Below are 56,443 nucleotides of genomic sequence, written 5' to 3' on the forward strand. Positions count from 1 at the left end.
AAGCACAGGCGGCAGTCGCGGGACTTGTCGCGGTCGTCGCCGAGTTCGTCCGATGACAGTTCGGACCGGAACGCCCAGCGCGCCGGGATCATGAAGCTGTTCAGCACACAGCCGGGCTGGAAGGTGCCGCGATCGGGGTCTTCGAATTGCGATCGCAGGTATCGGTGGTTGCGGGTGTCGACTGCCCAGAAGTGCACCGCGTACAGCCCACGCTCGACCATCGCCGGCGACAGTTCGCCCGAGATCCTGGTGCCCATCCGACCCCCTCGCCATACCTCAGACATCCGTGCGCTCCAGCTGGTGCCGCCCTGGTGCCAGCGGTGCCGCGTGAAGCCGGGAGACTATGATCGATGGCACCGTTCGGCACAATGCACCGATCGGGGTAACCGTTCGCCACGCTGTGTGTGGTTTTCTGTGGCGCATGGCTGGGACCACTCCGAGAGCGCGCGCCGTCGGCGCCGAACTCCGCAGAGCTCGCGAAGACGCCGGGCTCAGTGCGCGCACGCTGGCCGCGCGAATCGGAGTAGCGCACACCACCATCGGCCGCTGGGAGTCCGGCGAGCGGAACCCTCGGCCGATCGACGTGGCGACGGTGCTCGGGGCGCTCGGCACAGATCCCGACCTGCGCGAAGAACTGGTGGAGCTCGCCCGCGACAGTGACGGCAGGCACTGGGTCGCCTCAGGCCTGCCCGAGCAGCAACGCCAGCTCGCCGCGTTGCTGGAGCTGGAGCGCGATGCGGCGCGAATCGTGAACGTCTCGCCGCTGATCGTTCCCGGCCTGCTCCAGACCTCGGCGTACGCGCGCGCCATCATCGGTGCCGGTGGGGTGCCGGCGAGTGACGTCGAGACCCGGGTCGCGGTTCGGATCGGACGCCGCGACGCGATCACACGGCGCGAGCGCCCGGCGAAACTGCTCGCCCTGTTCGACGAAACCGCCCTGGGCAGGAACATCGGCGGCCCGGCGGTCATGGCGGAGCAGCTGCGCGCGCTCGATGAAGCGAGCCGCTGGGGCAACGTCACGGTGCGCGCTATCCCGGAGTCCGCGGGCTGGCACCCCGCACTGGAAGGGCCGTTCGTGCTGCTGGAGTTCGCCGACCGGACACCCGTGGTGCAGATCGAGAACCGGCGATCCGCTCTGTTCTTCCACCAGCCCGCCGACGTCGAGGCCTACCAGCTGGCGATCGATAGAGTTCAGGACGTTGCGATGAGTCCTGAAGAGACACGAACGCTCATCGCTGAGGTCCTCGGCAACTTGGAGACAGCGGCATGAAACAGCAGCATTTCACCGGCTGGCGGAAGTCGAGCCGGTCGCAGAACACCTCGGATTGCGTGGAGGTCGCCGTGGCGACCGACCTCGTCGGGATCCGCGACACGAAGGACCGGCCGGCCGGGCACCTGACGGCCACGCGTGACGGCTGGTCGGCGTTCCTGGCACAGCTCGGACGCTGACCCGTAACGGAAAACCCCGGAGAAAGCCCTCCAGCGATCCGAGAACCCTGGAGGGCTTTCTCGTGTCCGAACCACCCACCCGAGCCACCCACCCGAGGAGTGAAGGAAACCCGTGCTGACTGTCGTGTTCGTGTGTTCAGGCAACATCTGCCGCTCGCCGATGGCGGAGCTGGTGTTCCAGGCGAAGCTCGCCGAGGAGGGGCTGGCGGACGTCGTGAAGGTGTCGAGTGCCGGCACCGGGCCGTGGCATGCCGGGGAGCCCGCGGACCGGCGGGCGCAGGCAACACTCCGCGCACACGGTTACCCGACGCAGCACGTCGCGTCGGAGGTGAATGACGAAGACTTGGAGGCCGATCTGCTGCTGGCTGCGGATGAGGGGCACCTCGACTTCCTGCGCGGGCGCGTCGAGGATCCGGCGAAGGTGCGGCTGCTGCGTGAGTTCGATCCGTCGGCGAAGGTCGGCGCGGAGGTGCCGGACCCGTATTACGGCGGCGACGAGGGCTTCGAGGAGGTGCTGGCGATGATCGAGCGCGCGATGCCTGCCGTTCTCGACTGGGTGCGCGCGCACGGTTAGGGCCGGTTTGTCCCGGGGAAATCACAGGTGGGAGAGGTCGCCGCGCGCCCGGTGGGGGCGACGGCCTACCGTGGAGGGGTGCGGTTGCGGTTTCTGCTCCGGCCCGGCTGGCTGGCACTGACGGTGGTGGTGTTCACCTTCGCCGTCTGCTGCTACACCCTTCTCGCGCCCTGGCAGTTCCGGCGCGACGCCGAGCAGGAGGCCCAGAACAACGCGCTCACCGCGTCGTTCACGGCCCAGCCGGCGCCCGCCGCCCAGCTGATGCCGGCCGACGCGACGCCCGACCAGCAGACGGAATGGCACCTCGTGTCGATCACGGGCACGTACCTGCCGTCGGCGGAGGTCGTCGCGCGGTTGCGGACCGTGCAGGGTGAGGCCGCGTTCGAGGTGCTCACGCCGTTGCGCGCGCCCGACGGGACCGTCTATCTCATCGACCGCGGTTACGTGCGGCTCGACGACCAGTCGGGCGTGCTCCCCTACGCCGCCGCGCCCGGCGGCCAGGTCACCGTGGTCGCGCGCGTGCGCAGCGACGAGGTGGACCCGAAGCACCGCGACGCGTTCTCCGACGCGTCGACGAAGGGGAAGCTGCAGAGCTACACCGTCGACTCGCAGGTGGTGGCGCGCTCGTCCGGCCTGAAGATCCGGCCCGGCTACTTCCAGCTCGACCAGAACCAGCCCGGTGTGCTCGGCGCGCTGCCACTGCCGCAGCTGGACTCGGGGCCGTTTTTCTCCTACGCGTTGCAGTGGCTGGCGTTCGGCAGCATGGCGCTCCTGGGCTGGCTGTACTTCACGATCCGGGAGCTCAAGCCCGGTGGCGCCCTGACCACGGAGAAGCCGGAGCGCACGCGCCGCAAGTCCGTGGCGGAGATGCTGGCCGAGGACGAAGACGAGTTCACCCCCTCGGCGTAGCCAAAGCGGCAGCCAAGTGGTCTCCTGCTCCAGCCTGGAACTGGCCCTGTTTCGGGGCCACTTCGTCGGGCGATACTCGGTGTCATGCTGATCCACCCCTGGGACGCCGGAGACGACGCGGAATGGCGGCAGTGGCTCAAGAGCCACGACTTCGGCCAGCTCGTGGCCGGCGGCCGCGGCCGAGACCTCCCGGTGGTCGTCCCGACGCACTTCACCTTCGACGGAGAGGCCACGGTGTGGCTTCACCTCGCGCGGCCCAACCCGGTGTGGCCGCTGCTGGAGGAGCACCCGCGAGCCTTGCTGACGGTGATCGGCGAGTACACCTACATCCGGTCGGACTGGAACACCGCGGACGATCCGGCAGTGGGCGTGCCGACGTCGTATTACGCGACCGCGCAGCTCGCCTGCGACGTGCGGATCGTCGACGATCCGGCCGAGAAGGCGGAGGTGCTCAACCGGCAGCTCGGGCACTTCGAGCCGGGCAGCGGCCGCACGCCGGTGTCCTCGGTCGACGCCCCCGACCGGCGGCTGCTGCCGGGGATCCGCGGGATCGAGCTGACCGTGACGTCGGTGCAGGCGAAGTTCAAGTACGGCGGCAACAAGACGCCGGCCGACCGGGAGCGGATCTCGGGGAAGCTGGCGGCGCGGGGCGGGCCGTTGGACGCGGCCGCACTGGAGCACCTTCAGCGGCGCAGCTGACTCACTTGCGACTGATTCACTTGCGACGACGTCGGCGCGCGCCGACGAGGACGGCCACCGTCACCGAAGTCGCGCCCGCCAGCCAGCCGACGACCCGCGACAGCTCCACCGCGCGCGTGACGTGACCGGCGTCCGGGTTACGCCCGACACCCAGCACGGGCAGCTCCACCACCCCGTGCGGGTACACCGTGCGCCCGCCGACGCGGATCTCCAGCGCACCGGCGAACGCGGCCTCCACGCGGCCCGCGTTGGGGCTCGGGTGGGCGATCGTGTCCCGCCGCCAAGCCCGCCACGCGCCGCCGGCGGAGCCGCCGACGACGGGAGCGGCCAGCACGGTGAGGGCGGCCGCGATACGTGTCGGCACGAGGTGGACGAGCTCGTCGAGCCGGGCGACCAGCCAGTGACCCCCCGAGCCGCGCGCGAGGACGCTGATGGTCCGCGACGCGAGCAACCCCGGCACTCCGGCAAGCGCGCCCCACAGCAACGGCGCGACGACCACTTCGGACGTGTTCTCGGCCAGAGTTTCCACGGAGGCACGGGAAAGCGCGATCATGCCGAGGCCGTCGGCGACGCGCGGGTCCAGTTCGGACAGTGTCCCGCGCGCGGGTTCGAGGCGGCCTTCTTCGAGGTCGCGCGCGAGCTCAGTGCCCTGCGTCGCGAGGCCGGCGGCGCCGACGACCGCCCAGGTCGTGACGGCCGTGACCACGGCCTGCACCACGGGACGGTCGCGCACGGCGCGTTCGGCGACCAGGCCGACCGCAACGGCGCCACCCGCCAGGCCGAGGCCGGCGACGGCAACGCGGGCGGACATCGAGGCGGCGAACTCTCCGGCGGGCGCACCGACAGCTTCGGCGCCGGCCGTGTGCACGACCGCAGATTCCCCAGGCATCCCAACTGCAACACCGCCCCCCGCGCGCAGCGCAGCGGCGGAATCCCCGCCCCGCCCAGCGCCGGAGCCCAGCGTCGCCAAGCGGCGGAACGCCGTGACGGGCGGGCGGCGGCGGGGGTTGCCGATGACGCCGTCGGCCGCCAGGCCGAGCATCAAGCCGATCGCGCGTGCCGCGCTCACCAGTAGCCCCCCGGGAACGTGGTTTCCGGTGCCGCCGCCGGGTCGGCGCCCGGCCGGCGAAACGCCGGTGATTTCAGTGCCTGTGATTACTGCTCGCCGAGATTACTCGACACCGCGGCGGCGATTTCGTCCCGTGCCTGGTCCACGATGTCGCGCATCGCGCGCTCGGCTCGATCGGCGTCGCCGGCATCCACGGCCACGGCCACCTCCACGTGCAGCGCGACGGCTTCGGGCTGCGGTTCCTCGGGCATCAGGCCGTGGGAGGTGCGGCCCGCGAGCACCTCGGCGACCACCGAGGACAGCTGCGCGAACATCGCGTTTCCCGAGGCGGTGAGCAGCAGGTCGTGGTACGCGATGTCGTGGCCGAGGAACGTCGTCAGGTCGCGCGCCCGCGCTGCCTCCTCCAGGCGGTGGCCCAGCGCGCGCAGCCGGCCGCGGTCCTCCGGCGTCGCGCGCAGCGCCGCGAACCGCGCGGCCGACGGCTCGACGCCCGAACGCAGCTCAGTCAACGTCCGCAGCGCCGCCGCGCGCCCGGAGCCATCGAGCTGCCAGCGGATCAGGCGCGGGTCGTAGTGGTTCCACCCGGCCGGATCGCTCACGATCACGCCGACGCGGCGGCGGCTCGTGGTGAGCCCCATCGTTTCCAGCACGCGCACGACCTCGCGCGCCACCGTGCGCGAGGCGCCGAAGCGTTCCTGCAGCTCGTCGGAGCGCAGCACGGCGCCGGGCGCCAGCTCGCCGTTGGCGATCGCCGCGCCCAGCACGGCGAGGACTTCCTCGTGCCGATCGCTCCCCATCCGGCCAACTTACCGCTCTGATTCGATTAAGTACTACTTCTTCTTGAATAAGTAGTACTTTTGGGCTTGACTCGTGCGGACCCAAGGAGGTGCGGATGACCGTCATCGTCGTGATGGGCGTTTCCGGCTCGGGGAAGACGACGGTCGGCGAGGCGCTGGCCGAGCGCCTGGGCGTGGAGTACGCCGAGGCCGACACCTTCCACCCGAAGGCCAACATCGAGAAGATGACCGCCGGCCACGCGCTGACGGACGCCGACCGCGAGCCCTGGTTGCAAGCGATCTCGCACTGGATCGCGGCGCACCAGGAGTCCGGTGGAATCGTGTCGTCGTCCGCACTGAAACGCCGCTACCGCGACGAGCTGAGAGCCGGCGGCAGCGTCTGGTTCCTCCACCTCCACGGCGATCGCGATGTGCTCGCCGAGCGCATGCAGACCCGCAAGGGCCACTTCATGCCCGTTTCGCTGCTCGACTCCCAGCTCGCGGACCTCGAACCGCTGCAGCCGGACGAGCCGGGCTACGTCGTCGAGATCACCGAACCTCCCGCCGCCCTCGTCGAGGCGGCGCTTCACGCGTTCCAGGAGCGTGCATGACCACCCTCGCCGCCGGCTGGACCGGCCACGACACCCGCCTGATCCTGGCGACGGTGCTCGCCATCGCCGTGATCGTGGTGCTGATCAGCAAGCTGAAGCTCCACCCGCTGCTGGCGTTGACGATCGGCTCCGGCGTGCTCGGCATCGTGGCCGGCATGCCCGTGGACAAGCTGTTGAAGAGCTTCGAAAGCGGCGTCGGCAGCACGGTCGCTTCGGTCGGTTTGCTGATCGCGTTCGGCGCGATGCTCGGCAAGCTGCTGGCCGACTCCGGTGGTGCGGACCGGATCGTGGACACGATCCTCGGGCGCGTGCACGGCGCCGGGCTGCCGTGGGCAATGGCGCTGGTGGCCGCGTTGATCGGGCTGCCGATGTTCTTCGAGATCGGCCTCGTGATGCTGATCCCGGTGGTGCTGCTGGTCGCCAAGCGCAGCGGGAAACCCGTGCTGCTGCTGGGAATCCCGGCGCTCGCGGGCCTGTCCGTGCTCCACGGGCTGATCCCGCCGCACCCCGGCCCGCTGGCCGCGGCGGGCGCGCTCGGCGCCAACGTGGGCATCACGCTCGCACTCGGCCTGCTCGTCGGCATTCCGACGGTGGTCATCGCCGGCCCGCTGTTCGGCCGCGTCGCCGCGCGGTGGGTGCCGGACGCCACGCCGCCGCAGCGCTTGGTGCCCGAGTCGGAGAGCACCGAGGTCGACAAGCGGCCCAGCTTCGGCGCGACGCTGACCACCGTCCTGCTGCCCGTGGCGCTGATGTTGCTGAAGGCGCTCTCGGACATCCTGCTGGGCAAGGAAAACGCCGTGCGCCGCGTGCTCGACTTCGTCGGCGACCCGCTGGTGGCGCTGCTGCTCGCGGTCCTCGTCGGTTTGGTCACGCTGGGCCGTCCGGCGGGCCTGCACCGCGCGAAACTGTCGTCGATCATCAGCGACTCTCTCGCCCCGATCGCCGGCATCCTGCTCATCGTGGCCGCGGGCGGTGGCTTCAAGCAGACGCTGGTGGACGCCGGCGTCGGCGGCGTGATCACCAACCTGTCCACCGGCGCCCACCTGTCGCCGCTGCTGCTCGGCTGGCTCGTCGCCGTGGCGATCCGTCTGGCGACGGGCTCCGCGACCGTCGCCACCGTGTCGGCCGCCGGCATCGTCGCGCCGCTCGCTGCCACCCTCGACCCGACGCACAACGCCCTGCTGGTGCTGGCCATCGGCGCCGGTTCACTGTTCTTCTCACACGTGAACGACGCCGGGTTCTGGCTGGTCAAGGAGTACTTCGGGATGTCCGTGGGGCAGACGCTGAAAACCTGGTCGGTGATGGAGACGGTGATCTCGGTGGTGTCGATCGCGTTGATCCTGCCGCTGGGCGCCTTGCTCTAGGGAGTGCGCGACGGGTAGGCGCCGTTGAGGGCCCAGGCCGGGTATTCGAGCGGCAGCGCGCTGACGGCGTCCAGCTCGGCGAGATCCTGCCCGGTGAGCTCCAGATCGACGGCGGCGAGGTTCTCGTGCAGCTGGTCGGGCCGCTTGGCGCCGACAATCACGCTGGTCACGCCGCGTTGCGCGAGCACCCAGGCCAGCGCGACGCGGGCGACGCCGACATCGTGGCGCTCGGCGACCTTGCGCAGGGCGTCGACGATGTCGTAGCCGCGCTCGCGGTCGAGCGGCGGGTTGTCGGCCTGGGCGCGGCGGCCGGAGGCGTCTTGGCTGTCGCGCGTGAACTTGCCGGAGAGGAAGCCGCCGGCCAGCGGACTGTAGACGAGCAGGCCGAGCTTCTCCTCGTTGACCAGCGGCAGCAGCTCGCGCTCGAGATCACGGCCGACGAGCGAGTAGTACGCCTGCAGCGACACGAACCGCGGGTAGCCGCGCAGGTCGGCGACGCCGAGGGCCTTGGCGAGCTGCCAGGCGTAGGTGTTGGACGTGCCGACGTAGCTGATCTTGCCCTGGCGGACGGCGTCGTCGAGGGCGGCCAGGGTCTCGTCGAGCGGCGTCAGGTGGTCGTGGGCGTGGATCTGGTAGAGATCGATGTGGTCGGTGCCGAGGCGGCGCAGGCTGTCGTCGATCGCGTTCCTGAGGTGCAGCCGGGAGAGCCCCACCTCGTTGGGGCCGGCGCCCATGCGCGAGTACGCCTTGGTGGCGAGCACCACGTCGCGGCGGCGGCCCTTGAGGATCTTGCCGAGGATCTCCTCGGTCTCACCGCGGGCGTACATGTCGGCCGTGTCGATGAGATTCACGCCCTGGTCCAGGGCGATGCCGACCAGTTCGTCGGCAGCCTTGAGGTCCAGTCCGCCGATCACGTTCCACGGCGCGGTGCCCGAGCCGCCGAACGTCATGGTGCCGAGTGCGATCCTGGACACGAAAGTTCCGGTGGCGCCGAGTTGTTGGTATTGCACGGAGGTTCCTTTCTTCGGTGCCTTCAACGCTAGGCAGAGCGGAGGGTGCCGACCATGAGTGAGCGTTCGGAGCTCGTGCTGGATCGTCCGGACCCACTTGCGGACGTCCTGTCGATGGCGGCCGTGCGCCCGGCTCTCCCGGCCCGGCTGACGGCGGGCGGCGAATGGGCGGTGCGGTTCGGCGGCTCGCACCCCAAGGTGATCACCGTGACGGCGGGCTCGTGCTGGCTGCTCCCTGAAGGCGGCGCCCCGGTCTCCTTGGCCGCCGGCGACACCTACCTGGTCGGCCGCGACGCCGCGTACGTCACGGCCAGCACGCCGGACGTCGCGCCGGTCGAGGCCCGCAGCGTGTTCACCGGCACCGACGGGCACACCGGAGCCGCCTCGGACGTCACCCTGGTCGGCGCCACCCTGGACTTCGCCGACCCCGCGGTGGCGGTGCTGCTGGAGGACCTCGGTTCCTCGATGCGCATCACCGATCCGGACACGGCGCTGAGCTCGACACTGCGGCTGCTCGCGTTCGAAACCACCGGCCGGCCGGGCGGTGGCGCGATGCGTGAGCACCTCACGCAGATCCTCTCCCTGCACGTGCTGCGCGCGCTCCTCGGCGCGGGCGCGCAACCCGCGTGGCTGTCGGGCTTCCGCGACCCCGCGATCGGCGCCGCACTGGCCGCGATGCACCGGCGTCCCGCGTTCGGCTGGACGGTCGCCCGGCTGGCGGCCGAGGCGCGCCTGTCGCGCACGGTGTTCGCGACGCGGTTCAAGGCCCTGGTGGGGTTGTCGCCGATGGACTACCTGCTGCACCGGCGGATCTCCGGCGCGACCCGGGAGCTGGCCGAGGGCCGCACGGTCGCATCCGTGGCGGCGCGCTGGGGGTACGGCTCGGAGAGCGCGTTCAGTGCGGCGTTCAAGCGGGTGACGGGTCGGTCGCCGGCGAGCAGCCGAACTCGCTGATCAGCACAAACACCACCCCCTGATTCGAGCGCGGGTTGACAGGTGACCTTTTGGTCACCTATCCTCGTCGTGTGCCTGACGACGACCTGGTGTTCAAGGCGCTGGCGGATCCGACCCGCCGGGGTCTGCTGGACCGGCTGTTCGAGCGTGACGGCCGCACGCTCACCGAGCTGGAGTCCGAAGTGGACATGACGCGGTTCGGGGTGATGAAGCACCTCAAGCTGCTCGAGGAGGCCGGCCTCGTCGTAACGCGCAAGGAGGGGCGGGAGAAGCTCCACTTTCTCAACCCCGTACCGATCCGGGAGATCCACGACCGGTGGATCGACAAGTACACCGAGCGCCACCTGTCGGCGCTGATGGAGCTCAAGAGCGATCTGGAGAGGGAGCCACCGAAATGACCGAGACCAAGACCGTGCAGGTCAACCGCGTGTACATCAAGGCGACGCCGCAGGCGATCTGGGACGCGATCACCAAGCCGGAGTGGACGCAGAAGTACGGGTACTCAGGGCTGGCCGAGTTCGACCTCAAGACGGGCGGCAAGCACCGCACCAAGCCGACGCAGGAGTTCATCGACGCGGGGTTCACGAGTGACCTGTTGGACGGCGAAGTGCTCGAGTCCGACCCGCCGCGCAAGCTCGTGATCACGTGGAAGCTACTGATGGACCCGAGCCTCGTCGCGGAGCCCTACACCACGCTCACGTACGACATCGAGGAAACCAAGACCGCCGGGACCAGACTGACCGTGACCCACGACGTCACGGACGCACCCGGACACGCGGCACTGGCGTCGGGGGCGATGGAGAACGTCGACGCCGGGCCGGGAGAGAACGCCGGTGGCGGCTGGGCCTGGGTGCTTTCCGACCTCAAGTCCGTGCTGGAGACCGGGAAGAACATCGTGGGCTGACCCCGGCCGACGACGACGGCGGCGGCGTCCACACGGGACACCGCCGCCGAACGCGTCAGATCCGTTGAGTGGCGGCCTTCAGCGCGGCCTTGGCCGCCGCGGAAGCACCCAGCTCGTCGAGGCCGAACAACGCCGCGCCGACGACCGGGTTCACGTCGACCACCCGTACCACCGCCCGCGGTGCCACCTTCAGGCAGCGCCGCTCGATCTCCGAGATCACCGACGGGCCGACGCCCGTGAGTACTCCCCCGCCGAGCACCACCTCGGGTGCGGACTGGGTCAGGTCCAGCTGCCGCAGGATCACCGCGGCGAACACGCTGACCTCCTCCACGAACCGCGTCACGACCTGCTGCGCGACCTCGTCGCCGCCGGCGGCGACGTCGAACAGCAGCGGGCACAGCCCGTGGATCCGGGCGGAGTCGATCTCCTTGAAGTGCAGGCCCTGCACCACGTCGAACACTCTCGAAACACCGAAGAAGCCCGAAACCGCCGCCTGCAACGCGGTAGAAGGCCCGCGGCCGTCTTCCGCGCGCACGGCCCACCACAGGGCTTCCTCACCGAGGCGGTAACCGCCGCCCCAGTCGCCGGAGATCTTGCCCAGCGCGGGAAAGCGGTGCACGCGCCCGTCCGGGCCGACGCCGGCGCCGTTGATCCCGGCGCCGCACACCACGGCCACGCCCGTGCCGTCGGAGCTGCCCGCGCGCAACAGCGCCAGCACATCGTTGCCCACATGCAACGTGGAGCTCCAGCCGCGCGCGAACAACGCGACGTGCAGCGCCTCTTCCTCACGCGGAAAGTCCAGCCCCGCGAGGTAAGCCGAGGTGTGCACGCCGAACGGCCGCGTCGCCGGCAGACCCGCCGACGTCAAGGCCGAAAGAACCAGTGTCTCCAGCGCCGCGACGCAGCCGTCGACGCCGACGTTCTGCGGCGAGGCGCCGGGGCCGCGCGATTCGGCGAGCACACCGCCCTCGCGCGACACCACGAGCACCTCGGTCTTGCTGTTCCCCCCGTCGATCGCCACGACCGCGGGCCCGGCTTCGCTCATCCGCGCGCCCACGGCAGGAAATCGCGGTTGATCGACACGAGGGAATCGGCCAGCTGGTCGGCCTTGGTGTACTGGCCGACGAGCGGGTGGGCCAGCAGCGCGTCGGCCACCCGGTCACGCCCGCCCTTCACGGCGGCGTCGAGGGCGAGGTGCTCGTAGGCCGTGACCGCGGCGATGAGGCCGGCGAAGCGCGGCTCCACCGTCGGCTGCGGAATCGCCCGAGCACCATTCGGATCCACAGTGGACGACACCTCGATCACCGCGTCGTCGGGCAGGAAGGAGAACGTGCCGTCGTTGCGCACGTTCACCACGTGCTCCTCGGCCGGCCCGCCCGCCGTCAGCGCGTGCACGAGTTGCACGGCCGCCTCCGAGTAGTACGCGCCGCCGCGCTTCTCCAGCGAATCAGGCTTGGTGACCTGCTCCGGGTCGAGGTAGATCTTCAGCAGCTCCTCCTCGACGTCGCTCACCACCTCGGCGCGCGGGCGTTCCGTGAGCTGCTTGGCCACCTGCGCGTCGTGCGAGTAGTAGTACTTCAGGTAGTACGACGGCACGGCGTTCATCCGGCGCATCCACTCGACGGGCGCGGTCACCTCCTCGCCCAGGAACTCCGCGTGCTTGTCCAGCAGCTCGGGCAGCCGGTCGACGCCGTCGACGAGCACGCCGCGCTCCCAGCTCAGGTGGTTGAGTCCGGTGTGGACGAGCCGCACGTCTCCCGTGGACGCGCCGAGCAGCTTGGCGAACTTCCGCTGTAGGTTGATCGCAACGTTGCACAGCCCCACCGCGCGGTGGCCTTCCTGCAGCAGCGCCCGAGTGACGATGCCGACGGGGTTCGTGAAGTTCACGATCCACGTGTCGTCACCCGCGACCTTGCGCACGCGCTCGGCGATGTCGAGCACCACCGGCACCGTGCGCAGGGCCTTCGCCAAGCCGCCCGCGCCGGTCGTCTCCTGGCCGACGCAGCCGCACGCGTGCGGAAACGTCTCGTCCGACGCCCGTGCCTTCTGCCCGCCCACCCGCAGCTGGATGAGCACGGCCGACGCGCCTTCGACACCTTCTTCCAGGTTCGCGGTGGTGCGGACCCGAGCCGGGTGCCCGGCGTGGTCGAGCAGCCGCTGACTGAACCCGCCGACGGTCTCCACGCGGTAGGCGTCCGGGTCGATCAGCACGATCTCGTCGACATCCAAAGTGGACCTGCGGCCCGCGATGCCGTCGACCAGTTCCGGCGTGTAGGTGGACCCGCCACCGACGACTGCCAGCTTCATCCCTTGACTCCCGTGAACGTGATGCCCTTGACGAACGACTTCTGCGCGAACACGAACAGCACGATCACCGGCGCCATGATCAGCGCGGTCGCGGCCATCGTGAGGTTCCACTCCACGTGGTGCATGCCGCGGAACGAGGCGATGGCCAGCGAAAGCGGCCAGTTGTCCTGGTTCTCACCGGTGTAGAGCAGGGGCCCGAAGTAGTCGTTCCAGGTGAACAGGAAACAGAACATCGCGGTGGCCGCGATTCCGGGCTTGGCCATCGGCAGCAGCACCCGCGTCATGGCCCGGAACTCGTTGCAGCCGTCGATCTTCGCCGCTTCCAGGTAATCCTTGGGGATGGTAAGGAAAAACTGGCGCAGCAGGAAGATCGAGAACGCGTCGAAGAAGAAGTACGGCACGATCAGCGGCACGAGCGTGCCGGTGAGGCCCATCCGCACCCACAGGTCGTACAGCGGCACGACGGTGACCTGCGGCGGCAGCATCATCGCAGCCACCGTGAGCATGAAGAACAGGTTCTGCCCGCGCCACTTGAGCTTCGCCAGGCCGTACGCCGCCGGAATGGCCGACACGAGCGCGCCGACCGTCGCGAGCGACGAGTACAGCAGGCTGTTGCCGAAGTACTCCAACAGCGGCGCTTTCTTGAACACCTCGACGAAGTTCTCGAAGTGCCATTCCGTGGGCCACAGGCTCGACGTCATCGCCTGGTCGCTCTTCATCACCGCGGTGAGGAACACGAACAGCAGCGGCAGCACGAAGATCACGCCGAGCGCGATGCCGATGGCGTGGGTCGCGATGAAGCCGAGGCGCTTGTCCCACTGGCGCTTGAACTGCACGCGAGGCGGGACCGGCGCGGGATTCGTGGCGGGTGCCGAAATCGTTGTCATGCCCCCACTCCGTTCTTGCGGGGCACCCGCACCCGGTCGGGGCCATGAACAGGCCGGCGCGAGCATATGTTCATGCCCCCTCCTCCTGGTGCTGGGATTTCCTGAGCTGCCTCACGAGCACCCATGTGAAGGCCGCGGACACGATGAACAGCAGCACGGCCATCGCCGCCGCGTAACCCATGTTGAAGTAGCGGAAACCCTGTACGTAAAGCCAGATCGGATACGTCAGCGTGGAGTTCTCCGGCGCGCCGATGAGCTTCGAGTTGCCGGCCACGTCGGCTGTGCCCGCCGAGGCGGACGCCGCCACGATGGCTTGAGTGAAGAACTGCAGCGCGTAGATCATCGAGTTGACCACACCGAACAGCAGCACCGGCGAGATCGTGGGCAGCGTGACGTGCCAGAACTTGCGGACCGCGCCGGCGCCGTCGAGCTCGGCCGCTTCGTACTGCTCGGTCGGCACGTCGAGCAACGCGGCCAGGATGATGATCATCAGCTCGCCCGAACCCCACAGCGCCAGCAGCGTGAGCGAGGGCTTCGACATCACGGGACTGTTGAACCAGAGGCCGCCGTCGATGCCGATGAGGTGCAGGAACCGGTTGACCGGGCCGAACTGCGGGTTGAACACGAAGACGAACGCGAGCGTCGCCGCGGCCGGCGGGGCGAGCGTGGGCAGGTAGCACAGCGTGCGCACCAGGCCGACGCCCGATTTCAGCCTCGAGATCACCGAAGCGACGCCGAGTGAGAACAACACCCGGCAGATCGTCAGGATGATCACGAGCCACAACGTGTTGTACGCGGCGGTTTTCACCAGCGGCTCACTGGTGAACATGCGCACGTAGTTGTCGAACCCGATCCACTGTGGAGGGTTGATCAGGTCGTAGCGGGTGAAGGAGTAGTACACGGTGGCGATGAGCGGATACCCGAAGAAGATCAGGAACCCCAGCGTCGCCGGCGCCATGAAGTAGAACACCGTGCGGCGGCGCTTGGCTTTGCGGGACCCCGCCCGCACCTTCGAGGGTGCGGGCGGGGTCGTCGCCTCGGTGGGGAGGACCGAGGTCATCCGCCGGCGCCCTTCTGCGCCAGCTCGTCGTTCACCTGGGCGTCGACCTGCTTGAGGCCGGCGTCGAGGTCGGGTACCGAACCGGCCTGCCACTTCTCGGCGAAGTCGTTGACCGCCTTGAGGAAGGCGTCACCGATCGGAGTGGACGGGTTGGCGACCAGCTTGCCGCTGCCGTAGATGTCGAGGAAGGTCTTGAACTGCGGCGGTGCGTCGAGTTTCGGCGAGGACAGCGAAGCCGTGGTACTGGGCACGTTCTTGAGGCCGTTGGCCATGTCCACGAGCGTGTCGGTGTCGAGCGTGACCTGCTTGATCAGCTCCCACGCGGCGCCGGGGTTCTTGGCACCCTTGGGAATCGCGATGATCGTGCCGGTGGCGAAGCCGGCGCCGTAGTGGTCGGCCATGCTGTCGAGCACCGGCGCGGGCGCGGTGGCGTAGTTCAGCGTCGGGGTCTGGTCCTTGATGAACGCGGTGCGGAACTCACCGTCGTACATCATCGCCAGCTTGCCCTTCTGGAAGCCGTTGTCGGCGGAGTACTCGTCGCCGAGGCCGGCCTTGAACTTCTCGACCTTGTCGTGGCCGCCGTAGAAGTCGATGAGCTTCTTCTGGAATTCGAACATCGCCTTCCAGCCGGGGCTGGACGAGATCGACGACTTGCCGTCCGGGCCGATGAACTGCGCGCCGAAGTTCGGGGCCCAGTACTGCGCCTGGTTGGCGTAGAACGGCATCGCCGGGATGAAGCCCATCGTCTTGATCGAGCCGTCCGGGTTGAACTCGGTGAGCTTCTTCGCGTCCTCGAGCAGCTCGGTCGTGGTCTTCGGCGGCGAGGAGATGCCGTGCGCCGCGAACATGTCCTTGTTGTAGTACAGGCCGTAGACGTCGGCGAGCATCGGCATCGCGCAGCGCTTGCCTTGGTACGACGTGTAGTCACGCACGGCCTGGGGGATCTGGTTCACGTCGATCTTGTCGCGGTCCAGGTACGGCTTGAGGTCGGTGAAGCTGCCGGTGGAGCACCACGCGCCGAGGTTGTCGGTGTAGAAGGAGATGGCCACGTCGGGCGGGTTGCCACCGCGGATCGACTGCGTGAGCTTGTCGTCGTCCTGGTTGCCCTCGTGGTTGATGGTGATGTTGGGGTACTTGGCCTTCAGCTTGTTCAGCGCGGCCGTGACCACGCCGTACTCGCGGTCGGTGAACTTGCTGTAGACGGTGAGGGTGAGCTTGTCGTCCTTGTTCGGTGGCGCGGCGGCGTCGCCCGAGCCGCTCGGCGCGGCCGCGCCGCACGCGGCGGTCGCCAGCAGCGTGGCGGCGGCCGCGGCGGACAGCAGCAGAGAACCACGCCTTCGCGCGATCCTCCGGATGCGGGTCGTGGGGGCCATGACCCTCCTCCTCATGGTGGTTACTCGGTCGGGGACGGGGCAGAGCTCGGGAGTGCCGTGCGAGGCACTCCCGCTGTGTCCTCCAAGGGCCGACGCGACCCGCGGAGCGTGGGGGTGACGACGCCGAAGACGTCTTCACGGGCGGTGGCGAGCGCGGACTGCAACGCGCCCGCGCGTACGGCATTGCCTTGCACCGAAGCGAGCGCGACGGGGGTGCGGGGCAGGACCAGTTCGTGGAGTTTTCGTGCGACTCTCCGGGCGAATTCGTCGCCACCGGCGCGGCTCGTGTCGCCCGAGAGCAGGATGAGCTGCGGGTCGGCCACGGCCACGAGGCTCGCGAGACCGCCGGCGACGCGGCGGGCCAGATCGTCGAGGAAGGGTTGGTGGCTCTGGGTTGTCGCTTGGGTTACTGCTTGCGGGCCGGTTTCGGCAGTGAGGCCGTGGGCGTGGGCGAGCCTTGCGATGGCGGGCGAGTCCACGAGATTGCCGAAGCGCGCGCCGGCCTCGGGCCAGCGGTCACCGGTGTCCACAGTAGACGGATCGGGCACGCGCATCCAGTCGATCTCGCCACCACCGCCGGTCGCGCCGCGCAGCAGCCGGCGCCCGATGACCACGGCGCCCCCGACGCCTTCGGAGAGCCACACCATCACGAAGTCGTCGACTTCCTGGGCTTTCCCGACCGTCATCTCCTCGACGGCCACCAGGTTCACGTCGTTCTCGATGGTCACGGCGATCCCGAGCTCTTCGCTCAGCCTTGCCGGCACGTCGAACCCCAGCCAGCCGGGAATGTGGGGCGCGGAGGAGAGCAGGCCCGTGCGCGGGTCGAACGCACCCTGCGCGCCGATCACGACGTTGGCCAGGTCGTCGAGGTTCTTGCCGGCTTTCTTGGTGACGTGCGTGAGCGCCTTGCCGAACGTGCCGATCACGTCGGCGCCCTCGTGCACCGGCAACTCGACCTGATACTCGGCCTCGACGGTCCCCGCGACATCCGCGATCACGAAATCGGCGACGTGCGGCGTCAGATCCACTGCGGCGACGTGGGCGAGGCTGCCGTTGACGGCCCACAGCTGGGCCCGCGGCCCACGCCCGCCACCCGCGCGTTCGCCCGCTTTGCCGACGAGATTGTCCTGTTCGAGGCGCGTGAGCAGCTGCGCCGTGGCCGGCTTGGACAGCCCGATCACGACCTCGAGCTCCGCCCTCGTGAGCGGCCCGCCGCGCAACAACGCCTCGATCGCCGCGCGATCGTTGATCTCGCGCAACATCCTCGGGCTGCCGGCGCGCACTCGTGGCCCCTTAATTAGGATACTTTACAGACGGTTTCGGGCGACTGTAGTGAGCGGGGCCACATCGCGTCAATGGTCATCCGGAACGAGCGGGTAACACTTCGGGTCCGGGACGTTTCGGGTGCGACGGTGGGTGCTTGGGTGGGTGCTCAGCGTGTGCGCGGCGGGCGAATCCGGTGCGAGGGGCCGCGAGCCCGCTGCCGTTTTGCGGTGTTCGCACCAACCGGCGCTAGGTGGCGAGTTGCAGGCGGCTTCCGATCTTCGCGGCCCCTGGTGTCACGGACCAAGCCAGGTGCGTAACCATCGGCCAGGTGCGGCGGCAGCATCACAAACCAGGCAACGCACTCGACCACGGCCCTGCCACTGTTTCGCAGACCGATGGTCGATCCCTACCCGCCGAACCGCTTGCCGGCTTTCGAAATCCGAGTCCATCGGCGCTACCGGCCCAAGGTGCGCCACGAGCCTCCCCCGAGACACACAGCCCCCGAGACACACAGCCCCCGCCCTCCCTTGGGGGGCGTCCCCGTCCCAGTCTATCGGCCCCTGACCTCGAAAAACGGCCGAAGCGGAATCTGTGGACAACCCCGCTCACGAAGGGTTCCCTGTGGACAGGTGCAGGCGAGCACTTGACGCGAAACGACAAAAGCCCTCCCCGGCTCAAGCCGGGAAGGGCCCTGTCTCGAGCGAAGCCGAAGCCTCATTCCTCCGCGTCAGCCCACGCCTTCAGCATCACGCGGGCGATCGACGAGTTGCCCGGCAGGATGATCTCCGAAGCACCACCCGCGATCGGGGTCGGGACCGCCTCGCCGCCGGCGCTGTTGCGGAACGCCGCGCGGACCTCGTCGCGGGAAACCCACAGGGCTTCTTCGATCTCGCCGTCCGCGGGGACCAGTGGGGCCGAGCGGTCGGCGCGGGCGGTGAAGCCCAGCATGATCGAACGGGGGAAGGGCCAGGGCTGGCTGCCCAGGTAGCGGATGTCCGTGACGGAAGCACCCACTTCCTCGCGGATCTCCCGCGACACGCAGCCCTCCAGCGACTCGCCGGCTTCGACGAAGCCGGCGAGAACGGAGTAGCGGCCCGTGGGCCAGACCGGCTGGCGGGCGAGCAGCACGTGGGAGCCGTTGACGCCGTCCTGGTCGTGGACGAGGCAGATCACGGCCGGGTCGGTACGCGGGTACTCCTCGTGGCCCTTGGCCTCGCACTTGCTGGCCCAGCCGAACTGGATCAGGTTCGTGGGTGAGCCGTCGCGGGTGCAGAAGCGGGCCTGGCGCCGCCAGTGGCGCAGGGCCTGGGCGGTGGTGAACAGGCCGGCCGACGTGTCGTCCAGCTGGTCGCCGTAGCCGCGCAGCTCGACCCAGATCTCGCCGTCGACGCGCGGGACCTCTTCGACGACGCCCCAGCTGCCGGACATCTTCACGGTGTCCGTGTCGCCCTCGGGGCGGCCGGGCAGCGACCAGTAGTCGGTGTCCTCCCATTCGCCGAGGAACACCGCGTCGGCCGGGGGTTCCGTGCCGAAGTCGATGGCCTTGCGGGCGGCCAGCGAGGAGCTGCCCTCGGCCACCGGCGTGCGGCCGGTGTCGTCGAGCAGCACCACGCGGGCCTCGGACCACTTGGAGACGAGGCGCTCCGGGTTGGTGCGCAACGTCTCCTGACGGTCCACAGTGGACCGCGCCAGGGTCGGCAGCGACTCCAGGGTGAACGGTACGGTCATCAGTCGGCCGTCTCCGAGCCCACCGTCACGTCGCCCAGGGCGGTCAGCTTCGGCGCGAGCAGCTCCGCGTCGCCGACCACCACGCCGGTGAACCGCTTGGGCGCGAAGTACTCCAGCGCCACCTCGGCCACCTGCTCCCCCGTCACGGCCGCGAGCCGCGCCGGGTGTTCCTGCAGCCATTCGACGCCGAGGCCGGTGGTTGCCAGCGCCATGATCTGCCCGGCCAGACCCGACTGCGACGACGTGGAGGTGAGCAGCGAGCCGATCGCGTACTGGCGCACCGACTCCACCTCCTCGGCCGTCGGCGGCACGAGGCCGAGGCGCCCCAGCTCGTAGCGCGTTTCGAGCAGCGCGGCGGCGGTGACCTCGTTGGCCGTGTCGGCGTCTACGTTCACCACCGCGTTCTCGCCGGTGAACTCGAAGCCGGAGTGGGCGCCGTACGTGTAACCCTTGTCCTCACGGATGTTCTCGACCAGGCGCGAGGAGAAGTACCCGCCGAAGGCCAGGTTCGCCAGCTGCAGCGCCGCGTACGACGGGTGCGTGCGGGCCACCGTCTGGGCCGAAAGCCGGATCTGCGACTGCACGGCGCCGGCGCGCGGCACCAGCAGAACGTTGCCGCCGGTCAGCTCCGGCAGCGGCGGAAGCACGAGAGCCGAGCGGTCCGAGGCCCAGCCGCCGAGCGCGCGTTCGAGCTCGGCCGGCACGGTGTCGGGGTCGATGTCGCCCACGATCACCAGCACGGAACCCCGCGGCAGCACCGAAGCCGCGTGCAGCGCCCGCACCTGCTCGGGAACGACGGCAGCAACATCAGCGGCCTGCGGGACCTCACGCGTGACGGGGTGGTCGCCGTAGCGCTGCTTCTGCAGCGCCTCCCGCGCGATCGTGCGCGGCTGCGTGCGCGACACCGCGATGCGCTCGATCAGCCGCTCGCGTTCACGGGTCACCTCGGGCTCGCCGTAGGTGGCGCCGGTCAGCACGTCGCCGAGCACGTCGAGCAGCGTCGGCAGGCCATCGGAGAGCGCGGAACCGTTGAGGTACAAGCGTTCCGGGTCCACGCCCGCGCCGAGGTCGCCGCCGATCAGCGCCAGCTCGGCGTCGATCTCCACGCGGTCGCGCTTCGCGGTGCCGGTGACTAGCGTCTCGGCCAGCACCTCCGCGGTGGCCGGGTGCAGCGCGTCCTCACCCGCGAACGGGATCCACAGCCGCACCTCGACCAGCGGGACCGAAGCCTTGCGCACGGCCAGCACGCGCAGGCCGTTGCTCAGCGTGGTGTCCACATGGGACAGGTCGGTGGCGGCGCGCTGCGCGCCCAGCTCGGGCAGCGGACGCGGACCGGTCGCGGTGCGGCCGATTTCCTGCGCGCTGCGGTGCGTAGCCGAAGTCACTGCGCGTCCATCCCTTCGGAGTTGGCGGGCTTCACGACGAGCACAGCGCGCGCGTCGGGGCGCAGCGCCTTCGCCGCGGCCGAAACGGCTTCGCCGGTGACCGCCGACATGCGATCGGCCAGCCGGTGCACCAGCGACGCGTCGCCGTAGAGCAGCTCGAACGCGCCCAGCGCCAGCGTGCGCGACACCAGCCGGTCGTGTTCCGAGTGCAGGCTCGCGGCCCAGCGCGCGGTCACCTTCTTGAGCTCCTGCTCGTCGGGCGGCGTCGTCGCGAGCTCGTCCAGCACCTCGTCGAGGGCGGCCAGCACGCGCTCGCGCTCCACGTCCGGCGGGTGGATCGCGGTGATCGTGAACGTGTCGGGGTCGCGCGCCTCGAACGGGCCGAACAGCCCGGCGCCGGCGCCGATGTCGACCACCAGCGGCTCGCGGTGCACCAGGCGCTGCTGCAGGCGGGAACCGTCACCGTCGGTGAGGACGCCGGCCAGCACGAGGTACGCGAGGTAACCGTCGAGGTCGTTGATCGGGTCGGGCATGCGGTAGCCCACGGCGATCGCGGGCAGCGGCGCGTGCGCGTCCTCGTGCTCGCCGTGCAGCTCCGTGGTTGGCAGCGGCTCGGCGAACGACGGGCGGACGGGCGCGGGGCGGTGCGGCACGTCGCCGAAGTGATTCTGGATGAGCGCCTTGGCGTTCTCCACCTCGAAGTCGCCGGCGACGGTGAGCACCGCGTTGGCCGGCGAGTAGTAGGTGTCGAAGAAGGCGGCGCAGTCGTCGAGCGTCGCCCCTTCGAGATCCTCGAACGCGCCGTAGCCGTCGTGGGCGTTGGCGAACGTCGAGTACAGCACCGGCGGCAGCAGGATCCAGGGGAACCCGCCGTACGGGCGGTTGCGCACGTTGAGGCGGATCTCCTCCTTGACGACCTCGATCTGGTTCGCCAGGTTCTCCGCGGTCAGCTTCGGCGCACGCATGCGGTCGGCTTCGAGGAACAGCGCGCGCTCGAGGGCCGCCGACGGCAGCACCTCGTAGTAATCGGTGTAGTCGGGGTGGGTGGACCCGTTGAAGGTCCCGCCGCTCGACTGCACGTGGCGGAAGTGGGCCAGCTTCTCCAGGCTTTCACTGCCCTGGAACATCAAGTGCTCGAAGAGGTGCGCGAAACCCGTCAACCCCTCCGGCTCGGAACGAAAGCCCACGTCGTAGTGCACGCTGACCCCGACAACAGGCGCGGTCGGGTCCGGGGCGAGCACCACGCGCAAACCGTTGTCAATCGTGAAACGGACGAGCTCGGGATCGGCCATGCCCCCACCCTACGCAGAGGACCCGACCCTCGGCTCGGCTGGTGGCACCGCTCCCAACGCGTGGCGCGCGCTCGTGGCCGCGGCGCCGAGCGCGGCCAGGAAAGCACTGGTCCGGGCGGGTGTGGCGGGGGCGCCGAACCAGTACGCCTGAAGCGAACAAACCGGTTCCGCGAGCGTGCCGAGCCAACGGTCGGCTTCGCCGAGCGCGAGGGCGTACGGGAGGGCGCGGGAGAAAATCAGTTCGGTGACTTCTCCCGGGTGGGCCAGTTGGTTGCGCAGGCCCAGGAGTTGGTCGCGCAGGAGGCTGCCGTCCTGCGTTCGCGGAGGCAGCCACTGGGCGAAGAGGGCGAGCGCGGCGCCGGTGGCGACCACGACCAGGCCGAGCTGGGCGTAGCCGGCGGTGAAGGCGAGCAGGGCAGTGAGGAAGACACCGTAAAAGCAGAGGCGGACGGCGATTTTGGCGAGCTGCCCGGGCCGGCGCGCGAGCCAGCCGCGGCGGACGACGGCGGTGCGTAGTTCGTCCTCGATGTCCGGCGTGATGGTCGACAGCGGCGCCGAATCGCCGGGGACGGCGGTTTCGTAGACCGTCCGTTCGAAGGCGGTGAGGTACTCGTCGGGTGGGTTGCGGCGGTGCAGGATCCAGCCTTCCTGCCCGTCTTCGCTGACCCACAGGTAGTTGCGGACGCAGAGGTCGAGCACGGTGACAGCGACGTCGAGGTCGTCGGTACGGCCGGTGAGCAGGAACCCGACATGGCCGGGGAGCACGCCCTGGGGTGAGGAGAACTGGCCGTCGGCTTCGAGCCGGACCGGGAGCACGGCGCTCCGGTCGCGTCGGCGCAGGACCAGCAGCGTGCCGAGGCCGGCGACGACGAGCGCCGACAAGGCGAGCCACGCGGCCAGGATCGGGGTGGTGACGAGGAAGGCCCCGGCCACGGACTTCGCGGGCACGAGTTGTTCGGTCGCGGGCACGGTGCCGGCAGGCAGCTCCGCGGTGAGCTCCACGCGGTCGCCCGGCGCCAGCTTCGACACCGACACGCGCGTGAGCCCGGAGTGGTCGAGCTGCGCAGCGCCGCACGGGGTGGCGGAGCCGGGCGGGCCCGCCAGGCAGGTCACGGCGTCGGGCAGGTTCGGCGCGGCGAAGGTCGCGCGCAGCAGCTCCAGGCGGGTGTCCCAGCCGCCGGCGAGGTCCCAGGTCAGGTGCTCGACGCCGAGCGTGCGGCCGACGGTGCCCGCCACGGTGTAGCGGACCACCGAAGTGCCACCGCGCAGGTCGACGACGATCTGGTCGTCCGTGGTCTGCGTGCTGCCGGAGCCCTCGATGCTGAGGTCGCGCACGGTGAGTACGCGGTCGTGGCCGGCGTCGGCGGAGGTGCGCAGCGGGAGGGTGCGCGTCATCGTGGTGCCGGCCGGGACGGAGACGGCCTCGGTGACGGACAGGGTGCCGTCGCGCTGGAGTTTGAGCGTGACCTCGGCGCTTTGCGGCAGGGCCGGCAGATCCTGGGCTTGGGCCGGGGTCGCGGCGAAGACCAGGGCCGGGATCGCCAGGACAACGGCGAAGCTGCGGAGACTAGCCACGGCTGAGCACCTCGAAGCGGTTCTTGCCACGACGGCGGTGCAGCCACGTCGGCACGGCGGCGATCAGCAGCAGGACCAGGGCGAGCACGGGAATGCCCGGGCCCTTGAAGAAGTCGGCCACCGGGGAGACCGCGACGAACCGGGCGTTGACGGGCAGCGCGCCGGGTGGGATCTCGACCGCGAGGTCCACGCGCTCGCCGCGGCGCAGGCCGTCCTGCTCGACGCGGGCGATGCCGCCGGCGCCGAGCTCGGAGAACGTGCAGTGGCGGGCCGAGCCGATCGCGCCGGCGTAACAGTCCACTGTGGAGATCCCCGGGGCGCTGAACGCCGTGGTGAGCCGGATGAGGTCGGCGTCCCAGCCGCCAGTGACCTGCCAGCGCAGCTGGCCGCCGTCGGCGACGGCACCGTCCACTGTGTACGAGAGCGTGGCGGGGCCGGTGTAGGTCGCGACGAGGCCTTCGGAGTCCTCGTCGAGGTGGCCGGAGCCGGTGAGGCGGGCGTCGCGGACGGTGTAGACGCGGTCCTCGTCGTCGGTGGTGGCCACGCGCAGGGCGATGCGGTGGGTGGCGGCCGTGGCAGTGGTGACCTGTTCGGTGACCGTGACGGAGCCGTCGGGGTGGGCCGTGGCGGTGACGTCGGCGGTGAGCCCGGCGAGCGCCGTGGCGAGTTCGAGGAGCATCGGGTCAGCTCGGCGGGGTGAAGGGGTTCTCCGGCTCCGGCTCCCGCTCCGGCGGGGCCGGTGGCGCGGGCTGTTGCGGTGGGTACTGCTGGGCGACCGGCTGGGACGGGTGCTGCGCGGCGGGCTCGAACTGCTGCGGCTGGCTCTGCGCGGCAGGCTCGAACTGCTGCGGCTGGGTCTGCTGCGTCACCGGCTGAAACTGCTGCTGAGGCTCAGGCGCGACCGGCTGAAGCGGTTGGGCCGCCGGCTGGACTTGCTGCTGGAACTGCGGAGTCTGCTGGGTGGCCGGCTTGAACTGCTGCGGCTGGAACTGCTGAGACGGCGGCTGCTGCTGGAAGGGCTGTGGCTGGAAGGGCTGCTGCTGGTACGCCTGCTGCTGCGGCCCCGCGTACACCTGCTGTGCCAGCCGCGCCTGGTCGCGGTTGCGCCGTTCCGCCAGCACCGCCGAGAGGAACACCCACGCCGGCATCTCGTACGGCACCGCCACCCCCACGGCGTGGGCCGTCTGGTCGGCGAGCCCCTGGCCGAGCGCGTGGGCCGCGTCGGGACGCAGCTCGTGGAAGCGGTTCAGGTACTGGCGCGCCGCGAGCGCCAGGTCGTCGGGCAGGCGGCTGAGGTCGAGTTGCGCGGCCCAGCCCTCGAGGCCCGGCGGCATCGCGACGTAGGCCTGCGCGCTCTGCGGCACGCGTTCGCGGATCACCAGCGTGCCGGCCAGGTAGTCGCCGACGCGGCGGCCGTTCGACGAGCTCAGCGAGACGATCACGGCCACCGCGCCCAGGAACCCGAGGGCCCAGAAGTCGACGAAGAAGCCGGCGAGGGCGCGGGTGAGGGCGTGGCGGAAGCGGATGGGGCCGCCGTCGAGCCGGACCACGCGCAGGCCCAGCGCCATCTTGCCCAGCGACTTGCCGCGGCTGAGCGTCTCGAACAGGACCGGGTAGCCGATCACGATCAGCACGAACACCGACAGGAACAGCGCGATCGTGAGCGCCGGGTCGAGGTCGGACGAGGTCGCGGCCACGGTGATCACGACGATCAGCAGGAGCGCGCCCTGCACCAGCACGTCGAGCAGCATCGCGGCGCCGCGGCTGGCGAGCTTGGCCACCCGAAGGTCGAGGACCACAGCCTCACCGGTGACGAGATCGGACTCTTCCTGCACCGGGCCAGCCTAGTTGCCGGTCCGGTCAAAAGAAGGCGGACACCCAACCGAACGCCGCCCGCATGTCGCAACGATATCCGCCGTGACTGTGGCCGGATCGGCAACAGTCACGGCACAGTTGCCGGTCCGGCCAAAAGAAGGCGGACACCCAACCGAACGCCGCCCGCATGTCGCAACGATATCCGCCGTGACTGTGGCCGGATCGGCAACAGACAGCGCAGTGAGCCCTAGGCTGTGGCTCCAGGAGGTGATCCGGTGGACGTCGACGTCTTCGTCGCGGCGCACGGCGCGGAGTGGGCCCGGCTCGGTGAGCTCGTGCGGCAGCGCAGGCTGTCCGGGGCCGAGGCCGACGAGCTCGTGACGCTCTACCAGCGCACGGCGACGCACCTGTCGATCATCCGCTCGACGGCGCCCGACCCGGCCCTGCTGGCGCGGCTGTCGGCCCTGGTCGCGCGGGGCCGTTCGGCCGTCACGGGCTCGCACAGCCCGGCGTGGCGCGAGGTGGCGCTGTTCTTCACCCGCCGTTTCCCGGCCGCGGTGTACCTCAGCCGGCGCTGGTGGATCCCCGCCGCGCTGGCGTCGGTGGTCGTGATGGCGGTGCTCGGCGTGTGGATCGCGAGCGACGAGTCCGTGCGTTCGGCGTTGGTCTCCCCTGACGAGATCAAGGCCATGACGGCGCCCGGCGGCCAGTACGAGACGTACTACTCGACCGGGCCGGCGAGCTCGTTCGCCGCAAAGGTGTGGACGAACAACGCGTGGGTGGCCGCGACCTGCCTGTTCCTGGGCGTCGCGCTGGGCCTGCCCGTGATCAGCGCACTGTGGCTCAACTCACTCAACGCGGGCATCGCCATCGGCCTGATGTCCTCGGCGGGCCGCGGCGACGTGCTGCTCGGCCTGCTGCTGCCCCACGGCCTGCTGGAGCTCACGGCCGTGTTCATCGCCGCGGGCACCGGCCTGAAGCTCGGCTGGACCGTGATCGACCCCGGCCGCCGCTCCCGCAGCGCCGCGCTGGCCGAACAGGGCCGGTCCGTGGTCGTGATCGCACTCGGGCTGGCGTGCGTGCTGCTGGTGTCCGGCGTGATCGAGGCCTTCGTCACGCCGTCGGGCTGGCCGACGTGGGTGCGCATCGGCATCGGCGCGGTCGTGGAGCTGCTGTTCCTGACCTACGTCTTCACGCTCGGCCGCCGCGCCGCGCGCGACGGCGAGCGGGGTGACCTCGACCGCCGCTACACCGGCGACGCGCTGCCGGAAGCGGGCTAGCAGAGGCAGCTGCCCTCGAAGGCGATGGAGTTGCCGTCGTCGAGGGTGGCGCTGCCGGTGAAGCGGATGTCGAACTCGCCGGGGTCGGTGAGGACGAGCTTCGGGCTCGTGGCTTCCCCGTCGGCGCCGGTTTTGGCCTGTGCGGTTTCCTTGCCGCCTTCGAAGACCAGCACGTTCTGCGCCCGGGCGGCGTGGACGTAGAAGGTGACGGGCACGTCGGGCGCCGGCTGACCGTTCTCGCCGATCACCCGGACCACGAACGGGTTCGCGGGGTCTTTCGTGGCCAGGTGCTGGCCGTTGCCGGACAGGATGGCGAGCGTGCGGCCGCCCGCCGCCCACGCGTTGGACAGGCCCGGCAGCGAACAGACTTCCTGGTACAGCCGCGCGCCCGGCGTAGGCCCCTCGGCGGTGAGGCAGCGAGCGGAGGCGACATTCGCGATCGTCACCAGCCCCGGGTTGCCCGCCACGCGCCGCCACTGCTGCTTGTGGTCCCCGTCGGCGCAAGCGGCCAGGAGCACACCCACGCCGTCGACCGGACTCTGCGCCGCGAGGCACTGTCCACTCGCGACATTGCGGTAGTGCTGGGACGCCTTGTCGTATGTCCAGGCCGCGCCCGGGTCCTTCGCGTCGGCCAGCTGCAGTTTGCCGCCTACGGTGGCGAGGGAGACGGTGCCCCCACCGTCGGCGAGGTAGACGGGCGCGCCGTCGGCCGCGTAGGCGACCCCGCCGGACCCGATGAACAGCAGCACCACCACGAACAGCATCCGACGCACGCGCGCACTCCCTCGGGCCGAAGTTACTTCCGGCTTAACAGCAGGGAGTGTGGCGGACCAAGCGGAGCCACTCCATCGGGTGCCGGATCTCGTGCTGGGACCTCGTCCGGCGCAGGACCGAACTCCCCTACAGCCGGCCCGCGGCCTTCAGTGCCAAGTACCGGTCCGCCAGCGCCGGAGGCAGGTCCTCCGGCACGGCATCCACCACCTCGACGCCGCGGCGGCCCAGGCGGGCGGTGACGGAGGCGCGTTCGGCCAGCGTGCGCTCGGCGGCAGCGGCGTCGTAGACGGCTTCGGCGTCGCCGCGGCCCGATGCCATTTCGGCGACGCGCGGGTCGGCCACGGACGCGACGATCACCTGGTGCCGAGAGGTCAGGGAGCTCAGCACGGGGAACAGGCCCTCTTCGAGCGGCGCCGCGTCGAGGCCGGTCAGGAGCACGACAAGGGCGCGGCGACGGGTGCGCTGGAGGATTTCCGCGACCATGCCGCGGGAGTCGGTCTCCACCAGGGACGGTTCGAGTGGCGCCATGGCGTTCACGAGCGACGGCAGCAACGTCGTGGCCGACGAGCCCGGCACGGCGGCGCGCACGCGGCGGTCGTAGGCCAGGAGGTCCACGCGGTCGCCGGCGCGGGAGGCCAAGGCGGCCAGCAGCAGCGCGGCGTCCATGGCAGCGTCGAGCCGGGGTGCGTCGCCGACGCGGCCGGCGGAAACGCGGCCGGTGTCGAGGACGAGCACCACGTGCCGGTCGCGTTCCGGGCGCCAGGTGCGGACCATCACGTCGGCCGCGCGGGCGGTGGCGCGCCAGTCGATGGAGCGGACGTCGTCGCCGGCCACGTATTCGCGCAGGGAGTCGAACTCCGTGCCCTGGCCGCGGATCATCACGGCGCTGCGGCCGTCGAGCTGCTGCAGCCGCGCCAGCCGTGACGGGAGGTGCTTGCGGCTGTGGAACGGCGGCAGCACACGCACCGACCACGGCACCTCGTGCGAACCCTGGCGCGCCGCGAGGCCGAGCGGTCCCGCCGCGCGCACGGTCACGCGGAACGCCCGGCGGTCGCCTCGGCGCGTCGGCAGCATCGCGGTGGTGAAGACCCGGCGTTCGCCCGATGGCACGGAGATCCGGTGCCGGTCGTCGGCGCCCGCGCTAGGCGGCCACGCGTCGCGCAGCAGCCCGCGCACGCCGCGTCGGCCCGGGTTCGTGACGGTCAGGGTGACCTCGGCGGGCTCGCCGAGGCGCACGGAAGTGGTGCCACTACGCGAAAACCGCAGCGCGCGCACGCTGCCGGCGAACACGAGGTCCACGGCCACCAGCACGAGCAGCACCACGACGACGCCGAGCACGCCGGCCGCGGACGGGAACAGCAGCCCGACCACCAGCGCACCCAGCAGCGCCAGCAGCCCGAGCCGCCCGGTGAGGGCCACCGCTCAGCGCGGCACCGGCACGGAGGCCAGCACCCGGTCGAGGACGCCGTCGGCGGTCACGCCCTCGAGCTCGGCCTCGGGCCGCACGTCGAGCCGGTGCCGCAGCGCGGGCCGGGCCAGCGCCTTCACGTCGTCCGGCGTCGCGTAGTCGCGCCCGGCGAGCCAGGCCCACGCGCGCGTGACGGCGAGCAAAGCCGTTGCGCCACGCGGGGAAACGCCGATGCGCACGGCCGGCAGCTCGCGCGTCGCGCGGCACAGGTCCACGACGTAACCGATGACCTCGGGCCCGATCGTCACGCGGGCAACGGCCTGGCGCGCGGTCGCGAGCTGCTCCGCGCCGGCGACCGGACGGAGGCCCGCGGCGGCGAGGTCCCGCGGGTCGAAACCCTGCGCGTGGCGCCAGAGGATGCCGATCTCGTCCTCACGCGAGGGCGCCGGCATCGTGAGCTTGAGCAGGAACCGGTCCAGCTGCGCTTCCGGCAGCGGGTAGGTGCCCTCGTACTCCACGGGGTTCTGCGTCGCGATCACCATGAACGGGTCGGGCAACGGCCGCGGCGTGCCGTCGATCGAGACCTGCCGCTCCTCCATCGCCTCGAGCAGCGAAGACTGCGTCTTCGGCGGCGTGCGGTTGATCTCGTCGGCCAGCAGCAGGTTCGTGAACACCGGGCCCTCGCGGAACGAGAACTCGCCGCTGTGCGCGTCGTACACGAGCGAACCCGTGACGTCGCCCGGCATCAGGTCGGGGGTGAACTGCACGCGCTTGGTCTTCAGGTCCAGCGACGCCGCCAAAGCCCGCACCAGCAACGTCTTCGCGACACCGGGCACGCCCTCCAGCAGCACGTGGCCGCGGCAGAGCAGCGCCAGGATGAGCCCGGTCACGGCCGCGTCGTTGCCCACCACGGCCTTGCCGACCTCGGTGCGCAGGGCGATCAGGGCCGCTCGCGCGTCTTGAGCCTGATTCGGCGCCTGCGTCTGTTCGGTACTCAAGACCGCTCCACCTCTCGTTCCACGCTGTCCAGTTCGTCCGCCAGCCGGACCAGCCCGGCCTCGTCGGCCGGGGGCGGTCCGTAGAGCACGCCGCCGACCTCGGCCGGGTTCCGGCCCGTGCGCGCGCTCACCGTCTCGACGACCGCGGCCGCCTCGGCATCACGCGGCAAGCCCAGCCTCGTGCGCAGCCGCGCGCGGGCCGCTTCCCGCAACGTCTCCGCGGCGTGCCCGGCCGCGCCGCCCCGGCGATACAGCCGTGCCCGGCCCTCGGCCGTTTCCGCCGCCCGCACCACGATCGGCAACGGTTCGCTCACCACCGCGCCGAGGCGGCGCGCGCGCCACAAAGCCAGCAGCACCACGGCGATCCCGGCCGTCAAAGCGCCGTAGCGCCAGCCGGGCGGGACGAGCTCGTAGAAGGACTTCTGCCCGGCGCCGAGCGCGGGATCCGTCGGCGACGGCACGTACCAGACGAGCCGCCGGTGGTCGCCCAGCAGCCGCATCCCGAGCGCCGCGTTGCCTTCGTCGGCGAGGCGGTCGTTGGTCAGCGGCGCGCCCGTGCCGAGCACGGTGACCGTGCCCGAACGGTCGGCGACCTGCACGAACGTCGGCGCCTGGCCGTCGCGGTAGCACTGGCGGGCTTCGGGGTCGTCGGTGCGGAAACGCGTGCCGCCGAGCGTCGCGGGACCGGCGCCGACCGCGGCGCCGACCGTGCAATCCGGGTCGAGCGTGGCGACGTCGGCGCTGCCGACCGCGGTCACCGTCGGGAGCACTTTGGACAGTGCCTCCGGCCCCGGCGCCAGCAGCACGAGGTGCGCGACGCGGCGGCGCAGGTCGACGAGGCCGTCGCCCGGCACCCGGTCCGGCGAGGTGATCACGAGCGTGCCGCCGTCGACCTGCTGCAGCGCCTCGGCGATGGTGTGGACGGGGTGGACGTCGACACCCTCTTCCTGCAGCAGGTGGGAAAGGGCGTGGCTGCCGTTCGGTTCGTAGGAACCGGGTTCGAGCTCGCCGCTCGTCTGGTCACCGCGGCTGAGCACGAGCGCCAGCGCGACGAGCACGATCAGCAGCAGGAGCGCGAGCGGAACCCGCACGCCGCGCCAAATGCGCCGGAGATCAGGCGAGACAGAAGTGCTCACGCGCCCACCAGCACCGGCCGCTCACGGCGGACGCGGTCGTCGAGGTCGGTCAGGGCGCGGTAAGCGGCTTCGGTACCGGGCCGGCCGCCGTAGTGCACGTCGTCGAACTGCCGGGCGCCCGCCGCGAGATCGGCGGCGAGGGCGGGCAGCAGCGCGCCCGCTTCGGCGGCGGCTTCGTCGGCCGTGCGGCCGGAGCGCGAGTCGAGCAGCGCGCGTTCTTCGAGGCCGCGCACGATGGCGCGGAAGCGCTCACGCACGGCGTCGGCGAACTGTCCTTGTGCGGCGGCCTGTTGGGCTGCCTTGCGGTACTCGTCGGCGCTGCGGCGGCGGCCCGAGAAGACCTGCCGCGCCGCCTGCGCCGCGCGTCCGACCTTCCCGACGCGCAGCCGCACCACCACGATCAGCACGATCAGGAGCCCGATGATCAGCAGCAGACCCAGCGGCCCGCCCGGCACGCCGGACAGGCTGCTCAGCAGCTCGCTGAGCTTCTCGCCCAGCCATTGGGCGACCTGCTGCAGCACACCGGGCCGCGCAGCCGCGTACGACGGGTCGCTCAGCTCCTGGATCGCCCGCAGGTGGGCGGGGTCTCGGTCGATGTCGACCGGGACGTCGGTGAGCAGGAACGTCACCACGCCTGCCGCGGCGCCGCCGGCGGCGGGTTGAGGCCCGCGGCGCGCGCCAGCTCGATGTCCATGCCCTCGCGGCGCATCCGCTGGTCGATGTAGAGGACCACCGTGACCAGCGCGATGAACGGCGCGACGATCGTCCTCGCGATCACCACGCCCACCGCGCTCAGCACCAGGCCGCCGGTGGTCTGGACCGGCACCGTGGCCTGCGGGTCGAACAGGCCGGAGAACGCGCCCGAACCCAGATCGAACGGGATGCCGATGATCGCCGAGATCAGCCAGCCGATCACGGCGGCCAGCAGCAGGATGCCGAGCACGCGCCAGAACGCGCCCGACACGAGCGTGCGCGAACGGCCGAACGCCTGCCGGATCGTGCCGCGCTCCAGCACCAGCGCGGGGCTGGCAAGCGCCCAGAACACGTACGGGATCACGGCCGGCAGCAGGCAGAAGATCGCGGCGACCATGGTGGCCAGCGCGTACAGGACCGTCAGGCCCAGCAGCGGAAGCAGCCGCGGCGCGGCTTCGCGCAGCGCCGTGCGGAAGTCGACCGGACGGCCGAGCACGGCCTTGCCCATCACGACCGTGAGGAAACCGGTGAGGAACGTCTGGCCGAGCAGCGTGATGATCAGCGTCGGGATCAGCGACAACGCGGTGGTGCCCAGCAGGTTGTACATCGCGTCGAGCGCTTCCTGCTGCGTGGCGGCCGGACCGAGCGTCGCGACGCGGTTGAGGTCGGGCTGCACCACGAGCTGCACGATGAGGTTCAGGCCCGCCACGAACACGGCGATGACCGCCGACGTGCCCAGGATCAGCACCGGGTAGCGGCGGATGGCGGTGATCGCGCCGTCGAGGATGTCGCCGACGTTGAGCGGGCGCAACGAGATCACGCCGGGTTTGCCGAGGCCGTGCGGGGTCCAGCCGCCCTGCTGCCCGTAGGCGCCGCCGGGGTACTGCGGCATCGGCTGGCCGTACTGCCGGCCGGGCGACTGCCACTGACCGCTGGGCGGCGGGGCCTGCTGCTGCCCCGGCGACTGCCAGCCGCCGGACGGCGGAGTCTGCGGGGTCTGGGGCTGCTGCGGCGAAACGCCGCCGGAGCCGGGCGTCTGCTGCGAGCCTTCGGGCCGCGCATTGCCGGACGCTGGCGCACCGGAAGCGGGCGTACCCGTGGAACCGGTCTGTTCAGGACTGGTCGGTTCGGGACGCTGGAAACCCTGGCTCGGGGTGGGCGCGTCGTCGGGTGCGCCGGACCCCGGCGAACCGGGTGTGTCTGTCATCGAAGCCCCTCGTAATCACGACCCGTCACTTGCTGCCGCTCACTCTTCCAGAGGCGCCCAAACCGGGCCAGACCTGGGGTGACACCCGGGTCGGGTGACGGCGTCGGCACGAGTGCTGCGTACGGCCCCCGTTCCCCCGATATGCTGAACGGAAGCCGGGGGCCGCCCGGCCCGTGCCGAGACCCTCCGGGACTGCCCTGATGACGCAACCGCCTTACGGCCAGGTGCCGCCTCGCGGGACCGTTCAACCACCGCCGGTCCCGGGTCACGGGCCTGGCAGGCAGGGACCCGCGGGTCCCCCGCCGCAGGGTCCGACGATGCAGGGTCCGACGATGCAGGGTCCGACGATGCGGGGCCCGGCGCAGGGACCTCCGCAAGGGCCGCCGCCACAGAGCCCATGGATGAGCCAGTACCCGCCGCAGCGCTTCCCGCCGCAGCACCAGAAGAAGTCGCCGGGCGCGATCATCGGGATCGCGCTCGGTGCCGTCACGGTGCTGGTGCTCGGGGTCGTCGCGATCGTCGCGCTGAACCGGCCGAGCCAGAACGTCAACGCCACCGGCTACCAGAACCCGCCGGCACCCGCGCCGACCAGCGCGTTCGAGCTGCCGCCCAACAACGGCTCGTCCTCCACCGCGTCCTCGGCGCCGACGGAATCCTCCGAGCCGAGCTCCACCGGCCCGCAGAAGATCCTCAAGCTGGCCGACCACCCGATCCTGCAGGACCCCAACGCCGGGCTGCAGAACCGCGTCTGCGACCTGCCGACGTGGCAGAGCACGCAGTCGGGCGCCGAAGCGTTCTTCACCGCGGCCAGCAAGTGCCTCGACGCGGCTTGGGGCCCGTTCCTCCAGGCCTACGACCTGCCGTTCACCCCGCCCGCGCTGCACTTCCCGACCGGGCCGAGCTTCGAAACCGCGTGCGGCACGATCCAGGTCGGCATCGCGACGGCGGCGTACTACTGCGAGGACAACCTGTACGTGCCCTTCGCGGGCCTGCAGACCGACCAGTACGGCAACAACCCGGGTGTCTACCTGGCGTTGTTCGCGCACGAGTACGGCCACCACGTGCAGGAGGTCGCCGGAATCATGGACGCCGCGTGGCAGAAGATCTACGCGGCCGGCCAGAACAGCTCCGAAGGCCTGGAGATGTCGCGGCGCAAGGAGCTTCAGGCCCAGTGCTTCTCGGGCATGTTCCTCGGTGCCCACGTGGACCAGGGCGGCACGATCACCCGCGACATGTACAACAAGGCCTGGAACGACCAGGAAACCCGCGGCGACAACACCTCCCACAGTCACGACCACGGCACCAACGCCCACTACGCCTACTGGTGGCGCCAGGGCGCGAAGGCCAACCGGATCGCCGACTGCAACACGTTCGCGGCGCCGTCGTCCCTGGTCAGCTAGGGACCCGGTGCCGGCTGAAGTCCCGTGAGCGGGGAGCACGGTCTGCCGGACGCGTACGACATCCGGGAGCGGCTCGACGCCGGTACGGCGGGCTGACGCGCCGGCTCAGTGCAGGAGCGCGAGCTTGCCCGAGCCCTTGATGACCAGGAACGCGTACATGCCGCCGGCGAAGCACGCGAAGACCAGCAGCACGAGCGCGACCGGGCCGCGCGAGTCCTGAGCGCCCGCCGAGGTGTCGGCCGCGCTGACGGTGATCGGGCCGTCGGCCGGAGCGTCCACGGGCACGCCGACCTCGACGCGTTCGCCTTTGGCGTGGCCACAACCGTTGAGCGTGCCCTGGCGCGGCTTGCCGCCGAGGCTGAACGTGACGGACTCGACCGGATTCCCCGCCGAGCACGCGGCCGGCTGGGTCACCTCGGCCTGCACGGGCGCGCCGGCCGCGTCGCCCGCGATGCCGAACAGGCCGGGCCCGGCGAGCCATGCCAGCACCACCACGAGCACGCCGGCGGCAGCCGGGATGCCCACCTGCAGCCACCTCTGGACTGAGGTCTTGCTCGTGAGGTCGGAGAGCTGCACGCCGCCATGGTTCCAGATCCACGGGGCAAAACCCAGTGAGGTCCCGACCACCGGCGTCACCCTCCGCCGATCGGACGTCACCCAATGGTCAAGAAGTCACGGATCAGGATTCGACCTTGTCGACCGAGGTGACCTTCTTGACGTACAGCAGCCGATCACCCGGTTCGATCGCATCGGCCTGCGGAGCGTCGACGCGGTAGAGCACGCCGTCGCGGACCACGCCGAGCACGATGTCGGGCAGGTGCCGCGGCGAACCGCCCTCTTCGGACGGCTCCACGGCGCGCTCGGCGATCGCCAGTCCCGACTCCGGCGTGATGAGGTCCTCGACCATGTCGACCACGAGCGGCGTAGACGTCGCCATTCCCAGCAGACGCCCGGCCGTCTCGCTCGAGACCACGACCTGGTTCGCGCCCGACTGCTTGAGCAGGTGGACGTTCTCCGCCTCCCGCACCGACGCCACGATGTGCGACTTCGGCGCCAGCTCGCGCGCGGTGAGCGTGACCAGCACGGCGGTGTCGTCGCGGTTCGGGGCCACGACCACGGCCTTCGCGTGCTGCACGCCGGCCACACGCAGCACGTCAGCCCTGGTCGCGGAACCGTGCACGGTCACCAGGCCCATCGAGCTCGCCGCCTCCAGCGCCTGCTGGTCGGTGTCGACCACGACGATGCGGCTGGGCTGCACGTCCTCGTCACCGAGCAGCGCGTTGACGGCCGAGCGGCCCTTGGTGCCGAATCCGACGACGACGGTGTGGTCACGCACCTTCGTCCTCCACTTCTGGATCTTGAATGCCTGCCGGGAGCGCTCCGTGAGCACCTCCAGCGTGGTCCCGACGAGGACGATGAGGAAGAGCACGCGCAGGGGCGTGATGATGAGGACGTTCACCAGCCGCGCCGAGGCCGAGGCCGGCGCGATGTCGCCGTAGCCGGTCGTGGAGAGCGAGACGGTGGAGTAGTAGATCGCGTCGAGGAAGGACACCCCGTCGCCGTTGACGTCGCGGTAGCCGCCGCGGTCGGCGAACACGATCAGCACGGTCGCCAGCAGGGCGAGCAGCGCGCCGATGATCCGTTTGACGATCGAGCGCATCGGGCTGGTGGTGAACTCGGGCATCCGGATCACGCCGACGAGCTCGTGGTCGGGGCGGTCGTTGAGCCGGACGTTCAGGGGCAGCCGTTTCAAGGCTTTCATGCACCGGCTCCCCGCGGGTGTTCGGCGTCACTCACAGCGGGGAGGATAGCCGAAGGTCATCGCCCGCACACCCGTCGCGGTGATCACGTTGTGGCAGGCTGGACGCATGTCCGACTCGAGCAGGCCGCAACAGCCCGCGTACTGGCTGGCCGGTTTCCTCGCCTCCGCGGGCCTGACGCACTTCCTGCGCCCCAAGCAGTACGACGCGCTGGTACCGGAGGAGCTCCCCGGTTCGCGTCGCGCGTGGACGTACGCCTCGGGCGCCGCCGAGCTCGGCGTGGCGGCGGCCATCGCGCTGCCCCGGACCCGCCGGCTGGGCGGGCTCGCGGCGGCGCTGCTGTTCGTGGGTGTGTTCCCCGGCAACGTGAAGATGGCGCTGGACTTCGAACGCAAGAAGCTGTCGGCGCCGGTGCGCGCGGGCGCCTGGTTCCGGTTGACGGCGCAGTGGCCGCTCGTGAAGTGGGCGTTGAAGGTTCGCGACAACGCCTGAATCACTCGCGCGGCACAGTCACTCGCGCGGGACGCTGCGGAGCAGGTCGCGCAGGCCTTCGGCGTCCAGGAGGTCGGCGGGGCTGAGCGTGTGGCCGTGGCGGACGTAATGGAACGCGGCACGCACGCGGTCCACCGGCACGTTCTTCAGCGCCGCCCACGCGAGCCGGTACGCGCCGAGCTGCACGGCCAGCGCGGGCAGGCGGTCGGCTGACGGGACGGAGCCGGTTTTCCAGTCCACCACGGTCCAGCCGCCGTCGGGATCCGCGTAGACGGCGTCCATCCGGCCGCGCACGGTGATGCCCTCGACGTCGGCCGAGAACGGCACCTCCACGGCCAGCGGCACGCGCTCGGCCCACTCGCTGCGTTCGAAGGCTTCTTGCAGTTCTTCGAAATCGGAGTCGGGGGCCTCGCCGACGTCGGCGGCGCCGGGCAAGTCGTCGATCTCCAGCAGGCCCTCGCCGGAGAAGCGCTGTTCGAGCCAGGTGTGGAACGCGGTGCCGCGGCGGACGAAGGTGTTGGGCGGCAACGGAAGCGGGCGCCGCAGCTTCCGGGCGAGTGCTTCGGCGTCGGCGGCGAGCTCCACGAGCTGGCTCACGGAAAGCTGGGCGGGAAGCACGACTCGGTCCACAGTGGCCTGGGCGCGGGCGCGTTCGGCGAGCAGCACGTCGGTGTCGGCGGCCCAGCCGTCGGGGTCTTCGGGGTCGACGTCGTCTTCGTCGTCCTCGTCGTTTTCCTCGTAGGTTTCTTCGTCCTCGTAAGGTTCTTCGTCGAACTCGTCGGGTTCGGGCGGCAGCGGCACCTCGTCGTCTTCGGCGACGCCGAACAGTTCCGGCTGCTCAGGTTCGGCCTTCGCCGCCGCGGGTCCTGCCTCTTCGGGCGTTTCGGGCAACGCCGCCATCGCCGCGAACACCATCTCGACGCCCGTCGACACCCCGGTCCGACGGTCGCCCAGCGGGTCGACGGGCCAGCTCGCCTTGCGGGAGTCCGCGACCAGCGGGTTCTCCTCGTCCTCGGCAGGTTCGTCGGCCCACGCGTCCAGCACGCCGATCGGCGGATCGGCCGCGCGCAGTACGTCGGCGATCTCCGTGAGGAACACCGACGGTCCCTTCGCGCGTGTGCTGCTCTCGTTCCACCAGTGGCCGGAGACGATCAGCGAGCGTTCCGACCGCGTCAACGCGACGTAACAGAGCCGGCGTTCCTCGTCGGCCTCCCGCTCGGCGAAACCCTCCTCGTGCAGTTCGAGGGCCTCCTGCACCTCCTTGCGGTCGAAGCCGTCGGAAACGTGCAGCTCAGGCAGGTCGGCCGAGTCACCGCGCAGCAACGCGGGCAGCGACGTCGCCGTGCGCAGCCACGACGAGGACCGGCGCTTGCTCGGGAACACCTCCGCCACGAGGTGCGGCACGGCCACGACCTCCCACTCCAGTCCCTTGGCGGAGTGCACGGTGAGCACCTGCACGCGGTCGGGCACGACCTCGACCTCGCCGGGCGTGAGGCCGTCTTCGGCGTGGGCGGCGGTGTTGAGATAGTCCACAAAGGACAGGAGGGTCGCGGTCGGGGCGGTCTCGGCGTAGTCGGTGACGACCTCCGCGAACGCGTCGAGGTGCGCGCGGCCGGCGGAGCCCGGGCGCGCCAGGGATTCGACGTCGAGCAGCATCGTGCGTTCGACGTCGGCCACCAGCTCGGGCAACGACTGGTCGAGGCGCCGGCGCAACGCGGCCAGCTCCGCGCCGATGCGCCGGATCCGCCGATAGCCGTCCTCGGAGTAGCGCTCGGGCTTGCCGGGTTCGTCGACGGCGTCGATGAGCCCGGCCTGCTCGGCGCGTTCGGTGACGAGCACGGGTTCGTCTTCGGAATCCGCCTGCGGCACGGGCGAAGACAGCTCCCCCGCGCGCCGCCACAGCGCGGCCAGGTCCGCCGCCGCGAGCCGCCAGCGCGCGCCCGTGAGCAGGCGGGCCGCCGCGCTGCCGGCGAGCGGGTCGGCCAGCACCCGCAGCGTGCTGACGAGGTCGGCGACCTCCGGTTCGTCGAGCAGCCCGCCGAGGCCGACGACCTCCACGGGCAGCCCGCGCATCCGCAGCTCGGCCGCGATCGGCGCCATGTCCGCGCGCCGGCGCACCAGCACGGCAGCCGTCGGTGGCTTGCCCGTCTCCTCTTTCTCGGCGAGCCAGCGCCGCGCCAGCGCGTCGGCCACCCACTCGCGTTCGGCTCGAACATCCGGCAGCAGTGCCACGGCGATGTCCGCCGGACCGGCGCCCTCACGCGCCCGCAGTGGCTCGACGCCGAGGCCGCGCGCCCGCAACGGTTCGGCCACGGCGTTGGCCAGGTCCAGGATCTGCGGCGGGTTGCGGAAGCTCGTGAGCAGGCCGAACTCGTGCGCGGGCGCGAGCCGCCCGTCGGCGTGGCGCGGGAAGTCGGTGGTGAAGCGAGGCAGGTTGGCGGCCGAAGCGCCGCGCCAGCCGTAGATGGCCTGCGCCGGGTCGCCCACGGCGGTGACCGGCATCGGCGCGTGGTCTCCCCCGCCGAACAGCGACCGCAGCAGCACGCGTTGCGCGTGGCCGGTGTCCTGGTACTCGTCGAGCAGCACGGCGCCGTAGCGCTCGCGTTCACCGGTGATCACGGCCGGGTAGCCGTCGGCCAGCTGCGCCGCGAGCGACATCTGGTCGGCGAAATCGAGCGCGCCCTCGGCCCGCTTGCGCCGGTGGTAGGCCTCGACGAGCGGCAGCAGCGCGAGCCGGAACCGTTGCGCCGCCATCACTTCCTGCAGCTTCTGCGGCAGTGCCGCCCGCTGCCCCTTGGCACGCGGCGCGTTCTCGATCACCTCGCACAGCCACGTCGTGTACTGGGCGAGCCGTTCGGTCGACACGAGGTGCTCGCCGAGCTCCCCGGCCAGCGCGAGCAGCTGCGCCGTGACCGAGGACGGCACGCGGTCGGTGTCTAGATCGTCGTCCCAAGTGGACACCACGCGGTGCGCGAGCTGCCACGAAGACGTCTCCGAAAGCAGCCGCACGCCCGGCTGCACCGGCAACCGCAGACCGTGCTCCGACAACAGCCGCCCGGCGTACGCGTGATAGGTCAGCACGGTGGGCTCACCGGCGACGACCGTGGCGCGCAACCCGCCCGACGGGTCGAGCTTCTCCAGCAGCCCGGACCCGGCCAGGCGGCGCAGCCGGGCGCGCACGCGCTCGCCGAGCTGGCGCGCGGCCTTACGCGTGAACGTCAGGCCCAGCACGCGTTCGGGGCTCACGATCCCGTTGGCCACCAGCCACACCACCCGCGCGGCCATCGTCTCCGTCTTGCCCGCGCCGGCGCCCGCGACGACCAGCGACGGCTCCACGGGCGAGGCGATGACCGTGGCCTGCTCGGGGGTCGGGCGGTGCAGGCCCAGTGCGTCGGCGATCTCCGCGGGCTCGACCGGGTTGGCGATGAGCCGCAAGCTCACGGGCCGGTCACCTGCCTGCCCTCGGGCCGCAGCGGGCAGCAACTGCGGGCGGGACAGCGGTCGCAGTCGGGGTTCTCGTGGGCTTGGTAGTCGGGCCCGGCCGCGGCAGCCGCCGCCGAACGCACGAGGTCGAGCCACTGCCGGCCGCCGTCGTCGTCGAGCGGTGGCTGGTCGCGTTGCGTGGCGCCGGTCTTGTTGTTTGTCTTCGCGACGTAGACCAGCCGCGCCCCACCCGGGGTGTTCTTGCCCTCGATCGCGCCGAGCAGCACGGCGAGCTGGTACGCGGCGAGCTGCGGGTGCTGCTCGGCGTCGGCGCTGGACACGGGCACCTTGCCGGTCTTGATGTCCACGATCACCGGGCGGCCGTCCTTGTCCAGCTCCACGCGATCGACGCGGCCGCGCAACATCACGCGCACCTCGTCGTCGCCCATCGGCAGCTCGACCTCGATGTCCTGCTCGACACCCGCCTCGATCAGCTCCTTGCGGCTGCCCTCCAGCCACGCCACGAAGTTGCGCAGCATCTGCTCCACGCGGTTGCGCTCCCGCCGGGAGAACCACGGTGCGCCGGCGTCCACGCGCACCCACGCGTCGTCGAGCGCGGCCTGGATCTGGTCTTCGGTGCGCCCGCCCGCGACGGCTTGCGCGAGGCCGTGCACCAGTGTTCCCGTGACCGCGGCGAGCTGCGCGGGGTCGCTGCCCCCGTGGCGTTCGACGAGCCAGCGCAACGGGCACTTGACCAGGATTTCCACTGTGGACGGTGAGATCCGCATGAGGTCACCGGGTTTGTGCACCGGTTCGTCGGTGGAAGACGGCAGCAGGCCGTACCACGTGCTCGGGTGCGCGCCGGGCACGCCGGCGTCGGCCAGCCGGGCGAGCTGCTTCGCCGCGCGGGCACGACGTTCGGGGTCGGCCTTGTCGTCGCACACGACCTCGCGCAGCTCGCCGACGAGCTCGGCCAGCACCAGTGAACGGCCGGGCGGCTTCATGCGGGAGTCGAGCGCGCCGTCGTCGGCGCCGTTCTCTTCCAGGTCGTCGAGGAAGCGGGACGGCTGCTCGTCCTCGCCCGCCACGGCCGTGACCAGCAACGTCCGGCGCGCGCGGGCGGCGGCGACGTAGAACAGGCGCCGCTCCTCGGCGAGGATCGGGGCGATGGCGGAGACCTTGTCGCCGTCATCGACTCCGGACAGCAGGTCGACGAGCCGCTCCACGCCGAGCACGGAGCCGCGCAGGCGCAGATCCGGCCACGCGCCTTCCTGCACGCCCGCGACGGCCACGACCGTCCACTCGCGGCCCGCGGCCGCGTGCGCGGTCAGCAGCGACACGCCCTCGCCCGGGATCGCGGCGGGCGCCAGCGTGTCCCCGGCGATGTTCTGCGACGACAGGTAGTCGGCGAACGACGCGACACTCGCGCGCGGCAGCCGGTCGACATAACGACCGGCGGCGTCGAACAACGCGACCACGGCGTCGAGGTCACGGTCGGCCTGCGCACCTAGCGAGCCGCCGCGGTCGACGAACCGCAGCAGCCGTTCCTGCAGGCCACTGGCCTCCCACAGCTCCCACAGCACTTGTTCCACGCCTTCACCGCGAGCGACCGCCTGGTGCGTGACGCTCAGCAGCTTGCCGACGCGGCGCACCGGCGTCGCCTCGGCGTCGGCGAGCCCGACCAGGATGTCGCCGCCGCGCAGGGCTTCCACGAGCAGCTCGTCGCTGGAGCGCTGGCCGCCGCCGGCCAGCTCGAGCCGGCGCAGGCCGCGGCGGACCCGGCGCAACGCGAGCGGGTCCGCCCCGCCGAGCGCGGAGGACAGCAGCATTTCGGCGAGGTCGACGTCGAGCAGCTCCGGTTGGGCCGCGATCCGCAGCACGGCCAGCAACGGCCGGACGGCGGAGTGCTTGGCCAGCGGCAGCTCTTGCGTCGCCGAGCCGATCGGCACCCCGGCTGCGCGCAAAGCTCGTTGCAGCACCAGGAAAGTCCGCGCGGGTGAACGCACGAGCACCGCCATCTCGGACCACGGCACGCCGTCGACGAGGTGGGCGCGGCGCAGCTGGTCGGCGATCCAGCTCGCCTCGGCGGCCGGCGTCGGCATCAGCCGGACACGGACTTTGCCCCCGCGTTTTCCCTGGGGAGACACGAGTTTCCGGTGCTGCGACGCGCCCGGCAGCGTGGCGCCGAGCTTCGTCACGGCCTCGCGCACGGCTGGGGCGAGCCGGTGGGAGGTGGTGAGCGTGACCGTGCGATCGCCGTCGGAGTCCGCGTCGGCGAACAGCCGGGGATCGGCTCCGCGGAAGGAGAACACGGACTGGTCGGGGTCACCGGCCACCACGAACTCGGCCGCGGTCTGGCCGATCTGCCGGATCAGCTGGACCTGCAGCGGGTCGAGGTGGTGGGCATCGTCCACGAACAGGTGCCGCACGCGGCCGCGTTCGCGCTCGCGCAGCTCCTCGTCGTCTTCGAGGGCGAGCAGGGCGGAGGTGACCAGCTCGGCGGCGTCGAGCGCCGGGGCACTGCGGACGCCGAGCGCGTTGCCGCCCGCGCCCTGCAGCTGCGTGACCTCCTCGTACTGCGCCCAGAAGTGCCCCGCCGCCACCCACTCCTCGCGGTCCTTGCGGTGGCCGAGCGCCACGAGGTCCTCGGGGCCGAGCCCGCGCTCGGCCGCGCGCATCAGCAGGTCGCGCAACTCTTCGGCGAAGCCCGGCACGAGCAGCGCCGGACGCAGCTGGTCGGGCCAGTCGGGGGCGCCGATCTCGAGATCGCCCTGCAGCAGGTCGCGAACGACGACGTCCTGCTCCGCGCCGGCCAGCAACCGCGGTGGCGGCAGCTCTTCGGCGCGGGCTTCGAGGCGAAGCAGCGAAAACGCGTAGGAGTGCACCGTGCGCACGAGCGGTTCACTCACCGTGCGCGGCAACACCGACGACTGCTCGGGATCGGCCGTGAGGCGGCGCGTGATGTCGGCCCGCAGCGCGTCGGCCGCGCGCCGTGACGCGGTGAGCACGAGCACGCTCTCCGGGTCGGCTCCGTCGGCGATGCGGCGCGCGGCCGCGGTCGCGAGCAAGGTCGTCTTGCCGGTGCCGGGGCCGCCGAGCACGCGGAGGAACCCGGCGGGTGCGGACAGCAGCCGGCGCGCGCCTGCGTCCCAGGTGAACGTGGGTGCGCCGACGGCGGGCGGGCGCACGAGCCGCGCCCTGCCCTGCGCCGTTCTCCGCCCGTTCACGCCTACGATGGAAGCACGCTGACACGCACGGGTGGCGCACCGGCACGCAGTTGCGCGACCGGCGGTCGAAACTGTCGGTGGCGTGCGGCACAGTGCTCGGGTGGACGACGAACTTCACGAACGGATCCGGGCTGTGATCAGCGACGTGCCGGCGGGCACGGTGGCGACCTACGGTGACATCGCCGCGCTCAGCGGCGCTCCTTCACCCCGGCTCGTCGGGCGCGTGCTCGCTGAAGACGGGCACGACCTGCCGTGGCAGCGGATCCTGCGCGCCAACGGCACTCCGGCGCCGCATCTGGCCCACCGACAGCTCGAACTCCTGCGCGCGGAAGGCGTGCTCGCCGACGGCCAGCGCGTGAACCTGCGCGAGTACCGCTGGCGGCCCGATGGACTACCGGAAGCGGAGGAACCCGAAGGTCTGTTTTGACGCTGCCACTTAGGTTAGGTTGCCTAATGGCATTGCTGACTGCGCACCGCGGCCGGGTCACCGCGGTCCGGCGGGTCACCCCGCACATGGCCAGGGTCACCTTCGACTGCGCCACGCTCGCCGCGACCGAAGGCTCCGGACCCGACGCTTACCTCAAGGTGTTCTTCCCTCTCGACGGTCAGGACGAGCCGCCGCTGCCGCCCCCGCCGACGAGCGGCGACGTGGTGTCCTGGTACCAGTCCTACCTCGCGATGCCCGAGGAGGTCCGGCCGCCGATGCGCACCTACACCGTGCGCGCGTTCCGGCCCGCGCTCGGCGAGGTGGACATCGACTTCGTGCTCCACGACGACACGCTGGGCCCGGCCTCGGCGTGGGCCGCGCGGGCGGCGGCGGGCGACCGGGTCGCGTTCGTGGGGCCGCACAGCCTGTACGAGGTGCCGGAAACCGCCGAGTGGCAGCTGCTGGTCGGCGACGAGACGGCGCTGCCCGCGATCGGCGCGATCGTGGAGAACCTGCCGCGATCGGCGCGGGCTTCGATCTACGTCGAGAGCCCCGGCCGCGCCGAACGCCAGACGTTCGACACCGCCGGTGCCGTCGAGCTGCACTGGGTCGTGCGAGGCACCCGGCCCCACGGCGAAGCTCTGCTCGATGCCGTACGCGCCGCGAACCTGCCCGGCGGCGCGCCGTACGCCTGGGTTTCGGGCGAGGCCGGCATCGTGAAGCGCGTCCGCCGCCACCTCGTTCGCGAACGAGGCTTCGACAAGGACACGATCTGCTTCACCGGCTACTGGCGCCACGGCCTCAGCGAGGAAGCGGTCGGGCGCGAGCGCGTGGCTGCAATTTCCTGAGCTGTGGCTTCCTGAGCTCAGGCGGCCAGGATCTGTTCGCGCAGGATGTCGGCGTGGCCGCAGTGGTGGGCCAGCTCCCGCAGCACCTGCAGGTACACCCAGCGAACGGTGCGCGGGCCGGACCGGTGGCCGGTCACGACGGCGTCCAGCGCCAGGTCCGCGACCGTCGTCCGGGCCGTGGCGCAGGCCTCCCGGTAGGCCGCCGTGACCGAGGCGACGGTGTCGTCGTCGGCGAGCCGGAACGACTCGTCCGGACTCCGCACCAGCCCGAGCTCACCGCGGGACGTGCCGCCGACGCATTCCTCGAACCACACCCGCTGCATCCAGGTGACGTGCTTGAGCAGCCCGAGCGGCGTCGTCGCCGACGGCACGAGCTGACGGCGGGCCTGCTCCTCGGTGAGCCCGTCGAGCGTCATCTCGATGCCCACGCGGTATTCCTCGATGAACGCCTCGAGCTGGGTGCGTTCGCCGTCCAGCGGCACCGCGAACGAACCCCTGAACTCACCCATCAAGCCCTCCCCAGCGTCGAAACCACCAGCTTCACCAATGCACCGAGCCGTTGCCGGTCCGGTTGGCACGTCGTTATGCCCTGCGCTTCCAGCGGTGCCGCCGTCACCGGGCCCACGCAGAAGGTCTTGATCCGGCCCGAGCGCACCACGTCGAGGGCGCCGGTGTCGGCGGTCAGGGTGAGGAAGTTGGTGGCTGCCGGGGCGCTCGTGAACACGAGGGCGTCGACTTCGCCCGCCTGGATTTCGCGCGCCAGGGAGAGAACCGGGGCGGTGTCGGCGGGCGAGTGCCAGCGGTAGGGCTGCACCGCGACGACCTCGGCGCCGACCAGCTGCCCGGTGAACTCCGGCAGCGGAGCGCCGTGCAGCTGGACGGCAACACGGGAATCGACCACACCCGCGGAGACCAACGCGGCGAACAGCTCGGCGTTGCTCTCCCCCGGTGCCGAGAACTCCTCGCGCAGCCCCGCGCCCCGCACCGCGCCCACGGCTTTCGGGCCGCGCGCGAAGATCCGCGACGAGCCCAGCGTCGTGAGCAGGTCGTCCTTGCGGCCCCAGCCGTCGGCGGCGGCGAGCCAGCCGCGGAAGCCGGCGCCGGTCGTGACGGCCGTGAAAGCAACCGGCGCGGCAAGCACGGCTTCGGTGCTGAGCCGCAGCTCGGGGTCTTCGGCGAGGGGCACGATGGTGATCGTCGGCGCGTGGCGCACCTGCGCGCCGTAGCGGAGCAGCGCGGAGATGAGGTCGTCGGCGCGGCGTTCGGCCGTGACGCCGATCCGCACCCCGTCCAGCTCACCCATAGGTCGCGCCCATCTCCCTGATCGCCTCCGCGAGCTGCGCCCGCAGGTCCGCCGGCTCGAGCACCTCCAGGTGCGACCCGAACCGCAGCAGCTCGCCGATCGCGGGTTCCCCCGGCTCGACCGGCAGCCGCATCGTGAGCCAGCCTTCCTCATCGGCGACCGCGCCGCCGTCCAGGGCCTCGCGCAGCGCCCGCGCCCCGACGCTGCCCGCGTAGAACGGCAGCAGACCCTGCGCCCGCGGCGACAGGCGCACGGTCGCGAGCCGCGGGTACATGCGCCGCTCGAACTGCTCCGACCACTCCTGCCAGTAACGAGGCAGGTCGAAATCCGCCGGTCGCTCGAAAGCCTCGCCGAGGTCCACCAGCTCGAGGATCCGGGAAATCCGGTACGTGCGATCGGACCCCTCGCACCGGCCGGCGAGGTACCAGTTGCCCGCCTTGAGGATTAGGCCGAGCGGCTCCAGCACGCGCTCGACCTCGCGTTGGCCCCAGCGTTCGTAGCGGATCCGGATGCGGTGGCTCGACCACACCGCCTCGGCGACCGCGGACAGCACCGGCAGGCTCTCGATCCCGCGGTGCCACCCGGGCACGTCCAGGTAGAACCGCTCGGCGACGCGACCCGCGCGGCTGCGCAGCTCCTTCGGCAACGCGGCATACAGCTTGAGCTGCGCCGCCGCCAGCACCGTGCCGAGGCCCAGCTCCGCCGCGGCCACGGGCAGGCCGGCCAGCGAAAGCGACTGCGCCTCCTCCTCGGTGAGCCCGGTCAGCCGCGTGCGATAGCCGTCGACCAGCTGATAGCCGCCGGTGCGGCCGCGGTCGGCGTAGACGGGCACGCCGGAAGCCGACAGCGCGTCGATGTCGCGGTAGACCGTCCGGACGGAGACCTCCAGCTCGGCGGCCAGCTCCTCGGCCGTCATCCGGCCGCGGTTCTGCAGCAGGAGCAGCACCGTGAGCAGCCGGGACGCGCGCATGAATCGAGTATGACCGAAAACCCTGACACAAGCTGACAGGTATGGGCGGTTGAGTGGTCCCCATGAACACGTTCAGCATGAAGAACTGGGACGAACACCTCGCCAGCGGCAGCGAAGGCGGCCCGCGCGTGGCCTACGCGCACGCCACGATGGAGTACAGCGGCGTGATCGAAGGTGAGTCGATCTGCGATTACCTGCTGTACTACGCGGGCGAGGGTTACGACGGCGGCGGCACCACGTCGCCGAGCTTCGAGCGGTTCGACGCGGCCGTGGACGGCCGTCGCGGCACGTTCGTGGTCCGGCACGAGGGCGGCTTCGACCCGAAGGGCATCTGGTCGAAGTTCGATGTCGTGGCCGGCTCCGCGACGGGCGAGCTCACCGGCCTGACCGGGTCGGGCACGGTGAAGGGCACGATCGGCGAGCCGACGGTGTCGTACACCTTCGACTACGCGCTGAGCTGAAGGAGGCCGCTGTGCTCGAGGTGTCCCGCAAGCAGGTGATGGCGTACCGGGTTGCGCGGCACGGGCTGCACCGGGACTTCGCGGACCCGGTGGCGTCGCCGCTGTTCGACCTCGGCCTGCAGGACAGCATGCGTGACACCGCCCTGCTCGCCCTCTCGGCGCGGTCTTCGACACCGGTCGAGCCGACGTCCCTTGTTGACGATCCGCGTGTGGTGCTCGTCTGGTCCCACCGCGGCGCCCCGCACTTCCACCGGCGCGAAGACCTGCGCGAGCTCGTGACGTCGCTGATCCCCCTCGACGACGCCGACGCCCTGGCCCGGATGCTCTGGCAGAAAAAGGAAATCGGCGCGACGGGCGTGCCCGCGTCGGAGGTGCTCTTCACCGCGGCGCGGGCCATCCGCAAGGTCGTGACGCAGCCGATGTCGAAGGGCGCGGTGAGCGCCGCCGCCACGCGCGAGCTACCCCCCGAGTACTCCCGCTGGTGCCGCCCCTGCAACGCCACGCACATCCAGGAGCAGCTCATGCGCCTGGCCACCCTCCACGGCGGCGTGCGCCTGGAAGCCGACCAATCCCCGGCGACACTGGCACCGCTGGAGAACCGCGGCCGGATGCGCACTTCGCCCGACGCGGCCGCGGTGTCGCGTGTGGTGCGCGGCTACTTGACATTCAACGGCCCCGCCACCCAAGGCGACGCGGCGGGTTTCGTGGGCACGGCGAAGACGGCTCTGTCGGCTGCCTGGCCTGATGATCTGGTCGAGGTCAAAGTGGACGGTCGCCGGGCGTTCCTGCCCGCCGATCAGGTGGCCACGCTGGAGAATCCGCCGTCGCCGTCGGTGGTTCGGTTGCTGCCGCCGCTGGATCCGTTCACGCAGGCCCGCGACAAAGCCGTGCTGGTGCCGGACAAGGCCCGCGCGAAGGAAGTGTGGAAGATTCTCGGCAGCCCCGGCGCGTTGCTGGTGGACGGCGAGCTGATGGGCGTCTGGCGCACCCGCGGTTCAGGCAAACGTCTCGCCTTCACGATGACGGCGTTCGATCCGCTTCGCGCGGCGGACCGGAATGCGGCTGAGGAAGAAGCTTCCCGGGCTGCCACGGCTCGGGGGTACGCGGACTTCTCCGTCACCTGGGCCTAATCCACTTCGGACACCCGGGCCGTCAGGTCGTCGACGAATCGGTTCAACAGCGTGCCGAAGGCCCGCTGGTCCTCGATCGACCAGTCGGCCACGGCCTCGGTGAACCAGCTCAGGACGGTCTGCAGGTAGCGCCCGGCCGCGGCGGCGCCGTCCGGCGTGAGTTCGATGAGGCGGGCGCGCTGGTCGTCCGGGTCGGTGACGCGGTGGATGAGGCCACGCTTCTCCAGTTCGTTCAGGTGGCGCGTGACGTGGGGGCCGACGACCTGCATGCGCGTCGCGATCTCACCGACGCGCAGCGGTTTGCCCGCCATCTGCAGGGTGATGATCACGGTGAGCGCCGGCCGGTCGAGGGCGAGGCCGGCCTGCTCCATGGCTCGTTCCGCGAGGTGGCTGCGGTTGAGCACCGTGCTCAGCTGCATCAGGCGCGGCAGCACCGTCAACGGGTCGAGCCGACCTTCTGTGTCGCTCATCACACCCCTTACATACCTAAGTTAGTTATACAGTTGCCTCGAGCGCAGGAGTCTTCCCAGGCCCAGCGCGCCCGCAAGAAGCATACCTAACTTAGCTATCGAGGAGACATCATGACCACCGTCCTCATCTCCGGCGCCAGCATCGCCGGCCCCGCCCTGGCCTACTGGCTGCGTGAATACGGCTTCGACGTCACCGTCGTCGAGAAGGCCGAAGCCCTGCGCGGCGGCGGCTACCCCATCGACATCCGCGGCACCGCTCTCGGCGTCGTCGAGCGCATGGGCCTGATGTCGCGGCTGCGCGAAGCCCACGTCGACAGCCGCAGGCTCACCTTCCTCAACGAAGACGGCAGCACAGTCGCGTCGCTCAGCCCCGACGCCATCGCCGGCGGCGTCGAGGGCCGCGACCTGGAGGTCCGCCGGGGCGACCTCGCCGAGGCGCTCTACAGCACCATCCGCGACGACGTCGAGTTCCTCTTCAACGACAGCCTCGCCACCCTCGACGACCGCGGCGACGCCGTCGACGTGACCGTCCGCAGCGGCCGGCGCCGCACGTTCGACCTGGTCATCGGCGCCGACGGCCTGCACTCGGGTGTCCGCGCGCTGGCGTTCGGCCCGGAGGAGCAGTCCCACCGCTACCTCGGCTACTGCTTCGCCGGCTTCACAATGCACAACGACTTCGGCCTGGCCCACGAGGGCGTCCTCTGGTCCACCCCGGGCCGCGGCGCCGCCCTCTACGCCGTGGGCGACAGCGACACCATCTTCGGCTTCCTCAACTTCACCCGCCCCGAGCCGCCCTTCGACGCCTTCCGCAACCCGGCCGCGCAGCGCGAACTCATCGCCGAGGTGTTCGCCGGAGACGGCTGGGAACTCCCCCGACTGGTCGCGGCGATGCGCACGGCCGACGACCTGTTCTTCGACATCGTCAGCCAGATCCACCTGCCGCGCTGGTCCTCCGGCCGCGTCGCCCTCGTCGGCGACGCCGCGCACGCCCCGTCGTTCCTCACGGGCCAGGGCTCCAGCACCGCGTTGGTCGGCGCCTACGTGCTGGCGGGCGAGCTGGCCACCCATGCCGACCACACGGCGGCGTTCGACGGCTACGAGCGCACGGCGCGCCCGTTCGTCGAGGCCAACCAGGCCCTCGTCTCCGTCGGCAACGCCACCATGTTCCCCGCTACGGCCGACGCCCTCGCCGAACGCAACGCCCACCTGCGCGAACTCACGACGCTGCCGGTCGGGCCGGGTCGGCCGGAGCACAGTGCGCTGGAGCTGCCCGATTTCAGTGGTCGACGAGTGGCGGGCAGCCGAGCTTGACGGAGTCGAGTCCTTTTCGGACAGTCGAGTGCGTCACCCGCGAAGCTCGGCGGAGCCGAACCTCGCCACGTAGTGCCAGACCCGTTTGAGCGATTGCTCGTCGTGACGGCCGGCGCGCGAAGCGTCGCCGAGGACGCGGGGATCGAGGCGGCCGTCGCGGGCCAGCGATTCCCCGAGCCGCACGAACTCCGGGCCTCGGTACTCCGGATGCCGACGCAGTTCGCTCGTAGCCAGGGCAAAGCCGCCGTGCCATTCGACGGCGCACGGCAACCGGGCGGCAGCGGCCTCGATCGGAGTGCCGCGGTAGCAGGGGTCCAGCACCACAGCTTCGACGTCGGTATGAAGATCGAGCACACCGTGGACGTGCGCTTCCACGTAGTCGTCGAGCGGATCCGGGTCGTCCGCCAGTGCTGCCGCGATCAACGCCGACAGGCTCGACGCGACGCCGAATCGCCGGGGTTCGAAGAAGCTGTCGGGGTAGCAGAACGTGGTGCGAGCCAGCACCGGCCCGGCCAGGCGCAGGTGGGCCGACCCGAAACGCGGTGAGCCGCCGATCCGGCGTCGGCGGAAGTTCAGCGAACCGTACTTCGGCCGCTGCGCCGGCGGTGCGTCGTCGTAGGCGCCGGCGAAGATCCGGCTCTCCCACTGCCAGCGGGCGCCGCCGGGGTGCGCGGTGAGGCCCCCGTTGCCCGTGCCGGTCTCGAACTGCGACCGGTACACCCCGTCACGAGCCAGCAGTTCCAGAATCGGTGTCTCCGCGACGAGGCGATCCGGGTGGAAGTGCAGGGTCACCCGCCACGACGGGTCCGCGGGCGCCCCGGTCGCGAGGGTTGCCAGGTGGGCGATCGCGGTCTCGTGCGGCTGCGGCATGGCTCCAGTATCCGCGCCGGCCTCACCGGTCGACGGCAAGCCGGTAGCCGCGTTTGACCACGGTCTGGATCACGGCCGGGCCGCCGAGGGCAGTGCGCAGGCGGCCGATCGCCGTCTCCACCGCGTGTTCCTCGCCGCCGCCCGGGAGGGAGGTGGTGAGTTCGCGTCGGGAGACGACGCGGCCGGGCGAGTGGGCCAGGGCGCGGAGCAAGGCCATGGGGGCGGGGGCGATGTCGTGCCAGTCGCCGTCGAGGAGGACGGCGTGGCCGCGCAGTTCCAGCGCGTGGCCGGCGACGGAGAGGCACGGGGTGCGGGCCAGAAGCGCGTCGGCGACGGTGCGGGCGAGGGCACCGAGGCGGGAGCGCGCGGGCTGGACGGTGGGGATGCCCAGCGCCGCAAGGGGTGCGGCCGTGATGGGGCCGACGCAGGCGACGACCACGCGCGACGTCAGGGCGTCGACCAAGGCAGGCAGGCGGCCGGTGCGGCGGGCCAGGGCGAGCGTCGACGCGGCGGCCGGCGCGGACGTGAAGGGCAGGGCGTCGACGGTGCCGTCGAGCACGGCGTCCACCAGGCGGTCGAGCGGGCCCGGGTCGGCCGGGCCGACCCAGCGGTAGACGGGGATCTCGATCACCGACGCGCCCGCCGCGCGCAGGGTCTCGGTGAAGAACGGCAGCGGCTCGCCGTGGAGCTGGACGGCGATCGTCAGCCCGTCCACACCGGATTCCAGCAGGTGCTGCAGCACGCCCGCGTTGCTTTCGGACGGCGGGGAGTAGTCCTCCGACAAGCCCGCCGCCCGCAGTGCGCCTGTGGCTTTCGGGCCGCGGGCGACGAGGCTGGCGCGGGCGAGGTGGTTCAGCAGCGCGTCGCCGAGGTTCCAGCCCTCGGCGGCCTCCACCCAGCCGCGGAAGCCGATGCCGGTGGTGGCGACGACAACGTCCACCGTGGACTCCAGCAACCGAACGGTGGCCGCGTGCAGTTCCGTGTCGTCGGCGAGCGGGACGATCCGGATGGCCGGGCCGTACCGAACGCCGGCCCCCTTGCGCACGAGCAGCGCGCCGAGCTCGTCCGCCCGGCGCGCCGCGGTGATGCCGGCGACGAAACCGGCCAGCGGGAGCACGTCCGTCATGGGGAGCCCACCTCGACGATCCCTTCCCGCACACGCACGCGGTAGACCGGCACGGAAACGTCCGGCGAGTCCAGGCACTGTCCGGTGCGGAGCGAGAACCGTTCCTTGTAGACCGGGGACGCGACCACGGGCTCACCACCGGCGTCACCCACGATCCCGCGCGACAGCACGGCCGCGGCGCTGCACGGATCCCAGTTGGACAGAGCGAACCACTCCGAGCCGACGTGGAACACGGCCACCTGCTCGCCCTCCACCAGCGCCGCCACGCCGGAGCAGTCGCCCACCCGCGAGACCGCGCACACCGCCGTCCAGGTCCGTTCGATCGATGTCGTCATCGCCGCACCTCCGATTTCTCGAGCAGCGGTACACCCAGCAGTACCGGAACCCGTTGGAGGCGCTCCGGCCGGAACGAGATCGACGGGTCCGGCGTGCCCGGCGCGTTCACGAACGAGCTGAACCGCGCCAGCTTCTCCGGATCCTCCAGCACGCCGCGCCACTCGTCTTCGTAGTCCGTGACGTGCTTGGCCATCGCGGCGTCGAGGTCCTCGCAGATGCCGAGGCTGTCGTCCACGATCACCGCGCGCAGGTGCTCCAGGCCGCCGTCGAGCTCCTCCAGCCACGGTGCCGTGCGCTGCAGCCGGTCGGCCGTGCGGATGTAGAACATGAGGAACCGGTCGATCGTCCGGATCAACGTCGGCGTGTCCACATCGGACAGGAAGAGCTGCGCGTGGCGCGGGGTGGCGCCGCCGTTGCCGCCCAGGTAGAGGTTCCAGCCGTGCTCGGTCGCGATCACGCCGAAGTCCTTGCCGCGCGCCTCCGCGCATTCCCGCGCGCAGCCGGAGACGCCGGACTTGATCTTGTGCGGCGAACGCAATCCGCGGTAGCGCAGTTCCAGCTCGATCGCGAGGCCGACGCTGTCCTGCACGCCGTAGCGGCACCAGGTCGACCCGACGCACGACTTCACCGTCCGCAGCGCCTTGCCGTAGGCGTGCCCGGACTCGAACCCCGCGTCCACGAGCCGCCGCCAGATCTCCGGCAGCTGGTCCACCGTCGCGCCCAGGAGGTCGATCCGCTGGCCGCCGGTGATCTTCGTGTACAGCCCGAAGTCCTTCGCGACCTGCGCGATCACCATCAGCTTCTCCGGTGTGATCTCGCCACCGGGGATACGCGGGACCACGGAGTAGCTGCCGTTGCGCTGCAGGTTCGCCAGGAACTTGTCGTTCGTGTCCTGCAGCGTCGCCTGCTCGCCGCCGAGGATGTGGCCGTTGCCGAGCGTCGCCAGGATCGACGCGACGGCCGGCTTGCACACCGCGCAGCCCGAACCCGTGCCGTAGCGGCTGACCAGCTCGCTGAACGTGGAGATGCGCGTGGCCCGCACGATCTCGAACAGCTCGGCCCGCGACTGCGCGAAATGTTCGCAAAGCGCCGTCGACTGTTCAACCCCGCACGCGTTCAGCAACTTCGCCAACATCGGCACACACGAGCCGCACGACGTGCCCGCCCGCGTACACGCCTTGAGCTTGCCGACCGAGTCACAGCCGTCCTCGTGGACGGCCCGCGTCAGCGCGCCTTTGGAAACGCCGTTGCACGAACAGATCTGGGCCTCGTCCGGCAACGCCTCCACCCCGACCGCCGCGCCTCCGCCGGCCGGGGCGAGCAGCGCACCCGGCTCCGCGGGCAACGGACGGCCGACGAGCGCTCTCAGCGTGTGGTACTCGGCCGCGTCGCCCACGAGCACGCCGCCGAGCAGTGTCCGGCCGTCGTCGGTGACCACGAGCTTCTTGTACGTCCCGGCCACGGCGTCGTTCACCGCGACTTCCAGCGCGCCTTCGGTCGCCGCGTGCGCGTCGCCGAAGCTGGCGACGTCGACACCCATCAGCTTGAGCTTCGTGGCCGTGTCCGGCTCCGGGAACGACGCCACTCCCCCGGTGAGCCGCGCCGCGACGACCTCCGCCATCGCATACCCCGGCGCGACGATCCCGTACACCCGCCCCTCGACGGCCGCGCACTCGCCGATCGCGAACACGGCCGGATCGCTGGTGCGGCACTCGGCGTCCACCAGCACCCCACCGCGTTCGCCCACTGCCAGGCCACACTCACGCGCCAAGTCGTCGCGCGGGCGGACACCCGCGGAGAACACCACGAGGTCGACGTCCAGCTCCGTACCGTTGCCGAGCTTGGCCAACAGCCGGGATCCGTCAGCTTCGAGAGAGTCCGTCGAGGTTGCGGTATGGACGGTCACGTCGAGCTGCTGGATGAGCCGCCGCAGGAGCGCGCCACCACCCTCGTCGACCTGCAGCGGCATGAGCCGCGGCGCCATCTCCACGACGTGCGGCGACAAGCCCATGTCCCGCAAGGCCTTCGCGGCCTCCAACCCGAGCAGCCCGCCGCCGATCACCACCGCGGACCGACGCCCACGGCCCGGCTTCGACGCAGCCACCCGGATGGCATCCAGGTCTTCGATCGTCCGGTACACGAACACGCCCGGCAGCTCCCGCCCCGGCACCGGCGGCACGAACGGCCGCGAGCCCGTGGCCAGCACCAGCGCGTCGTACTCCTGCACGCGACCGGACGCGGTCGTCACCGTGCGGGCAGCCCGGTCCACCGCCACCACGGCATCACCGAGGCGAAGATCCACAAGGGAATCTTCCGGGTAGTCCGCGCCCGGCAGGGCCAGCGCGGCCGGATCCCACGTGTCCACATAAGACGTCAGCGCCACCCGGTCGTACGCGGGCCGGTTCTCTTCGGCCAGCACCACGACCCGCCACTCGCCGGCTGTGTCCGCCGCGCGCAGCGCCTCCACGAGCCGGTGCGCGACCATGCCGTGCCCGGCCACTACGAGAGTCCTCATCAGACCTCCGCCCCGGCCAGTGCGACCTGCGCCCGCACCGCGGGTTTGCGCAGGTACACCACCCACGTCACCCCCACGCACACCGCGTAGAACACCAGGAAGCCGACGAACGCGGGAATCCCGCTGTGCGCGTCGGCGAACGACTGCCGGAACGCGAGGTTGATGAACAGCCCGCCCAACGCGCCGATCGCCCCCGCGAGCCCGATCAACGCACCCGACAGGCGGCGGGCCTTGAGCAGCTCCGCGGCCTCGTCACCACCGAGGTCGATGGCCGCGCGCGCCTTCACCTGGAAGATCGCGGGGATCATCTTGTACGTCGAACCGTTGCCGATGCCCGTCAGGACGAAGAGGACGATGAACGCGACCGTGAACAACCCCAGCGAGTTCGCCGACGAAGCCAGCACCAGCACCACCGTGGCGAGCGCCATCAAGCCGAACGTCGCGAACGTGACCCGGCCGCCGCCGAGCCGGTCGGACAGCCGGCCGCCCAGCGGTCGTGCCAGCGAACCGAGCAGCGGCCCGAGGAACGTCACCGCCGCGGCCTGCAACGGCGTGCGGCCGAACTGGTTCTGCAGGACCAGCCCGAACGCGAAGCTGTAGCCGATGAACGACCCGAACGTGCCGACGTACAGCAGCGACATCACCCACGTGTGTCCATATCGGACGACTTCACGCATGGCCTTGGTGTCTCCGCGGACCGTGGCGAGGTTGTCCATGAACAGCGCGGCGCACAAGGCCGCGATCACGATCAGCGGCAGGTAGATGAACAACACCAGTCGCGGCGCGGTCGCCCCCACGGTGCCGATCACCAGCAAGCCGACCAGCTGGATCACGGCGACACCCAGGTTTCCGCCGCCCGCGTTGAGGCCGAGCGCCCAGCCCTTGTACCGCTCCGGGTAGAACGTGTTGATGTTCGTCATCGACGACGCGAAGTTCCCGCCGCCGACCCCGCCCAGCGCGGCCATCAGCACGAACGTGCCGAGCGACGTTCCGGGGTGCAGCACGATCGCCGTCAGCACCGTCGGCACCAGCAGCAGCGTCGCGCTGAAGATCGTCCAGTTGCGGCCACCGAACTTCGCCACCGCGAACGTGTAAGGCAGCCGCATAATCGCGCCCACGAGCGTCGGCGTGGACACCAGCAGGAACTTGTCCGCCGCCGAGAACCCGTACGCGGGGCCCATGAACAGCACGACAACCGACCACAGTGTCCAGATCGAGAACCCGATGTGCTCGGCGAACACGGAGAACCACAGGTTGCGGCGGGCGATCCGCTTCCCGGTCGTCTCCCAGAAGGTCTCGTCCTCGGGTGTCCAGTGCTCGATCCAGCGATTCTTCACGGCGTCCTCCTTGGCGAGAGAGAGTCGGGTGCTCACTGCGCCGCCAACCAGCCCGCGACGGCCGACACGGTGTCGTGGCAGCCGCCGCAGCCGGTGGTGGCGCGGGTGGTGCGGGCAAGCGCGGCAACGTCGGTGGCGCCACCGCGCCACGCGTCGACGAGCCGGCCCTTGGTCACGGCGTTGCACCGGCAGATCAGCGCCGACGCCGGCAGGTCGGCGGGACTCGCGGCGGCCGGCGCGCCCGCGGGCAGCGCGCGGCCGAGCAGCACGGCGAGCCGGTCTTCGGGCAGTGGGATGCCGCGATCGTGGAACTGCGTGACGGTGGCCGCGGCATCGGGCAGGCCGAGCAGGATCGCGCCGGTCACGCGGTTGCCGCGGACCACGAGCTTGCCGTAGCGGCCGCCGGACGGGTCGTCGATCGTGAGCACGTCGGCGTCGTCACTCGCATGCGTCTCGCCGAGCGCGGTCAAGTCGACACCGCGGGCCTTCAGCCGCGTGACCACCGTCGTGCCTCGGTAGCGCGCCGCGGTGTCG

The 56,443-nt window shown here is 71.1% G+C and carries 53 protein-coding genes and 1 pseudogene (2 of these 54 only partly in view); 18 read left to right on the top strand and 36 right to left on the bottom strand.

Annotated elements, in window-relative coordinates:
- Window positions 1–257 carry the 5' portion of a hypothetical protein gene (locus AB0383_RS36010; RefSeq protein WP_366189695.1) on the bottom strand. Its footprint begins 16 nt before the window's first position, so 257 of the gene's 273 nt are visible here — the first part of the coding sequence; its start codon is at window positions 255–257; the stop codon falls past the left edge of the window.
- 164 nt (window positions 258–421) lie between these two features.
- Between AB0383_RS36010 and AB0383_RS36015 the strand changes: the two genes are divergently transcribed.
- From AB0383_RS36015 to AB0383_RS36035, 5 genes are all read left to right on the top strand, one after another.
- Window positions 422–1,270 (top strand): helix-turn-helix transcriptional regulator, encoded by an 849-nt coding sequence (locus AB0383_RS36015; protein ID WP_364187794.1) that lies wholly within the window; start codon window positions 422–424, stop codon window positions 1,268–1,270.
- On the top strand, window positions 1,267–1,449 hold the full coding sequence (locus AB0383_RS36020) for a DUF397 domain-containing protein (RefSeq protein WP_366189696.1): 183 nt from the start codon (window positions 1,267–1,269) through the stop codon (window positions 1,447–1,449). Before AB0383_RS36015 ends, AB0383_RS36020 begins: the two co-directional genes overlap by 4 nt.
- Window positions 1,450–1,561: 112 nt before the next feature.
- Window positions 1,562–2,023, top strand: coding sequence for a low molecular weight protein-tyrosine-phosphatase (locus tag AB0383_RS36025; RefSeq protein WP_366189697.1), 462 nt, complete (start codon window positions 1,562–1,564; stop codon window positions 2,021–2,023).
- Window positions 2,024–2,101: 78 nt separating this feature from the next.
- Window positions 2,102–2,932, top strand: a complete 831-nt coding sequence (locus AB0383_RS36030) for an SURF1 family cytochrome oxidase biogenesis protein (RefSeq protein ID WP_364187803.1) — start codon at window positions 2,102–2,104, stop codon at window positions 2,930–2,932.
- An 84-nt stretch (window positions 2,933–3,016) separates the two neighbouring features.
- Complete coding sequence (locus AB0383_RS36035) at window positions 3,017–3,631, top strand: FMN-binding negative transcriptional regulator (RefSeq protein ID WP_366189698.1); 615 nt, start codon at window positions 3,017–3,019, stop codon at window positions 3,629–3,631.
- A gap of 16 nt (window positions 3,632–3,647) precedes the next feature.
- On the opposite strand, the gene AB0383_RS36040 is transcribed toward AB0383_RS36035, so the two are convergent.
- Together AB0383_RS36040 and AB0383_RS36045 are read right to left on the bottom strand one after the other, a co-directional pair.
- Window positions 3,648–4,700 (bottom strand): CobD/CbiB family cobalamin biosynthesis protein, encoded by a 1,053-nt coding sequence (locus tag AB0383_RS36040; protein WP_364187809.1) that lies wholly within the window; start codon window positions 4,698–4,700, stop codon window positions 3,648–3,650.
- 86 nt (window positions 4,701–4,786) lie between these two features.
- Window positions 4,787–5,497, bottom strand: a complete 711-nt coding sequence (locus tag AB0383_RS36045; RefSeq protein WP_366189699.1) for an FCD domain-containing protein — start codon at window positions 5,495–5,497, stop codon at window positions 4,787–4,789.
- 95 nt (window positions 5,498–5,592) lie between these two features.
- Between AB0383_RS36045 and AB0383_RS36050 the strand changes: the two genes are divergently transcribed.
- Both AB0383_RS36050 and AB0383_RS36055 read left to right on the top strand, forming a co-directional pair.
- Window positions 5,593–6,087: a gluconokinase gene (locus AB0383_RS36050; RefSeq protein WP_364187813.1), complete on the top strand. Its 495-nt coding sequence runs from the start codon at window positions 5,593–5,595 to the stop codon at window positions 6,085–6,087.
- Window positions 6,084–7,451, top strand: a complete 1,368-nt coding sequence (locus tag AB0383_RS36055) for a gluconate:H+ symporter (protein WP_364187815.1) — start codon at window positions 6,084–6,086, stop codon at window positions 7,449–7,451. Before AB0383_RS36050 ends, AB0383_RS36055 begins: the two co-directional genes overlap by 4 nt.
- Here the strand turns inward: AB0383_RS36055 and AB0383_RS36060 are convergent.
- On the bottom strand, window positions 7,448–8,425 hold the full coding sequence (locus tag AB0383_RS36060; protein ID WP_366189700.1) for an aldo/keto reductase: 978 nt from the start codon (window positions 8,423–8,425) through the stop codon (window positions 7,448–7,450). The two genes, AB0383_RS36055 and AB0383_RS36060, sit on opposite strands and share 4 nt — an antisense overlap.
- 90 nt (window positions 8,426–8,515) lie before the next feature.
- Between AB0383_RS36060 and AB0383_RS36065 the strand changes: the two genes are divergently transcribed.
- The 3 genes from AB0383_RS36065 (at window position 8,516) to AB0383_RS36075 (ending at window position 10,319) form a co-directional block, all read left to right on the top strand.
- The gene (locus AB0383_RS36065) at window positions 8,516–9,415 is read left to right on the top strand and encodes an AraC family transcriptional regulator (RefSeq protein ID WP_364187821.1); all 900 of its coding nucleotides are present in this window, start codon (window positions 8,516–8,518) and stop codon (window positions 9,413–9,415) included.
- Window positions 9,416–9,486: 71 nt separating this feature from the next.
- On the top strand, window positions 9,487–9,813 hold the full coding sequence (locus AB0383_RS36070) for a metalloregulator ArsR/SmtB family transcription factor (RefSeq protein ID WP_366189701.1): 327 nt from the start codon (window positions 9,487–9,489) through the stop codon (window positions 9,811–9,813).
- Window positions 9,810–10,319, top strand: a complete 510-nt coding sequence (locus AB0383_RS36075) for an SRPBCC domain-containing protein (RefSeq protein ID WP_366189702.1) — start codon at window positions 9,810–9,812, stop codon at window positions 10,317–10,319. Before AB0383_RS36070 ends, AB0383_RS36075 begins: the two co-directional genes overlap by 4 nt.
- Before the next feature lie 55 nt (window positions 10,320–10,374).
- Here the strand turns inward: AB0383_RS36075 and AB0383_RS36080 are convergent, their stop codons facing one another.
- The 12 genes and pseudogenes from AB0383_RS36080 to AB0383_RS36135 all read right to left on the bottom strand — a co-directional run.
- Window positions 10,375–11,364, bottom strand: coding sequence for a BadF/BadG/BcrA/BcrD ATPase family protein (locus tag AB0383_RS36080; protein ID WP_366189703.1), 990 nt, complete (start codon window positions 11,362–11,364; stop codon window positions 10,375–10,377).
- On the bottom strand, window positions 11,361–12,626 hold the full coding sequence (locus tag AB0383_RS36085; protein ID WP_366189704.1) for a 6-phospho-beta-glucosidase: 1,266 nt from the start codon (window positions 12,624–12,626) through the stop codon (window positions 11,361–11,363). Before AB0383_RS36085 ends, AB0383_RS36080 begins: the two co-directional genes overlap by 4 nt.
- Window positions 12,623–13,513, bottom strand: a complete 891-nt coding sequence (locus AB0383_RS36090; protein ID WP_364187835.1) for a carbohydrate ABC transporter permease — start codon at window positions 13,511–13,513, stop codon at window positions 12,623–12,625. Before AB0383_RS36090 ends, AB0383_RS36085 begins: the two co-directional genes overlap by 4 nt.
- A gap of 70 nt (window positions 13,514–13,583) precedes the next feature.
- Window positions 13,584–14,573 (bottom strand): sugar ABC transporter permease, encoded by a 990-nt coding sequence (locus AB0383_RS36095; RefSeq protein ID WP_366189705.1) that lies wholly within the window; start codon window positions 14,571–14,573, stop codon window positions 13,584–13,586.
- A complete protein-coding gene (locus tag AB0383_RS36100; protein WP_366189706.1) occupies window positions 14,570–15,946 on the bottom strand; it encodes an extracellular solute-binding protein in 1,377 nt (458 codons plus the stop codon). The genes AB0383_RS36095 and AB0383_RS36100 overlap by 4 nt, the downstream gene beginning before the upstream one ends.
- A gap of 20 nt (window positions 15,947–15,966) precedes the next feature.
- A complete protein-coding gene (locus tag AB0383_RS36105) occupies window positions 15,967–17,208 on the bottom strand; it encodes an ROK family transcriptional regulator (RefSeq protein WP_366189728.1) in 1,242 nt (413 codons plus the stop codon).
- Window positions 17,209–17,926: 718 nt separating this feature from the next.
- Entirely contained in the window at window positions 17,927–18,940 is a 1,014-nt protein-coding gene (nudC, locus tag AB0383_RS36110; protein ID WP_366189707.1) for an NAD(+) diphosphatase, read from the bottom strand.
- Window positions 18,940–20,325: a pitrilysin family protein gene (locus AB0383_RS36115; RefSeq protein ID WP_366189708.1), complete on the bottom strand. Its 1,386-nt coding sequence runs from the start codon at window positions 20,323–20,325 to the stop codon at window positions 18,940–18,942. Before AB0383_RS36115 ends, nudC begins: the two co-directional genes overlap by 1 nt.
- Entirely contained in the window at window positions 20,322–21,617 is a 1,296-nt protein-coding gene (locus AB0383_RS36120) for a pitrilysin family protein (protein WP_366189709.1), read from the bottom strand. Before AB0383_RS36120 ends, AB0383_RS36115 begins: the two co-directional genes overlap by 4 nt.
- A gap of 9 nt (window positions 21,618–21,626) precedes the next feature.
- The gene (locus AB0383_RS36125; RefSeq protein WP_366189710.1) at window positions 21,627–23,192 is read right to left on the bottom strand and encodes a DUF2207 domain-containing protein; all 1,566 of its coding nucleotides are present in this window, start codon (window positions 23,190–23,192) and stop codon (window positions 21,627–21,629) included.
- Window positions 23,185–23,871 (bottom strand): DUF2207 domain-containing protein, encoded by a 687-nt coding sequence (locus AB0383_RS36130; protein WP_366189711.1) that lies wholly within the window; start codon window positions 23,869–23,871, stop codon window positions 23,185–23,187. The genes AB0383_RS36125 and AB0383_RS36130 overlap by 8 nt, the downstream gene beginning before the upstream one ends.
- Window positions 23,872–24,271: 400 nt before the next feature.
- Window positions 24,272–25,027 (bottom strand): annotated as a pseudogene (locus tag AB0383_RS36135) (RDD family protein); the annotation flags it as partial.
- A gap of 255 nt (window positions 25,028–25,282) precedes the next feature.
- On the opposite strand from AB0383_RS36135, the gene AB0383_RS36140 reads away from it, so the two are divergent.
- Complete coding sequence (locus AB0383_RS36140) at window positions 25,283–26,287, top strand: stage II sporulation protein M (protein WP_360583218.1); 1,005 nt, start codon at window positions 25,283–25,285, stop codon at window positions 26,285–26,287.
- Here the strand turns inward: AB0383_RS36140 and AB0383_RS36145 are convergent.
- The 6 genes from AB0383_RS36145 to AB0383_RS36170 all read right to left on the bottom strand — a co-directional run bounded on the left by AB0383_RS36145 (window position 26,284) and on the right by AB0383_RS36170 (window position 32,503).
- A complete protein-coding gene (locus AB0383_RS36145; RefSeq protein ID WP_366189729.1) occupies window positions 26,284–27,051 on the bottom strand; it encodes an RICIN domain-containing protein in 768 nt (255 codons plus the stop codon). The genes AB0383_RS36140 and AB0383_RS36145 overlap by 4 nt on opposite strands.
- A 136-nt stretch (window positions 27,052–27,187) precedes the next feature.
- Window positions 27,188–28,480 carry a DUF58 domain-containing protein gene (locus AB0383_RS36150; RefSeq protein WP_366189712.1) on the bottom strand — a complete coding sequence of 431 codons (1,293 nt, stop codon included), beginning with the start codon at window positions 28,478–28,480 and terminating at the stop codon, window positions 27,188–27,190.
- Between the two features lie 3 nt (window positions 28,481–28,483).
- Entirely contained in the window at window positions 28,484–29,467 is a 984-nt protein-coding gene (locus AB0383_RS36155) for a MoxR family ATPase (RefSeq protein ID WP_364186549.1), read from the bottom strand.
- Window positions 29,464–30,603, bottom strand: coding sequence for a DUF4350 domain-containing protein (locus tag AB0383_RS36160; protein WP_366189713.1), 1,140 nt, complete (start codon window positions 30,601–30,603; stop codon window positions 29,464–29,466). Before AB0383_RS36160 ends, AB0383_RS36155 begins: the two co-directional genes overlap by 4 nt.
- On the bottom strand, window positions 30,600–31,235 hold the full coding sequence (locus AB0383_RS36165) for a DUF4129 domain-containing protein (protein ID WP_364186546.1): 636 nt from the start codon (window positions 31,233–31,235) through the stop codon (window positions 30,600–30,602). Before AB0383_RS36165 ends, AB0383_RS36160 begins: the two co-directional genes overlap by 4 nt.
- On the bottom strand, window positions 31,229–32,503 hold the full coding sequence (locus AB0383_RS36170; protein WP_364186544.1) for a hypothetical protein: 1,275 nt from the start codon (window positions 32,501–32,503) through the stop codon (window positions 31,229–31,231). The genes AB0383_RS36165 and AB0383_RS36170 overlap by 7 nt, the downstream gene beginning before the upstream one ends.
- Before the next feature lie 401 nt (window positions 32,504–32,904).
- Between AB0383_RS36170 and AB0383_RS36175 the strand changes: the two genes are divergently transcribed.
- Window positions 32,905–33,903, top strand: coding sequence for a neutral zinc metallopeptidase (locus AB0383_RS36175; RefSeq protein ID WP_366189714.1), 999 nt, complete (start codon window positions 32,905–32,907; stop codon window positions 33,901–33,903).
- Window positions 33,904–34,008: 105 nt separating this feature from the next.
- Here the strand turns inward: AB0383_RS36175 and AB0383_RS36180 are convergent, their stop codons facing one another.
- Window positions 34,009–34,428, bottom strand: coding sequence for a hypothetical protein (locus tag AB0383_RS36180; RefSeq protein ID WP_364186577.1), 420 nt, complete (start codon window positions 34,426–34,428; stop codon window positions 34,009–34,011).
- 154 nt (window positions 34,429–34,582) lie between these two features.
- Window positions 34,583–35,665: an NAD-binding protein gene (locus AB0383_RS36185; RefSeq protein ID WP_364186540.1), complete on the bottom strand. Its 1,083-nt coding sequence runs from the start codon at window positions 35,663–35,665 to the stop codon at window positions 34,583–34,585.
- A gap of 106 nt (window positions 35,666–35,771) precedes the next feature.
- Between AB0383_RS36185 and AB0383_RS36190 the strand changes: the two genes are divergently transcribed.
- Window positions 35,772–36,155 (top strand): hypothetical protein, encoded by a 384-nt coding sequence (locus tag AB0383_RS36190; protein ID WP_366189715.1) that lies wholly within the window; start codon window positions 35,772–35,774, stop codon window positions 36,153–36,155.
- Window positions 36,156–36,173: 18 nt separating this feature from the next.
- Here AB0383_RS36190 and AB0383_RS36195 read toward each other — a convergent pair whose 3' ends face one another.
- On the bottom strand, window positions 36,174–39,596 hold the full coding sequence (locus tag AB0383_RS36195) for an ATP-dependent DNA helicase (RefSeq protein WP_364186538.1): 3,423 nt from the start codon (window positions 39,594–39,596) through the stop codon (window positions 36,174–36,176).
- Window positions 39,593–42,766, bottom strand: coding sequence for an ATP-dependent DNA helicase (locus AB0383_RS36200; RefSeq protein ID WP_366189730.1), 3,174 nt, complete (start codon window positions 42,764–42,766; stop codon window positions 39,593–39,595). Before AB0383_RS36200 ends, AB0383_RS36195 begins: the two co-directional genes overlap by 4 nt.
- A 139-nt stretch (window positions 42,767–42,905) precedes the next feature.
- On the opposite strand from AB0383_RS36200, the gene AB0383_RS36205 reads away from it, so the two are divergent.
- Together AB0383_RS36205 and AB0383_RS36210 are read left to right on the top strand one after the other, a co-directional pair.
- On the top strand, window positions 42,906–43,232 hold the full coding sequence (locus tag AB0383_RS36205; RefSeq protein ID WP_366189716.1) for an MGMT family protein: 327 nt from the start codon (window positions 42,906–42,908) through the stop codon (window positions 43,230–43,232).
- 26 nt (window positions 43,233–43,258) lie between these two features.
- Window positions 43,259–44,080 carry a siderophore-interacting protein gene (locus tag AB0383_RS36210; protein WP_366189717.1) on the top strand — a complete coding sequence of 274 codons (822 nt, stop codon included), beginning with the start codon at window positions 43,259–43,261 and terminating at the stop codon, window positions 44,078–44,080.
- Window positions 44,081–44,097: 17 nt separating this feature from the next.
- On the opposite strand, the gene AB0383_RS36215 is transcribed toward AB0383_RS36210, so the two are convergent.
- The 3 genes from AB0383_RS36215 to AB0383_RS36225 are packed head-to-tail and all read right to left on the bottom strand — an operon-like array spanning window position 44,098 to window position 46,353.
- Window positions 44,098–44,589 carry a DinB family protein gene (locus tag AB0383_RS36215; RefSeq protein ID WP_364186533.1) on the bottom strand — a complete coding sequence of 164 codons (492 nt, stop codon included), beginning with the start codon at window positions 44,587–44,589 and terminating at the stop codon, window positions 44,098–44,100.
- Window positions 44,589–45,383, bottom strand: coding sequence for a uroporphyrinogen-III synthase (locus AB0383_RS36220; RefSeq protein WP_366189718.1), 795 nt, complete (start codon window positions 45,381–45,383; stop codon window positions 44,589–44,591). The genes AB0383_RS36215 and AB0383_RS36220 overlap by 1 nt, the downstream gene beginning before the upstream one ends.
- Window positions 45,376–46,353, bottom strand: coding sequence for a YafY family protein (locus AB0383_RS36225; protein ID WP_364186529.1), 978 nt, complete (start codon window positions 46,351–46,353; stop codon window positions 45,376–45,378). Before AB0383_RS36225 ends, AB0383_RS36220 begins: the two co-directional genes overlap by 8 nt.
- A 62-nt stretch (window positions 46,354–46,415) precedes the next feature.
- On the opposite strand from AB0383_RS36225, the gene AB0383_RS36230 reads away from it, so the two are divergent.
- On the top strand, window positions 46,416–46,814 hold the full coding sequence (locus AB0383_RS36230) for a DUF3224 domain-containing protein (RefSeq protein WP_364186528.1): 399 nt from the start codon (window positions 46,416–46,418) through the stop codon (window positions 46,812–46,814).
- 11 nt (window positions 46,815–46,825) lie between these two features.
- The gene (locus AB0383_RS36235; protein WP_364186526.1) at window positions 46,826–47,944 is read left to right on the top strand and encodes a crosslink repair DNA glycosylase YcaQ family protein; all 1,119 of its coding nucleotides are present in this window, start codon (window positions 46,826–46,828) and stop codon (window positions 47,942–47,944) included.
- On the opposite strand, the gene AB0383_RS36240 is transcribed toward AB0383_RS36235, so the two are convergent.
- On the bottom strand, window positions 47,941–48,414 hold the full coding sequence (locus tag AB0383_RS36240; RefSeq protein ID WP_364186524.1) for a MarR family transcriptional regulator: 474 nt from the start codon (window positions 48,412–48,414) through the stop codon (window positions 47,941–47,943). The genes AB0383_RS36235 and AB0383_RS36240 overlap by 4 nt on opposite strands.
- Window positions 48,415–48,525: 111 nt before the next feature.
- Here AB0383_RS36240 and AB0383_RS36245 point away from each other — a divergent pair, with 111 nt between their 5' ends.
- Window positions 48,526–49,725, top strand: coding sequence for an FAD-dependent monooxygenase (locus AB0383_RS36245; RefSeq protein ID WP_366189719.1), 1,200 nt, complete (start codon window positions 48,526–48,528; stop codon window positions 49,723–49,725).
- Window positions 49,726–49,758: 33 nt separating this feature from the next.
- Here the strand turns inward: AB0383_RS36245 and AB0383_RS36250 are convergent, their stop codons facing one another.
- From AB0383_RS36250 to AB0383_RS36275, 6 genes are all read right to left on the bottom strand, one after another.
- Window positions 49,759–50,517 carry a DUF3626 domain-containing protein gene (locus AB0383_RS36250; protein ID WP_364186573.1) on the bottom strand — a complete coding sequence of 253 codons (759 nt, stop codon included), beginning with the start codon at window positions 50,515–50,517 and terminating at the stop codon, window positions 49,759–49,761.
- A gap of 100 nt (window positions 50,518–50,617) precedes the next feature.
- Window positions 50,618–51,721, bottom strand: coding sequence for a uroporphyrinogen-III synthase (locus AB0383_RS36255; RefSeq protein WP_364186520.1), 1,104 nt, complete (start codon window positions 51,719–51,721; stop codon window positions 50,618–50,620).
- Window positions 51,718–52,056 carry a nitrite reductase small subunit NirD gene (gene nirD, locus AB0383_RS36260; protein ID WP_364186518.1) on the bottom strand — a complete coding sequence of 113 codons (339 nt, stop codon included), beginning with the start codon at window positions 52,054–52,056 and terminating at the stop codon, window positions 51,718–51,720. Before nirD ends, AB0383_RS36255 begins: the two co-directional genes overlap by 4 nt.
- On the bottom strand, window positions 52,053–54,572 hold the full coding sequence (gene nirB, locus AB0383_RS36265; protein WP_364186516.1) for a nitrite reductase large subunit NirB: 2,520 nt from the start codon (window positions 54,570–54,572) through the stop codon (window positions 52,053–52,055). The genes nirD and nirB overlap by 4 nt, the downstream gene beginning before the upstream one ends.
- Window positions 54,572–55,909, bottom strand: a complete 1,338-nt coding sequence (locus AB0383_RS36270) for a nitrate/nitrite transporter (RefSeq protein ID WP_364186515.1) — start codon at window positions 55,907–55,909, stop codon at window positions 54,572–54,574. The genes nirB and AB0383_RS36270 overlap by 1 nt, the downstream gene beginning before the upstream one ends.
- 32 nt (window positions 55,910–55,941) lie before the next feature.
- Window positions 55,942–56,443, bottom strand: the 3' end of a protein-coding gene (locus AB0383_RS36275; protein WP_364186514.1) for an FAD-dependent oxidoreductase. Its footprint extends 914 nt past the window's final position; only the last 502 of its 1,416 coding nucleotides appear in the window; its start codon lies beyond the right edge, outside the window; its stop codon occupies window positions 55,942–55,944.

Origin of the sequence: Amycolatopsis sp. NPDC051373, assembly GCF_040689465.1 — a bacterium.
GTDB lineage: Bacteria > Actinomycetota > Actinomycetes > Mycobacteriales > Pseudonocardiaceae > Amycolatopsis.

Bases quoted from the DNA above. Each gene is read 5' to 3' on its own strand.
- AB0383_RS36015 (WP_364187794.1), top strand. From the start codon at position 422: ATGGCTGGGACCACTCCGAGAGCGCGCGCCGTCGGCGCCGAACTCCGC.
- AB0383_RS36230 (WP_364186528.1), top strand. From the start codon at position 46,416: ATGAACACGTTCAGCATGAAGAACTGGGACGAACACCTCGCCAGCGGC.
- AB0383_RS36035 (WP_366189698.1), top strand. From the start codon at position 3,017: ATGCTGATCCACCCCTGGGACGCCGGAGACGACGCGGAATGGCGGCAG.
- AB0383_RS36210 (WP_366189717.1), top strand. From the start codon at position 43,259: ATGGCATTGCTGACTGCGCACCGCGGCCGGGTCACCGCGGTCCGGCGG.
- AB0383_RS36130 (WP_366189711.1), bottom strand. From the start codon at position 23,871: ATGCTCCTCGAACTCGCCACGGCGCTCGCCGGGCTCACCGCCGACGTC.
- AB0383_RS36090 (WP_364187835.1), bottom strand. From the start codon at position 13,513: ATGACAACGATTTCGGCACCCGCCACGAATCCCGCGCCGGTCCCGCCT.
- AB0383_RS36220 (WP_366189718.1), bottom strand. From the start codon at position 45,383: ATGGGTGAGCTGGACGGGGTGCGGATCGGCGTCACGGCCGAACGCCGC.
- nirD (WP_364186518.1), bottom strand. From the start codon at position 52,056: ATGACGACATCGATCGAACGGACCTGGACGGCGGTGTGCGCGGTCTCG.
- AB0383_RS36045 (WP_366189699.1), bottom strand. From the start codon at position 5,497: ATGGGGAGCGATCGGCACGAGGAAGTCCTCGCCGTGCTGGGCGCGGCG.
- AB0383_RS36255 (WP_364186520.1), bottom strand. From the start codon at position 51,721: ATGACGGACGTGCTCCCGCTGGCCGGTTTCGTCGCCGGCATCACCGCG.
- AB0383_RS36240 (WP_364186524.1), bottom strand. From the start codon at position 48,414: ATGAGCGACACAGAAGGTCGGCTCGACCCGTTGACGGTGCTGCCGCGC.
- AB0383_RS36095 (WP_366189705.1), bottom strand. From the start codon at position 14,573: ATGACCTCGGTCCTCCCCACCGAGGCGACGACCCCGCCCGCACCCTCG.
- AB0383_RS36190 (WP_366189715.1), top strand. From the start codon at position 35,772: ATGTCCGACTCGAGCAGGCCGCAACAGCCCGCGTACTGGCTGGCCGGT.
- nirB (WP_364186516.1), bottom strand. From the start codon at position 54,572: ATGAGGACTCTCGTAGTGGCCGGGCACGGCATGGTCGCGCACCGGCTC.
- AB0383_RS36075 (WP_366189702.1), top strand. From the start codon at position 9,810: ATGACCGAGACCAAGACCGTGCAGGTCAACCGCGTGTACATCAAGGCG.
- AB0383_RS36170 (WP_364186544.1), bottom strand. From the start codon at position 32,503: ATGACAGACACACCCGGTTCGCCGGGGTCCGGCGCACCCGACGACGCG.
- AB0383_RS36080 (WP_366189703.1), bottom strand. From the start codon at position 11,364: ATGAGCGAAGCCGGGCCCGCGGTCGTGGCGATCGACGGGGGGAACAGC.
- AB0383_RS36050 (WP_364187813.1), top strand. From the start codon at position 5,593: ATGACCGTCATCGTCGTGATGGGCGTTTCCGGCTCGGGGAAGACGACG.
- AB0383_RS36055 (WP_364187815.1), top strand. From the start codon at position 6,084: ATGACCACCCTCGCCGCCGGCTGGACCGGCCACGACACCCGCCTGATC.
- AB0383_RS36225 (WP_364186529.1), bottom strand. From the start codon at position 46,353: ATGCGCGCGTCCCGGCTGCTCACGGTGCTGCTCCTGCTGCAGAACCGC.
- AB0383_RS36215 (WP_364186533.1), bottom strand. From the start codon at position 44,589: ATGGGTGAGTTCAGGGGTTCGTTCGCGGTGCCGCTGGACGGCGAACGC.
- AB0383_RS36085 (WP_366189704.1), bottom strand. From the start codon at position 12,626: ATGAAGCTGGCAGTCGTCGGTGGCGGGTCCACCTACACGCCGGAACTG.
- AB0383_RS36185 (WP_364186540.1), bottom strand. From the start codon at position 35,665: ATGAAAGCCTTGAAACGGCTGCCCCTGAACGTCCGGCTCAACGACCGC.
- AB0383_RS36020 (WP_366189696.1), top strand. From the start codon at position 1,267: ATGAAACAGCAGCATTTCACCGGCTGGCGGAAGTCGAGCCGGTCGCAG.
- AB0383_RS36175 (WP_366189714.1), top strand. From the start codon at position 32,905: ATGAGCCAGTACCCGCCGCAGCGCTTCCCGCCGCAGCACCAGAAGAAG.
- AB0383_RS36120 (WP_366189709.1), bottom strand. From the start codon at position 21,617: ATGGCCGATCCCGAGCTCGTCCGTTTCACGATTGACAACGGTTTGCGC.
- AB0383_RS36145 (WP_366189729.1), bottom strand. From the start codon at position 27,051: ATGCTGTTCGTGGTGGTGCTGCTGTTCATCGGGTCCGGCGGGGTCGCC.
- AB0383_RS36105 (WP_366189728.1), bottom strand. From the start codon at position 17,208: ATGTTGCGCGAGATCAACGATCGCGCGGCGATCGAGGCGTTGTTGCGC.
- AB0383_RS36065 (WP_364187821.1), top strand. From the start codon at position 8,516: ATGAGTGAGCGTTCGGAGCTCGTGCTGGATCGTCCGGACCCACTTGCG.
- nudC (WP_366189707.1), bottom strand. From the start codon at position 18,940: ATGACCGTACCGTTCACCCTGGAGTCGCTGCCGACCCTGGCGCGGTCC.
- AB0383_RS36245 (WP_366189719.1), top strand. From the start codon at position 48,526: ATGACCACCGTCCTCATCTCCGGCGCCAGCATCGCCGGCCCCGCCCTG.
- AB0383_RS36100 (WP_366189706.1), bottom strand. From the start codon at position 15,946: ATGGCCCCCACGACCCGCATCCGGAGGATCGCGCGAAGGCGTGGTTCT.